At 59.5% G+C, this 57,671-nt stretch carries 56 protein-coding genes and 2 tRNA genes (1 of these 58 running past the window's edge); 18 read left to right on the top strand and 40 right to left on the bottom strand.

What is annotated here, in order from left to right; genetic code table 11:
- The 15 genes from trmFO to rpsP form a co-directional block, all read right to left on the bottom strand.
- A protein-coding gene (gene trmFO, locus ACTQWD_RS01990) for a methylenetetrahydrofolate--tRNA-(uracil(54)-C(5))-methyltransferase (FADH(2)-oxidizing) TrmFO (RefSeq protein WP_441559135.1) crosses the window boundary here: on the bottom strand, positions 1 to 940 show its 5' portion. The gene continues 398 nt to the left of window position 1, outside the view; 940 of the gene's 1,338 nt are visible here — the first part of the coding sequence; it begins with the start codon at positions 938 to 940; its stop codon lies beyond the left edge, outside the window.
- Positions 941 to 954: 14 nt separating this feature from the next.
- Positions 955 to 1,887: a DNA-processing protein DprA gene (locus tag ACTQWD_RS01985; protein ID WP_441559134.1), complete on the bottom strand. Its 933-nt coding sequence runs from the start codon at positions 1,885 to 1,887 to the stop codon at positions 955 to 957.
- The gene (locus tag ACTQWD_RS01980; protein WP_441559133.1) at positions 1,887 to 3,410 is read right to left on the bottom strand and encodes a YifB family Mg chelatase-like AAA ATPase; all 1,524 of its coding nucleotides are present in this window, start codon (positions 3,408 to 3,410) and stop codon (positions 1,887 to 1,889) included. The genes ACTQWD_RS01985 and ACTQWD_RS01980 overlap by 1 nt, the downstream gene beginning before the upstream one ends.
- The gene (locus tag ACTQWD_RS01975; RefSeq protein WP_441559132.1) at positions 3,410 to 3,895 is read right to left on the bottom strand and encodes a YraN family protein; all 486 of its coding nucleotides are present in this window, start codon (positions 3,893 to 3,895) and stop codon (positions 3,410 to 3,412) included. The genes ACTQWD_RS01980 and ACTQWD_RS01975 overlap by 1 nt, the downstream gene beginning before the upstream one ends.
- A gap of 188 nt (positions 3,896 to 4,083) precedes the next feature.
- The gene (locus tag ACTQWD_RS01970; protein WP_441063812.1) at positions 4,084 to 4,872 is read right to left on the bottom strand and encodes a ribonuclease HII; all 789 of its coding nucleotides are present in this window, start codon (positions 4,870 to 4,872) and stop codon (positions 4,084 to 4,086) included.
- A gap of 93 nt (positions 4,873 to 4,965) precedes the next feature.
- Positions 4,966 to 5,307: a 50S ribosomal protein L19 gene (gene rplS / locus ACTQWD_RS01965; protein WP_117583231.1), complete on the bottom strand. Its 342-nt coding sequence runs from the start codon at positions 5,305 to 5,307 to the stop codon at positions 4,966 to 4,968.
- Between the two features lie 209 nt (positions 5,308 to 5,516).
- Positions 5,517 to 8,267 (bottom strand): pyruvate, phosphate dikinase, encoded by a 2,751-nt coding sequence (gene ppdK / locus ACTQWD_RS01960; protein ID WP_441559131.1) that lies wholly within the window; start codon positions 8,265 to 8,267, stop codon positions 5,517 to 5,519.
- A gap of 340 nt (positions 8,268 to 8,607) precedes the next feature.
- A complete protein-coding gene (locus ACTQWD_RS01955) occupies positions 8,608 to 9,483 on the bottom strand; it encodes a pyruvate, water dikinase regulatory protein (protein WP_441559130.1) in 876 nt (291 codons plus the stop codon).
- Positions 9,484 to 9,517: 34 nt separating this feature from the next.
- A complete protein-coding gene (gene glyS, locus ACTQWD_RS01950) occupies positions 9,518 to 11,614 on the bottom strand; it encodes a glycine--tRNA ligase subunit beta (RefSeq protein WP_441559129.1) in 2,097 nt (698 codons plus the stop codon).
- A 3-nt stretch (positions 11,615 to 11,617) separates the two neighbouring features.
- Positions 11,618 to 12,529 carry a glycine--tRNA ligase subunit alpha gene (locus ACTQWD_RS01945; protein ID WP_006236091.1) on the bottom strand — a complete coding sequence of 304 codons (912 nt, stop codon included), beginning with the start codon at positions 12,527 to 12,529 and terminating at the stop codon, positions 11,618 to 11,620.
- A 59-nt stretch (positions 12,530 to 12,588) separates the two neighbouring features.
- The gene (gene lepB / locus ACTQWD_RS01940) at positions 12,589 to 13,152 is read right to left on the bottom strand and encodes a signal peptidase I (RefSeq protein WP_441559128.1); all 564 of its coding nucleotides are present in this window, start codon (positions 13,150 to 13,152) and stop codon (positions 12,589 to 12,591) included.
- A gap of 2 nt (positions 13,153 to 13,154) precedes the next feature.
- Positions 13,155 to 13,913: a tRNA (guanosine(37)-N1)-methyltransferase TrmD gene (gene trmD / locus ACTQWD_RS01935; protein WP_427795661.1), complete on the bottom strand. Its 759-nt coding sequence runs from the start codon at positions 13,911 to 13,913 to the stop codon at positions 13,155 to 13,157.
- A 10-nt stretch (positions 13,914 to 13,923) separates the two neighbouring features.
- The gene (rimM, locus tag ACTQWD_RS01930; RefSeq protein WP_441559127.1) at positions 13,924 to 14,415 is read right to left on the bottom strand and encodes a ribosome maturation factor RimM; all 492 of its coding nucleotides are present in this window, start codon (positions 14,413 to 14,415) and stop codon (positions 13,924 to 13,926) included.
- Positions 14,416 to 14,449: 34 nt separating this feature from the next.
- Positions 14,450 to 14,695 (bottom strand): KH domain-containing protein, encoded by a 246-nt coding sequence (locus tag ACTQWD_RS01925; protein ID WP_154516529.1) that lies wholly within the window; start codon positions 14,693 to 14,695, stop codon positions 14,450 to 14,452.
- Between the two features lie 42 nt (positions 14,696 to 14,737).
- Complete coding sequence (rpsP, locus tag ACTQWD_RS01920; protein ID WP_022094749.1) at positions 14,738 to 15,079, bottom strand: 30S ribosomal protein S16; 342 nt, start codon at positions 15,077 to 15,079, stop codon at positions 14,738 to 14,740.
- A gap of 201 nt (positions 15,080 to 15,280) precedes the next feature.
- Between rpsP and dinB the strand changes: the two genes are divergently transcribed.
- The 3 genes from dinB to ACTQWD_RS01905 all read left to right on the top strand — a co-directional run bounded on the left by dinB (position 15,281) and on the right by ACTQWD_RS01905 (position 18,012).
- Positions 15,281 to 16,537: a DNA polymerase IV gene (gene dinB / locus ACTQWD_RS01915; RefSeq protein ID WP_427794791.1), complete on the top strand. Its 1,257-nt coding sequence runs from the start codon at positions 15,281 to 15,283 to the stop codon at positions 16,535 to 16,537.
- Between the two features lie 111 nt (positions 16,538 to 16,648).
- Positions 16,649 to 17,140 (top strand): helix-turn-helix domain-containing protein, encoded by a 492-nt coding sequence (locus ACTQWD_RS01910; RefSeq protein WP_304211245.1) that lies wholly within the window; start codon positions 16,649 to 16,651, stop codon positions 17,138 to 17,140.
- Positions 17,068 to 18,012: an IS3 family transposase gene (locus ACTQWD_RS01905; protein WP_441559153.1), complete on the top strand. Its 945-nt coding sequence runs from the start codon at positions 17,068 to 17,070 to the stop codon at positions 18,010 to 18,012. Before ACTQWD_RS01910 ends, ACTQWD_RS01905 begins: the two co-directional genes overlap by 73 nt.
- 203 nt (positions 18,013 to 18,215) lie before the next feature.
- Here the strand turns inward: ACTQWD_RS01905 and ACTQWD_RS01900 are convergent, their stop codons facing one another.
- From ACTQWD_RS01900 to ACTQWD_RS01805, 20 genes are all read right to left on the bottom strand, one after another.
- Complete coding sequence (locus ACTQWD_RS01900) at positions 18,216 to 18,965, bottom strand: transposase (RefSeq protein ID WP_441559126.1); 750 nt, start codon at positions 18,963 to 18,965, stop codon at positions 18,216 to 18,218.
- 132 nt (positions 18,966 to 19,097) lie between these two features.
- On the bottom strand, positions 19,098 to 19,553 hold the full coding sequence (rsfS, locus tag ACTQWD_RS01895; protein ID WP_427726898.1) for a ribosome silencing factor: 456 nt from the start codon (positions 19,551 to 19,553) through the stop codon (positions 19,098 to 19,100).
- A 28-nt stretch (positions 19,554 to 19,581) separates the two neighbouring features.
- Positions 19,582 to 20,115 carry a bis(5'-nucleosyl)-tetraphosphatase (symmetrical) YqeK gene (gene yqeK / locus ACTQWD_RS01890; protein ID WP_427718844.1) on the bottom strand — a complete coding sequence of 178 codons (534 nt, stop codon included), beginning with the start codon at positions 20,113 to 20,115 and terminating at the stop codon, positions 19,582 to 19,584.
- A gap of 87 nt (positions 20,116 to 20,202) precedes the next feature.
- Entirely contained in the window at positions 20,203 to 20,880 is a 678-nt protein-coding gene (gene nadD, locus ACTQWD_RS01885) for a nicotinate-nucleotide adenylyltransferase (RefSeq protein WP_427718693.1), read from the bottom strand.
- 3 nt (positions 20,881 to 20,883) lie between these two features.
- A complete protein-coding gene (gene obgE, locus ACTQWD_RS01880; RefSeq protein WP_441559125.1) occupies positions 20,884 to 22,350 on the bottom strand; it encodes a GTPase ObgE in 1,467 nt (488 codons plus the stop codon).
- Positions 22,351 to 22,435: 85 nt separating this feature from the next.
- A complete protein-coding gene (gene rpmA / locus ACTQWD_RS01875) occupies positions 22,436 to 22,693 on the bottom strand; it encodes a 50S ribosomal protein L27 (protein ID WP_154516202.1) in 258 nt (85 codons plus the stop codon).
- A 33-nt stretch (positions 22,694 to 22,726) separates the two neighbouring features.
- Positions 22,727 to 23,101 carry a 50S ribosomal protein L21 gene (rplU, locus tag ACTQWD_RS01870; RefSeq protein ID WP_035138585.1) on the bottom strand — a complete coding sequence of 125 codons (375 nt, stop codon included), beginning with the start codon at positions 23,099 to 23,101 and terminating at the stop codon, positions 22,727 to 22,729.
- Positions 23,102 to 23,168: 67 nt separating this feature from the next.
- On the bottom strand, positions 23,169 to 23,981 hold the full coding sequence (locus ACTQWD_RS01865) for a TIGR03936 family radical SAM-associated protein (protein WP_441559124.1): 813 nt from the start codon (positions 23,979 to 23,981) through the stop codon (positions 23,169 to 23,171).
- Complete coding sequence (locus ACTQWD_RS01860; RefSeq protein ID WP_427748094.1) at positions 23,978 to 25,855, bottom strand: TIGR03960 family B12-binding radical SAM protein; 1,878 nt, start codon at positions 25,853 to 25,855, stop codon at positions 23,978 to 23,980. The genes ACTQWD_RS01865 and ACTQWD_RS01860 overlap by 4 nt, the downstream gene beginning before the upstream one ends.
- A 9-nt stretch (positions 25,856 to 25,864) precedes the next feature.
- On the bottom strand, positions 25,865 to 26,794 hold the full coding sequence (locus ACTQWD_RS01855) for a YcjF family protein (protein WP_441559123.1): 930 nt from the start codon (positions 26,792 to 26,794) through the stop codon (positions 25,865 to 25,867).
- Between the two features lie 18 nt (positions 26,795 to 26,812).
- A complete protein-coding gene (locus ACTQWD_RS01850; RefSeq protein WP_154516190.1) occupies positions 26,813 to 28,039 on the bottom strand; it encodes an FtsW/RodA/SpoVE family cell cycle protein in 1,227 nt (408 codons plus the stop codon).
- A 9-nt stretch (positions 28,040 to 28,048) separates the two neighbouring features.
- Positions 28,049 to 30,118 (bottom strand): penicillin-binding protein 2, encoded by a 2,070-nt coding sequence (gene mrdA, locus ACTQWD_RS01845; RefSeq protein ID WP_441559122.1) that lies wholly within the window; start codon positions 30,116 to 30,118, stop codon positions 28,049 to 28,051.
- A gap of 13 nt (positions 30,119 to 30,131) precedes the next feature.
- Positions 30,132 to 30,698 carry a hypothetical protein gene (locus ACTQWD_RS01840; RefSeq protein ID WP_441559121.1) on the bottom strand — a complete coding sequence of 189 codons (567 nt, stop codon included), beginning with the start codon at positions 30,696 to 30,698 and terminating at the stop codon, positions 30,132 to 30,134.
- A 12-nt stretch (positions 30,699 to 30,710) separates the two neighbouring features.
- Positions 30,711 to 31,652: a rod shape-determining protein MreC gene (gene mreC, locus ACTQWD_RS01835; protein WP_427794828.1), complete on the bottom strand. Its 942-nt coding sequence runs from the start codon at positions 31,650 to 31,652 to the stop codon at positions 30,711 to 30,713.
- Between the two features lie 78 nt (positions 31,653 to 31,730).
- Complete coding sequence (locus tag ACTQWD_RS01830; protein WP_006236061.1) at positions 31,731 to 32,762, bottom strand: rod shape-determining protein; 1,032 nt, start codon at positions 32,760 to 32,762, stop codon at positions 31,731 to 31,733.
- A 127-nt stretch (positions 32,763 to 32,889) separates the two neighbouring features.
- Positions 32,890 to 34,194, bottom strand: coding sequence for a tetratricopeptide repeat protein (locus tag ACTQWD_RS01825; protein ID WP_441559120.1), 1,305 nt, complete (start codon positions 34,192 to 34,194; stop codon positions 32,890 to 32,892).
- A gap of 12 nt (positions 34,195 to 34,206) precedes the next feature.
- Positions 34,207 to 34,749, bottom strand: a complete 543-nt coding sequence (locus tag ACTQWD_RS01820) for a peptidylprolyl isomerase (RefSeq protein WP_154516178.1) — start codon at positions 34,747 to 34,749, stop codon at positions 34,207 to 34,209.
- A gap of 105 nt (positions 34,750 to 34,854) precedes the next feature.
- Entirely contained in the window at positions 34,855 to 36,009 is a 1,155-nt protein-coding gene (locus tag ACTQWD_RS01815; protein ID WP_441559119.1) for a zinc ribbon domain-containing protein, read from the bottom strand.
- Between the two features lie 215 nt (positions 36,010 to 36,224).
- Positions 36,225 to 38,942 (bottom strand): HAD-IC family P-type ATPase, encoded by a 2,718-nt coding sequence (locus tag ACTQWD_RS01810; RefSeq protein ID WP_441559118.1) that lies wholly within the window; start codon positions 38,940 to 38,942, stop codon positions 36,225 to 36,227.
- 76 nt (positions 38,943 to 39,018) lie between these two features.
- Positions 39,019 to 39,095: transfer RNA gene (locus ACTQWD_RS01805), tRNA-Arg, on the bottom strand.
- A 203-nt stretch (positions 39,096 to 39,298) separates the two neighbouring features.
- Here ACTQWD_RS01805 and aroF point away from each other — a divergent pair.
- From aroF to glf, 12 genes are all read left to right on the top strand, one after another.
- Positions 39,299 to 40,321: a 3-deoxy-7-phosphoheptulonate synthase gene (aroF, locus tag ACTQWD_RS01800; RefSeq protein ID WP_154516169.1), complete on the top strand. Its 1,023-nt coding sequence runs from the start codon at positions 39,299 to 39,301 to the stop codon at positions 40,319 to 40,321.
- 3 nt (positions 40,322 to 40,324) lie between these two features.
- Positions 40,325 to 41,239 (top strand): prephenate dehydrogenase, encoded by a 915-nt coding sequence (locus ACTQWD_RS01795; RefSeq protein WP_441559117.1) that lies wholly within the window; start codon positions 40,325 to 40,327, stop codon positions 41,237 to 41,239.
- A gap of 36 nt (positions 41,240 to 41,275) precedes the next feature.
- A complete protein-coding gene (aroB, locus tag ACTQWD_RS01790) occupies positions 41,276 to 42,382 on the top strand; it encodes a 3-dehydroquinate synthase (RefSeq protein WP_441559116.1) in 1,107 nt (368 codons plus the stop codon).
- Positions 42,376 to 43,695: a 3-phosphoshikimate 1-carboxyvinyltransferase gene (aroA, locus tag ACTQWD_RS01785; protein ID WP_427794801.1), complete on the top strand. Its 1,320-nt coding sequence runs from the start codon at positions 42,376 to 42,378 to the stop codon at positions 43,693 to 43,695. The genes aroB and aroA overlap by 7 nt, the downstream gene beginning before the upstream one ends.
- Before the next feature lies 1 nt (position 43,696).
- On the top strand, positions 43,697 to 44,794 hold the full coding sequence (gene aroC, locus ACTQWD_RS01780; RefSeq protein WP_441559115.1) for a chorismate synthase: 1,098 nt from the start codon (positions 43,697 to 43,699) through the stop codon (positions 44,792 to 44,794).
- Between the two features lie 169 nt (positions 44,795 to 44,963).
- The gene (gene pheA / locus ACTQWD_RS01775; RefSeq protein ID WP_441559114.1) at positions 44,964 to 46,109 is read left to right on the top strand and encodes a prephenate dehydratase; all 1,146 of its coding nucleotides are present in this window, start codon (positions 44,964 to 44,966) and stop codon (positions 46,107 to 46,109) included.
- Positions 46,110 to 47,348, top strand: a complete 1,239-nt coding sequence (locus ACTQWD_RS01770; protein ID WP_441559113.1) for a shikimate kinase — start codon at positions 46,110 to 46,112, stop codon at positions 47,346 to 47,348.
- A gap of 100 nt (positions 47,349 to 47,448) precedes the next feature.
- Positions 47,449 to 47,886: a type II 3-dehydroquinate dehydratase gene (gene aroQ / locus ACTQWD_RS01765; RefSeq protein ID WP_022094776.1), complete on the top strand. Its 438-nt coding sequence runs from the start codon at positions 47,449 to 47,451 to the stop codon at positions 47,884 to 47,886.
- Positions 47,887 to 48,015: 129 nt separating this feature from the next.
- Complete coding sequence (locus ACTQWD_RS01760; RefSeq protein WP_427748113.1) at positions 48,016 to 48,465, top strand: DUF4869 domain-containing protein; 450 nt, start codon at positions 48,016 to 48,018, stop codon at positions 48,463 to 48,465.
- Entirely contained in the window at positions 48,465 to 49,466 is a 1,002-nt protein-coding gene (locus ACTQWD_RS01755) for a hypothetical protein (protein WP_441559112.1), read from the top strand. Before ACTQWD_RS01760 ends, ACTQWD_RS01755 begins: the two co-directional genes overlap by 1 nt.
- A gap of 226 nt (positions 49,467 to 49,692) precedes the next feature.
- On the top strand, positions 49,693 to 50,739 hold the full coding sequence (locus ACTQWD_RS01750) for an acyltransferase family protein (protein ID WP_441559111.1): 1,047 nt from the start codon (positions 49,693 to 49,695) through the stop codon (positions 50,737 to 50,739).
- Positions 50,740 to 50,854: 115 nt separating this feature from the next.
- Positions 50,855 to 51,979, top strand: a complete 1,125-nt coding sequence (glf, locus tag ACTQWD_RS01745) for a UDP-galactopyranose mutase (protein ID WP_441559110.1) — start codon at positions 50,855 to 50,857, stop codon at positions 51,977 to 51,979.
- 267 nt (positions 51,980 to 52,246) lie between these two features.
- Here the strand turns inward: glf and ACTQWD_RS01740 are convergent, their stop codons facing one another.
- The 4 genes from ACTQWD_RS01740 to ACTQWD_RS01725 form a co-directional block, all read right to left on the bottom strand.
- Positions 52,247 to 52,723: an adenylyltransferase/cytidyltransferase family protein gene (locus tag ACTQWD_RS01740; RefSeq protein ID WP_441559109.1), complete on the bottom strand. Its 477-nt coding sequence runs from the start codon at positions 52,721 to 52,723 to the stop codon at positions 52,247 to 52,249.
- Positions 52,724 to 52,776: 53 nt separating this feature from the next.
- Positions 52,777 to 52,850, bottom strand: a tRNA-Arg gene (locus ACTQWD_RS01735).
- Positions 52,851 to 52,903: 53 nt separating this feature from the next.
- Positions 52,904 to 53,671 carry an ABC transporter ATP-binding protein gene (locus ACTQWD_RS01730; RefSeq protein WP_117776189.1) on the bottom strand — a complete coding sequence of 256 codons (768 nt, stop codon included), beginning with the start codon at positions 53,669 to 53,671 and terminating at the stop codon, positions 52,904 to 52,906.
- Between the two features lie 12 nt (positions 53,672 to 53,683).
- Positions 53,684 to 54,529, bottom strand: coding sequence for an ABC transporter permease (locus ACTQWD_RS01725; RefSeq protein ID WP_441559108.1), 846 nt, complete (start codon positions 54,527 to 54,529; stop codon positions 53,684 to 53,686).
- 162 nt (positions 54,530 to 54,691) lie between these two features.
- Between ACTQWD_RS01725 and ACTQWD_RS01720 the strand changes: the two genes are divergently transcribed.
- The gene (locus tag ACTQWD_RS01720; protein ID WP_441559107.1) at positions 54,692 to 55,627 is read left to right on the top strand and encodes a glycosyltransferase family 2 protein; all 936 of its coding nucleotides are present in this window, start codon (positions 54,692 to 54,694) and stop codon (positions 55,625 to 55,627) included.
- Positions 55,628 to 55,800: 173 nt separating this feature from the next.
- On the top strand, positions 55,801 to 56,877 hold the full coding sequence (locus ACTQWD_RS01715) for a LicD family protein (protein WP_441559106.1): 1,077 nt from the start codon (positions 55,801 to 55,803) through the stop codon (positions 56,875 to 56,877).
- Positions 56,878 to 57,038: 161 nt separating this feature from the next.
- Here the strand turns inward: ACTQWD_RS01715 and ACTQWD_RS01710 are convergent, their stop codons facing one another.
- Positions 57,039 to 57,269 carry a hypothetical protein gene (locus ACTQWD_RS01710; RefSeq protein WP_441559105.1) on the bottom strand — a complete coding sequence of 77 codons (231 nt, stop codon included), beginning with the start codon at positions 57,267 to 57,269 and terminating at the stop codon, positions 57,039 to 57,041.
- Positions 57,270 to 57,374: 105 nt separating this feature from the next.
- Here ACTQWD_RS01710 and ACTQWD_RS01705 point away from each other — a divergent pair.
- The coding region (locus ACTQWD_RS01705; RefSeq protein ID WP_441559104.1) for a transposase at positions 57,375 to 57,671 on the top strand (297 nt) is incomplete at its 3' end.

Here is a 57,671-nt window from a genome sequence, read left to right as displayed (position 1 = left end):
TGCGATGCATGACGCCATAGCGGAAAAACTCGGCATTCTCCAGACCGGGAACCATATGAAAAACGCGCTTCTGCTCGCCGAAGGTCAGGTTGGTCTGGAAACCAACCAGGTTATAGGCGGTCTTCTCCTTGTTCTCGGCGCGCAGCTGAATCGCCGCCCAGGGACGGCGACCGGTGCGCGGGTCGGTGAGCCCGACGGGCTTCATAGCGCCAAAGCGGATGGCATCCTTGCCCGTGCGCGCAACCTCCTCGGCAGGCTGACAGGCCTGGAAGAGGTCCCCGCCCTCAAAGTCCTTGAGCACCACGCGATCGGCCGTGGTAAGCGCCTCGATAAAGGCCTCGTACTCCTCCTTGTTGAGCGGGGCATTGAGATAGTCGCCACTCCCCTGCTCCTCGTAGCGCGACTGCGAAAACAGCACATCCATATCGAGCGTCGAGGCATCGACAATCGGGGCCGCGGCGTCAAAGAACGCCAGGGAATCACCACCGACGAGCTTCATGACCTCCCCGCTCAACGCCGGCGAGCACAAGGGACCCGCGGCGATAACCACATGGCCCTCGGGAATCTGGGTGACCTCGCCGTGAACGACCTCGATATTGGGACGGGCGGCAACCTCGGCCTCGACGAGCTCGGAGAATTTAACACGGTCGACCGCCAAGGCGCCACCAGCGGGAACGGCAGCGCGATGAGCGCAGTCGAGCAGCACCGAACCCATACGCTCGAGTTCGGCCTTCAACAGGCCGGCGGCGGAATCGGGTCGGGTCGACTTAAACGAATTGGAGCAGACGAGCTCCGCCAAGTGATCGGTATGGTGGGCAGGAGAGGTCACCAGCGGCCGCATCTCGCACAGCTTTACGGCAAACCCGCGATCTGCCAGCTGAATCGCGCATTCCGATCCCGCCAGACCGCCACCGATAACCGTCACTTGATCAAACAGCATCTGCAAACACCTTTCTAATTGACACGCTTTCCATTGTGACCGAAGGGCGTCTGAGCGTGAAGCGCAAACTTTGAGGGCGCATACCTTCCATCCATCATGCGCTCGATGAGTCCCTCGAGCTCGAGTGAGCCCAGGAGTTTGAGCACGCCGACGGCATCGAGGGAGACGAGCGCGGCAATGTCATCGACCTTGAGCGGCGAGGCAATGAGCGCGTGCATCACGGCCTGCTGCGTGGGGTCCAGATCGGCGATACCGGGCGCATCGGGACGCGAATAGCGCAGGGTGCCGTAAATTCGCGAGATGGCCATCTCAATAGACTCCTCGTCAACAATGCAGCAGGCCCCGTTGGCGATGAGGTAGTTGGTCCCACGCGACTCTGGTGACAAAATGGAGCCCGGTACCGCGAGCAGTTCGCGCCCCAGGTCCATGGCGGCCTCCGCTGTCGAGAACGTGCCCGAGGGCATGCCGGCCTCCGACACGAAGAGCGCCTGCGAAAGCGCGGCAATCACCCGGTTACGCCGCGGAAAGGCAAATTTGCGTGGCCCCATACCCCAAGGCGAGATGGACACGACCGCGCCGCCCGTATCGATCGTGCGCGCGATGAGCCCTGCACTCGAGCGCGGGTAAACCACGTCGGCGCCCGTACCCAACACCACGACGTGCCTGCCACCAGCGTTGACCGCGGCCCAACCCGAGGCCTGGTCGCAGCCGACCGCACCGCCCGAGACCACCGTCACGCCCGCCTCGACCGCAACTTTCGCGGCCAGCTCTGCCACGGAAAGGCCGTACGGCGAGGCCTTGCGAGCGCCGATGATGGAGAGCGAGGGCGTCGACAGTGCGGCGGGGTCGCCACGCACATAAAGCGTCTGGGGTACATCGGATAGCTCCAAAACGTTAGCTGGATACAACGCATCACCGGGATGCAGCTCAAAAGTCTCCTCGGGCATTACTGGTCCCTCCTCCCCTGGTACATCGCCGCCTCGAGCACGTGGTCTTGGGTTACCCGCTCACTTTCGGCAACATCGGCAATCGTGCGCGCGATACGCACCAAGCGCACGATGCCGCGCCCTGTGAGATGTGTGCGCCTCGACAGGCCGAGCACGCACTTTTCCGCTGCCCCATCGAGCGCAAAGGTCGAAACGACGCCGTCGATGGAACGTGACTCATCGTCCTCGGCCTCGGCATCTGCATCGTCCAAACGGGACTCACGCCAGGCACGAAATGCCCAACCCCGCACAACATAGTCACGTAGTTCAGCTGACGACATACCCTCGGCACCCTCGATAATTACCTGCGGGTCGGGTCGGGTCACGTCAATCATAAGGTCAATACGATCGGCCAAGGGACCACGTAGCTTAGACCGATAGCGCTCAACCATCGAAGCCGAGCAGCGGCACGGTACCTCGCGATCGCCCAAAAAGCCGCAGGGACAGGGATTGCTCGCGGCAAGCAGCTGGAACCGCGAGGGAAACGTGAAAGCCCCATCGACGCGTACGATCTTGACGTAGCCGCGCTCGATGGGCTGGCGAAGCGTCTGCAGCACGCTGTTGGGAAACTCGGCAAGCTCGTCTAAAAAGAGCACGCCGCCGTGCGCTAGGCTAATCTCGCCCGGGTGCACCGGCCGTCCGCCGCCAATAAGGCCCGCAGTCGAAATACTGTGGTGGGGGCTACGGAACGGTCGGTGTCCCGCCAGCAAACCATCGATGTTCTCGCCCAAGACCGAATGGATGCACAGCGCCTCTTGCTGATCCTCGAGAGAAAGCTCGGGCAAGATACCCGTCATGCGGCGTGCGAGCATGGTCTTGCCCGAACCCGGCGAGCCAATCATCAGCAGGCCGAGCTCCCCCGCCGCCGCGAGCGCAATGCCGCGCTTGGCAACCTCCTGCCCCAGCACATCGGCATAATCAAGTTCTGGCTCAAACGACGCCTCGACACCCTCGGAATCCAGATAATGCCGAGCCGCCTCGCCCATACCGCGGGCGAGCTGAGACAGATGGTCGATAAAGCCACAGTCCACACCGGCAAGCGGTACATGTTGATCCGACCTTCCCGCAATAAAGGACAGGCCCATATCACGCGCCAACAACTGAAACGCAACCTCGCCTTTTACGGGCAGCACGCTACCATCCAGCCCGAGCTCACCGGCAATAAGGCAATGGTCTAGATGGTCGCGGGGAATCTGCCCATCGGCCGCCAGTACCGCGATGGCAATCGGCAGGTCAAAACCACTGCCCGTTTTACGGATGTCGCCCGGAGCCAAGTTGACGGTAATGCCCGCTCGTGGAATCTCAAATCCCGCCGAGCGCATTGCGCAGCGTATGCGGCCACGCGACTCCATCACCTCCATACTTGGAATGCCAAGCATTTGGATACCCGGAATACCGCCGGCAAGCGAGACCTCGACCGTGACGGGAATCGCCTCGACGCCACGAATACATGCAGCGTGGACGGCAAAGGTGTCAAACGCCATCACGATACCTGCCAATCGAATGCGTTGTATTGATGCTCAATCTCCGCAATATGACCGCCGCAGATAGTAACGCCCACCGCGTCGAAGCGAATCGCCTTAAGGGGATAGTGATCCATAAGGTAACAACTCGCGATACGGCGGTAGCGACGCTGCTTCTGGGCGTCCACCGCCTCCTCGGGAAAGACCCGCGTGTTGCAATCTAGGGCGACGCGCCTTGTCTTGATCTCAGCCATCACCACGACATCATCAAGTTCATCAAGCAGTACCAGATCGGCCTCGCCCTCGGGACACCGGTAGCCCTGTTCCAAGAGGGCATAACCGCGCTCGCGAAAGTAATCGATTGCAATAAGCTCGCCCAGCATGCCCAGTTCTCGAGGACTGAGGCCCTTAATGAACCCAGGCGTAATCGACGCGCAATCAATCTCCCCGCTCTCCCAAAGCTCTTTGAGCTGTTGCGTCTTGCTCTTTGCACTTGCGGCGCACATGGGGTCTCCTTTCCCGCGCACGATATTGACCCGATCATGGGGCCGCCTTTCTTGCGGGTAAGTACCAAAAGAAAACCAAAGTCCAACCAAAAACAAACAAAAAAGGGACCGCATGCAACAATTGCGTTGCATGCGGTCCCCACCAGCTGGTTTATAAAATCCCAGAAGTCCCTGTCTCCATATTTGCCTTAAAAAAGACGCTCCGTCTGCAAAAAATTTCCGCAGAAGCTCACACGATGCAACGGAGAAAGGCCATGTTTACGAATAGCCTCAATGTGCTCGGGACTCGCGTAGCCCTTCGACTCGGCAAAATGATATTCGGGATACTCGGCGTCGTACTCGACCATCATCTCGTCACGCGTGACCTTGGCCATAATGGAAGCAGCGGCGATGCAGGCGATTTTGGCATCTCCCTTGACCACATCGCGCTCGTTAGGGACGGCGCCCAGAGGGTTGCCGTCCATAAGCACGCAATCGGGCTCGAGCCCCGTATCGGCCACCGCACCCGCGACGGCAGTGCGGATGGCACGGGCCATGCCCATCTCATCGATGTCCGCAGGCGCGATATGGCAAAAACCAATGGCCGTAGCCACCTCGGCAATCTGCACCGAGAGCAGCTCACGACGGGCAGGCGTGAGCTTTTTGGAATCGTTAATGCCCCAAACGCGCGGCTCCATGGGAAGGCAGACAGCGCAGACCGTCAACGGGCCGGCGACAGAGCCGCGCCCCACCTCGTCAACACCAACGACCACGCCATCGCCGCCGAGCTCATGCATCAGCTCGTACATGCCGTTGACGCGCTCGCGCTCGGAAAGTTCCTTGGCATGGCGCTTAAGTGCGCGTTCGCAAGCCTTGATCACCTGCTGGCGCGGATCCTCGCGATAGTGCTCCACGAGGGCGGGAATCTCCTCGAACGTGGCACTCGCCAGCTCGCCGGCAACCTGCGATGCCGAAATCGAGCTCGTCATATTGGCCATACCAGGCCCTCCTTGCATGGAAATCAGATAAAAAGAAGGGCCACCCGAAGGTGACCCTTGTGTCCAAACGAGTGGACAGACGCTGCGATCTTCTTAGCGCTTCTCGGGGATGCGAGCAGCCTTGCCCACCTTGTCGCGGAGGTAGTACAGCTTGGCGCGACGGACGCGACCATGACGGACGACCTCGAGCTTGGCGATCTTGGGGCTGTGAAGCGGGAAGGTACGCTCAACACCGACACCGAAGGAAATCTTGCGGACGGTGAAGGTCTCACGGGCACCGGCGCCGGCCATGCGGATAACGTCACCCTGGAAAACCTGGATGCGCTCGCGGTCGCCTTCCTTAATGCGGTAGTGAACCTTGACGTTGTCGGCAACGCGGACCTGCGGGATGTCCTCGCGGATCTGCTGACGCTCGATTGCGCGGATGTAATCCATGTGCAATTCCTTACTCTTCTAGAGGTGCCGTACCACCTTGGCCGGCACGTAGTTGAACAAACGTATTCGAGTATACACGCGCGGGTTTCTGCTGCAAGAACAATTTTTTTCGCAGACAAAAAGACAAAACCCGCACATGATAACCGCCCGCCTCACAAATGAGACGGGCGGCATGAAGGGGGCTACGCTAGGGGTCTATACACTAAACGCTAGGCGGAACGCTTGGCATCGAGCTTGGCCTGGGCGGCAGCCAGTCGTGCGAGGGGCACGCGATAGGGCGAGCAGGACACGTAGTCCACATCGGCCACGTTGAACAGGCCCTTGATGGACTTGGGGTCGCCGCCGTGCTCGCCGCACACGCCAAAGTGCATGTCGGGGTTGGCGGCGCGACCCTTCTCGACTGCCATACGCACCAGCTCGAGCACCGCCGCGTCGATGGTCTCGAAGGGATTATCCTTCAGGATCTTCTTGTGCATGTACAGCGGGATGAACTTGGCCTCGGCGTCGTCGCGCGAGAAGCCGAAGGTTGTCTGGGTGAGGTCGTTGGTGCCAAAGCAGAAGAAGTCGGCATGGTGGGCGATCTCGTCGGCGACCATGCAGGCGCGCGGCAGCTCGAGCATCGTGCCCACGGGAATATTGAGCTCGACGCCCTCCTCGGCGGATACCTCGGCGATCACGCGCTCGATGACCTCGCGGGTCTGGACATGCTCGGCTGTGATGGAAACGAGCGGGACCATGATCTCGGGGCGCGGGTCAACGCCCTCCTTGATAAGGCGGGCAGCAGCCGTGGCGACGGCGCGAACCTGCATGAGCGGCAGATCGCCAAAGACAACGGACAGGCGCACACCGCGCAAGCCGAGCATCGGGTTGGACTCAACCATGCCGTCGATTCGACGCAGGCGGGCACGCAGGGTGGCAAGCTCTTCCTCGCCGGCGCCGGCGGCTTCCTTCTTGGTGATGGCGACCTCGAGCTCGCGAGGATTATCCAGGAACTCATGCAGCGGCGGATCGAGCAGGCGAACGACCACATCGCGACCGGACATGGTCTTAAACATCGCCAGAAAGTCCTCGGTCTGAACCTTGAGCAGGTCGGCCAGGGCCTGCTGCTTCACGGCCTCGTCGTCGGACAGGATAAAGCTCTGGATAATGTTCTTGCGATCGCCCAGGAACATGTGCTCGGTGCGGCACAGGCCGATGGCCTCGGCGCCAAACTCGAGTGCGAGCGCGGCATCCTCGGGGTTGTCGGCGTTGACGCGCACGTGGTTGGCGTGACCGTCGGTCTCGTCCAGGCGAATCTCGTCTGCCCAGGACAGAATGGTGTCCAGATCGCCGGTGAGCTCGGCGGAGACCAGATCGACGGCGCCATCGACGACAATGCCCTGAGTGCCGTCGATGGAGATGATGTCGCCCTCGTGAAGCACGCGGTCGCTGCCCTCGATGCGCACGACCTTCTCGGCGGCGTCAATATGGAAGCGCTCAACGCCGCAGACGCAGGGCGTACCCATACCGCGGGCGATAACGGCGGCATGGCTCGTCTTGCCGCCGTGGCTGGTAAGGATGCCCTCGGCAGCGACCATGCCCTTCAAGTCATCGGGGTTGGTCTCCCAGCGAACCAGAATGACCTTGTGGCCCTCGTTGGCGCGCGCGACGGCATCGTCGCTCGAGAACACGACCTCGCCTACGGCGGCGCCGGGGCTGGCGTTAAGGCCACAGGCCAGGGCCTCGTACTTCTTGGAGGAGTCGAACTGCGGATGCAGAAGCTGGTCGAGCTGCGCCGGATCGATGCGACTCACGGCCTCCTCGCGGGTGATGAGGCCCTCCTCGACCATCTCGATAGCGATACGCAGCGCGGCGGTAGCGGTGCGCTTGCCCACGCGGGTCTGAAGCATCCAAAGTTTACCCTGCTCGATGGTGAATTCGATATCGCACATATCGCGGTAATGATCCTCGAGCGTCAGGAAAACGCGCTCGAGCTCCTCACCAGCGGACTCGAGGCCCGGGGTGGTCTTGAGGTCGGCGATGGGCTCAGTGTTGCGGATGCCGGCGACGACGTCCTCACCCTGGGCGTTAACCAAAAAGTCACCGTAGAACTCCTTGGTGCCATCGGCCGGATTGCGCGTAAAGGCGACGCCGGTCGCAGAGGTCTCGCCTTTGTTGCCAAAAGCCATGGCCTGGACGTTGACGGCGGTACCGAGCTCGTCGGAAATGCCATGCTGTTTGCGGTAGATGCAGGCGCGCTCGTTCATCCAGCTGCCAAAGACGGCCTGGATGGCAAGGCGCAGCTGGAGCTCCGGATCGTGCGGGAAGACGGGCTTGCCGTCGACAACCTCGAGCTCGGGATACAGGGCAGCCTCGACGTTCTCGGAGAAGATGCCCTTGAAGGTCTCGACGAGCTCCTGCAGGTCCTCGGCCGAAAGCTCGGAATCGACGCGAACGCCGGCGACCAAGCGAGCCTGGGTCAGGGCGTTCTCAAACAAGTCGGCATCGACACCCATAACGACGTTGGAGAACATCTGGATAAAGCGGCGGTAGCTATCCCAGGCAAAACGCGGGTTTTGCGTCTGGGCAATGAGGCCCAGAACGGAGTCGTCGTTAAGGCCCAAGTTGAGGACCGTGTCCATCATGCCGGGCATGGAGAACGGAGCACCCGAGCGAACCGACACGAGCAGCGGGTCGGATGCGTCACCAAGCTTCTTGCCGCAGCGGGCCTCGAGATCGGCCTCGGCGGCAACGATCTCATCGAGTGCGCCTTCGGGCCACACGTTGCCGGCACCGGAGTACTCGACACAGGTTTGGCAGGTAATGGTAAAGCCACCGGGAACCGGCAGGCCGATGCGGCTCATCTCGGCAAGATTTGCACCCTTGCCGCCAAGCACGAAGTTCATGGACTTGTCGCCCTCAGTGACACAGGTGCCCTGGGCGTCGGTTCCAAAACGGTAAACCCTCTTGCAATCGCTCACGATACTCCCCTTCCATGCGCTGTCGCGCACGACCGTGGTAACGAATCGACCCGCCGGATGCGAGCCGTGAGGGTACTATACGGCGGGTATTGGAAGTGCTTGCGTAGAGGGTGCGAGGTTTGGTAAACGTGGTAAAACTGACGGTAAACGGTAGATAAAGGTGGTTACCTTATGAAGATACCAGTGTAGGAGACTTGCAGGTTAACTGAAAGAACTTTGCTAAATCGCTTTACCATAAGTAGCTAATTTGGGACGGGGCTTTTTAGCTACCCCGTCGGCAATCGGCCAAAAAGCTCGCGGCCTCAGCCGGGGTAGCTAAAAAAGCCCCGTCCCAAATTAGCTACTTTTGTTGGGCTCGGCGAGCGGCACGACGGGCTCGAGCTTCTTGGATTTCCTCCAAATGACCGATGATCTCGGATGCACTCTCCTCAATCGCCTTACCGTCGGTACGCACCACAAAGCAGCCTAGGCGCTTCATGAGGGCACGGGCTTCCTCAAGCTCGCTGCGCACACTCTCGGGCTCGGCATAGGAGCCGGCGACGGCGCGGGCGTAGTCATCGCCCAAGCGGCTGTCGCGAATCTCAGAAATAACGTCAACGGTCGAAATCAGGCCGAACAGGCGCATCGGGTCGACCTCGTAAATCGACTTCGGCGGCTCCATGCCGTGCGCCAGCGGAACGTTTGCGACCTTGTAACCCTGATAGGCCAAATACATCGACAGCGGCGTTTTGGACGTACGCGACACGCCCAGCAACACGATATCGGCCCCCGAAAGGTCATCGCAACCGCGCCCGTCATCGTGCTCAACGAAATACTCCATAGCCTCAATGCGGTGGAAATAGCGGTCATCCGTTTTGTGAATAACGCCCGCAACGCCCTTGGGCGGCACACCGATGAGCGACGAGAGCACGGCAAGGGTCGGACCGATCAGGTCGACAGAGCGAATATGCAGCATACCCAGGTAATCGAGCACGCGGGCGCGAAGCGCCGGATCGACGATAGTGTGGAACACGGCGATATCACGATGGTCCGCATCGACGCGCGGGCCCACAAAGGACTTGACCTGCTCCACCGAGTTCACTTTGGGCAAGCGCAAGAGACGAAAAGCCCCTTCATCAAATTGCCCGGACGCCGCAAGCACCACCTCACAAGCGGTATCACCGAGCGAGTCGGAGATAACGATAACGGTGGGACGAGCAGTGACCAGGCAATCCATGCGGGGCTCCTTTTGCGCTTATGCGCAGGCTGGCTTACTTTTTGCGGGCAAGCTCACCGATGTTGGCGATGCCAGAGAAAACGGCCTCGAAGCGGTTGAGCAGCTTAAGGCGATTATCGCGGAGCTGCTCGTCCTTGTCCATGACCATAACCTCGTCGAAGAAGCGGTCGATGGGGGCACGCAGGGCGGCAAGGGCGGCAAATGCGGCCGGGTAATCCTCGGCAGCAAGGGCGCCATCGACAGCGATCTGAGCAGCCTCGGAGGCATCGGCGAGCGCGAGCTCGGCCTCACCCATCAGACTGCGATCGTACTCCATACCCAGCTCGGGCTTGGAGATGTGCGCGGCGCGGGCATAGGCAGTAGCCAGGTTGTCGAAGGTCTCGGCATCGTTCTTACGAGCCTCGTCGAGCGCGGCGCAGCGGGCGAAGAAGACGGACGGAGCGATGATGTGCACCGCGGAGACGGCGGCGACGGTATCCGCCGGAATCTTCTCGTCGCGGGCCATGCTCACCAGACGGCCGTGGAAGAAGTCACGGACCTGCTGGGCGACCTCGGCGGCGTCGAACTCGATGCCCTGCTCGCTATAGAGCTCAAGGGCAAAGTCGATGAGCGTCGTGGGGTCGATCGGCAGACGATCGCGCAGGATGTTGATAATGCCGATAGCGGCGCGACGCAGCGCGTACGGGTCGGAAGAGCCGGTCGGGGGCTCACCGATGGCAAAGATACCGGCAATGGTATCGAGCTTGTCGGCACAGGCCACGATGCAGCCAGCGGTGCCCTCGGGCAGCTCATCGCCGGCAAAGCGGGGACGATAGTGATCGCGAATGGCGTGGGCGACCTCGTCGTTCTCCCCCATCGCAGTTGCGTAATAGCCACCCATCACGCCCTGCTGGCTCGTAAACTCGACGACGGCGTTGGAAACCAGGTCGGCCTTGCACAGGTGCGCGGCGCGAGCGGCATCGGCAGCGAGGTGGGCGCCCAGATGGGCCTCGCGGGCAATAGCGAGCGCGAGCTGCTCAATGCGCTCGGACTTGGCGAGCACGCTGCCGAGCTTCTCCTGGAAGGCAACCTTGGCCAGACGCTCACGGAACTCGTCGAGGGAGATCTTCAGGTCCTCCTCGTAGAAGAACTTGGCATCGTCCAGACGGGCGCGCACGACGCGCTCGTTGCCGTCGATCACACGATCGGCATTCTCGGGCTTGCTGTTGGAGACGACCACGAACTCACGCGTGAGCTTGCCCTCGCCGTCATAGATCGGGAAGTAGCGCTGGTTGGTGAGCATGGACTCGCAGATGATCTCGTGCGGGACCTTGAGGAACTCCTCGTCGAAGGTACCGACGAGCACCGTCGGCCACTCGCAGAGGTTAATGACCTCCTCGAAGACCTTCTTGGGCGTATCGACATGGCAGCCAGGGCGAGCGGCCTCGACCTCGGCAATACCGGCAAGGATGGCCTCACGACGACGCTCGGCAGAGAGCACGCCGGCGTCCTCGAGCACCTGCTCGTAGACGGCGGGGCTGGCGACCACATGGTCACCGGCGCCCAGCACGCGATGTCCGCGCGTGGTATTGCCGCTCGTCACATCGGCAAACGTCACGGGCACAACGTCCTCGCCCAGAAGGCAGCAGATCCAACGGACCGGACGCACAAACGTAGCGTGCTCGTGGCCCCAGCGCTGGCTGCGGTAGTTGGGCCACTGCAGGCCTGCGATCGTCTTCTCGCACAGGGCCGTCAGAATAGGGGTAGCCGGTGCGGAGGGAATGTTCTTCTCGGCGAACACGTACTCGCGGCCGTCGGTATCCTCACGACGGATCAGGTCCTCGGCAGCCACACCGCACTTGCGGGCGAAGCCCTGAGCGGCCTTGGTGGCGTTGCCGTCGGCATCGAAGGCAATGTTTGCCGCAGGGCCGCGCTTGACCTCGTGGACCTCATCGGTCGCGGTGGCGACGTTGGTCACGAGCGCAGCCAGACGACGCGGGCTCGAAATCACGCGGACCTCGCCATGGGCCAGGCCGGCCTCGTCGAGGCCCTTGGCGATCATATCGCCAAGCTGCTTGACGGCATTGTTCAGCGGTGCGGAGGGCATTTCCTCCGTACCGATCTCAAACAGGAAATCCTTAGCGTCTGCCATGGCTTACGCCACCTCGCCTTCCTGGTCGGCATTCTCGTTAACTCCGGCGACCTCGGCCATATAGGCCTCGCAGCACGCCTTGGCGACGGCGCGGACGCGCAGGATGTAGTTGGCGCGCTCGACTGCGGACAGGGCGCCGCGGGCATCGAGCAGGTTGAAGGCATGGCTGCACTTCATGACGCAGTCGTATGCGGGCAGCGGCAGCTTGCGCTCCAGACAGGAGTGGCACTCGGCCTCGTAGTCGTCAAACTTCTGACGCATCATCTCGACGTTAGCGACCTCAAAATTGTAGGCGCTAAACTCGCGCTCGTTCTCCAGGAACACGTCACCGTAGGTCATGGGCGTGCCGTCGGGCAAATAGCTCCAAACCAGGTCATAGACGGAGTTGACGCCCTGGGCGTACATGGCGATGCGCTCCAGGCCATAGGTGATCTCGACGGGCACGGGGTCGACCTCGATGCCGCCCACCTGCTGGAAGTACGTAAACTGCGTGACCTCCATGCCATTGAGCCAGACCTCCCAGCCAAGGCCCCAGGCGCCGAGCGTCGGGCTCTCCCAGTCGTCCTCGACAAAACGAACGTCATGGTCGTTGGGGTCCAGGCCAATGGCGGCAAGAGACCCCAGGTAAAGCTCCTGGGCGTTGACCGGCGAGGGCTTGATGAGCACCTGGAACTGATAGTAGTGCTGCATGCGGTTGGGGTTCTCGCCGTAGCGGCCGTCGGCGGGACGGCGGCAGGGCTGCGCATAGCAGGTGCGCCACTCGGCAGGACCGAGCGAGCGCAGCGTGGTCGCGGTATGGAAGGTACCGGCACCGACCTCGGAGTCATAGGGCTGCATAATGACGCAGCCCTGCTCGCCCCAGTACTGCTGGAGGCGCAGGATGATGTCTTGGAAGGAAAGCGATGAAGCGTTCATGCCTCTAATATCCCCTCGTCGAAACGATTACACGGTTAGGTACTGTACTATAGCGGTTTTTAGTCGATAGCGCCCAGACGGTTGAGCGGCCAGTAACGCACGAGCGCCACGGCGATCAGGTCCGAACGGTCGGCCGGGCCAAAGTAGCGTGAGTCGGCTGAGTTCTCGCGGTTGTCGCCCATCACCCACACGCACCCGTCGGGGACGGTGTAGGGATAGCTCACCTGAGCACCAGGCGCCTGGACCGACAGTGGCCAGCTCATGCCCGTCGTATAGTCCTCGTCGAGCGCTTGGCCGTCAACGACCACCTTGCCGTCCTGCAGGTCGACCGTCTGGCCGGCCGTAGCGATGACCCGCTTGACGAGCACATCGTGCTCAGAGGTGCCATCGGGGTTGTGGAACACCACAATATCGCCCTGTTTGACAGGCTGGCCGAGCTCAAGCGTCACCTTTTGCGCCAGGATCTGGTCGCCAATCTCAATCGTGGACTCCATGGAACCGGTGGGAACCACAAAGGGCTCGACCACAAAGGTGCGAATCAAGAAGGTAGCCACGAGCGCGATTGCGACGATCACGACCCACTCAAACGCGCCCTTTAGCATGGAATGCTGCGACGGAACCATTCTCACTCCTCGCTCTGCGAATACGAAGCGTCCAAAATCTCTTGCGCATACGCACGTTCCTTAGGCGTAAGCCGCGCCGTCTCAATTAAGTCGGGACGCCAGCGACAGGTGCGCTCGATGGCGTTCTTGCGGCGCCAAGCGTCAACCTTGGCGTGGTCACCACTTACAAGCACGGGAGGCACGCCCTCGCCGTTAAACTCGGCGGGGCGGGTGTACTGCGCGTACTCGAGCAGGCCTCCGTCCTCGGCGGTCGAGAATGATTCGTCAACGTTGCTCATCTCGTCACCAAGCGCGCCGGGAATCAGACGCACGACGGCGTCAGCAACAACCATAGCAGGCAGCTCGCCGCCCGTGAGCACATAGTCACCGATCGACAGGCGCTCGTCGGCATAGGCATACGCGCGCTCGTCGACACCCTCGTAGCGGCTGCACACAAACAGCAGGCGCTCGCTTTGGAGCAGGCGCTCGGCTACATACTGCGTAAAAGGCTCACCGCAGGGCGTAAAGAACACCACGGTGGGCTTGGGGCCCTCAGAGCTGATGGCCTCGATTGCCTCGGCAATAGGCTCGACCTTCATGAGCATACCCTGACCGCCGCCGTACGGCTCGTCATCGACGGTACGGTGGCGATCGTGCGTCCAGTCGCGCAGGTTATACGCCTTAAAATCAAAAAGGCCGGCCTTACGGGCACGGCCCAAGATCGATGTGGACATAACGGGCTCAAACATCTCGGGAAAGACCGAAAGGGTCTCGATCAGCATGTTGTCCTCCCTACTTGTCCATATCGATCAAGCCATCCATAACGTGGACGGATATTGCTCCCCGATCGGGAAGATCGAGCACAACTTGCTCGATCACGGGAATCAGCACCTCGCCGTACCGATCACCCTCGACAACCCAAACGTCGTTGGCGGGCGTCGACATAATCTCAACGATCGTTCCGAGCGACCCAAAGCGCTCGTCAACCACCTCGCGACCCATAAGGTCGGTATAGGCAGCGTCAAGCGAATCGAGCTCAAAGTCATCACGGTTCGCCAGAACGAAACAACCCGTGATGCCCTCGGCGGCCGTCAAGTCGTCAATGCCCTCAAACGAAACCAGATCGCCATCGCCCGTATCGGTAACGGATATAACCGTGCAAAAGCGGTCACGCTTGAGCGCCGGTGGCGTCAGGGCGACACGCATACCCGGCTCCAATACAGAAGGAAGCCCCCGCAGCGGCTGCGCGAGGACCTCCCCCTTCCTTCCATGCGGCTTAACCACACGGGCGATGTTTTTGTACTGGGACCTCAAGGTCCTAGCCCAGAACCTCTACCTCGACGGAAGTGTCGAGGCGAGCGGCCAGTGCACGGGCGAGCGTGCGAATGGCCTTGATGGTACGGCCACGACGGCCGATGACCTTAGCGACGTCATCCTCGGCGACCGAAACCTCAATAGTTGAGGCATCGTCGCCATCGATAACTTCCAGGCTCACGGAATCCGGGTCGTCGACGATCTGAACAACGAGATATTCGACGAGATCGGCGATGCGATCTGAGAGCATTGCCTCACCCTCGAGCTGTGCAGCGTCAACCTCAGGCACGATTTACTCCTCGGCGCCCTCAGCGGCCTCAGCGGCAGCCTTAGCGGCCTCGGCCTCTTTGGCGAGCTGCTTCTTGGACTTCTTGACGACGGTCTCGGTCTTCTCGCCCTCGTTGGCGGCCTTGACCAGGGCAGCAACAGCGTCGGTGAGCTGAGCGCCCTTGGACTGCCAGTCAGCAATCTTCTCGAGATCGAGGTTGATGGTCTTGGGGGCGGTCATCGGATTGTAGCGGCCAACCTCCTCGATGATACGACCGTCACGCGGGGCGCGGGAATCGGCGACGACGACACGGTAGTACGGACGCTTCTTAGCGCCGTGACGAGCAAGGCGAATCTTGACTGCCAAAGGAAACTCCTCCAACCAAGCAGCTTTAGGCTGCAACTACAAACAAACAGTTGAACATAATACGCCATCGACGCGGGCAGGTGAAGTCCGTGAGACCAACTTCTTCGGTGTAGTCGAAGGCAAATCCATATCTTAGACAAGAATTCGCGATTTGCAAGCACATCCACGCACCCCACATGAGCTGCGCGGTATACTCATGCCATGAAAAGATGCGAACATACATACGGTTATGAGGATACTGCGGGCGTCACGCCGCCGCCCTGGACGGGTCCGGCGGTGGGTCTGATGGATCTCGATGCGTTTTTTGCGAGTGTGGAGATGCTCGATCATCCCGAGTGGCGCGGCAAGCCGCTTATCGTGGGCGGAGACGCCGAATCTCGCGGCGTCGTCTCCACCTGCTCATACGAGGCACGTCGCTTTGGCGTGCACTCCGCCATGCCCTCGGCCGAGGCGCGCCGCCTCTGTCCGCAGGCCATTTGGACACACGGGCATTTCGATCGCTACCACGAGGTCAGCGCACAGGTCATGAATATTCTTGCCGACGAGACACCACGCGTTGAGCGCGTGTCCATCGACGAGGCCTTTATCGACATCACGCCGGGCCGCTTTGCGCCCGAGGACCCACTGCTCGTCGTACGACGCATCAGCGATCGCGTGGCGGCACTGGGGGTGACCTGCTCCATCGGCGTCGGTTGCAACAAAACGGTGGCCAAGATTGCAAGCGAGCGAGACAAGCCGTTTGGGCTTACGGTCGTACGCCCGGGAACTGAGCAGCGTTTTCTGGCACCGTTACCTGTTTCTGCCATGAGCGGTATCGGGCGCTCGGCCGAGGAGCGGCTGCGCCGCATGCGGATTTACACGCTGGGCGAGCTGTCGCGCGCACCGGAATCCACACTGTCTGCGATTTTTGGCGTTAACGGCGAGCGCATGCGCCAGCGTGCGTTGGGGCTCGAGGTTTCCGAAGTCACGAGCCTCGATGAAGAGCGTGAGGTCAAGTCGGTGAGCAATGAGCGCACCTTTGCGAAAGATTTGACCGAGCGCGGGGACATCGAAGCGGCGATTGCACTATTGGGCGAATCCGTCGGACGTCGCCTGCGCCGCCAGGGGCTTACCGGCACCACGGTGACGCTCAAACTTAAGTACTCGTACGGCAGCGGTCGCTCGGCACAGCGACGACTCCCCCATCCCACCGACGACGAGAACATCTTTGTGGCGGTAGCGATCGAGTTGCTCGACAACATCTGGCAGGAAGGAATGCATGTACGCCTTGCCGGCATAGGCATGAGTGACTTCAATCATCAAGGCGGCATACAGACCGACCTGTTTTGCGAAGTCGACGACCGCGGAGCCCAATCCAGCGACCGCCGTGACCTCTCCGTCGCCATCGACGCAGTCCGAGACAAGTTCGGCGACACCGCCCTATCCTTCGGCCGCCAATCACGCTTCTCCTCCCACTAAGTAGTCAATTTGGGACGGGGCTTTTTTAGCTACTTTAGATTGTCAGGGTAGTACGGGGTAGCTAATTGAACTGCCTCCCATTTCTTGGACACGAGAAATGGGAGGCTTTTTATGCGAGTCGACTTGAGGGTGAAGCACGACATCGAGGCCAGGAAGGCGGCGATCGGGCTCTTCGAGCGAGGCCACGGTTCCGAGTCGGCGGCGAAGGCGCTGTCGGTCCCGCGCGACACCGTGAGACAATGGCTCTACGTATACCGGTCGTTCGGAAGCGAGGTGCTGCTATCCATGGACGGCAAGCAGACCAGGTACACATACGAGCAGAAGGTCGCCGCCGCCTCCGCCGTCGTCGACGGCGGCATGAGCAAGCGGGACGCCATGGAGGCGTTCGGGGTCATGTCCTTGGCGCCGCTCAAGAGATGGTGCGCGCTCTACCGCGAGGGCGGCGCCGAGGCGCTCAGGCCCAGGCCCAAGGGCCGGCCAAGCGGTTCCAAGGCGAGGCCGCGCACGCGCGAGCAGGAGCTCGAAGAGCGCTGCCGAAGGCTCGAGACCGAGGTGGCCTACCTAAAAAAATTGCGTGCCCTGGTCGAGAGGGACGGACTCTGACCAGGGCGAAGGTCGAGGCCGTGAGCGCCCTGCGCGAAGAGGGGTACGGGCTGGGGTGCCTGCTGGAGTGCGCCGGCCTGGCGAGGTCGAGCTACTACTACGCGCTGTCGCACCCGAAGGCTCCCACCAGGCCCGAGCTCTGGGAGGCCGCCGCCGAGATATTCTCGCGCACGGCCAACGGGTGCGGCCACAGGCAGATCGCCATGTGCCTGCGCGCCGAGCAGGGCGTGCGCATAGCCAACAAGACCGTGCTCAAGATGATGCGGGAGATGGGGGTCCGCTGCGGGATCCGCCGCGAGACCGACTACCACAGGTACAACTCGTACAGGGGCAAGGTCGGAAAGACCTTCGAGAACGTCATCGGGCGCGACTTCGCCGCCGACGGGCCGTGGGAAAAGATGGGCACCGACGTCACCGAGTTCAAACAGCCCTGGGGCAAGGCCTACTTCGCGCCGGTCTACGACTTCGGCAGCAAGGAGATCGTCGCCTGGTCCACGTCGCTGCACCCCAACATGGCTCAGCAGCACGAGCTGCTCGACCAGCTCGTGTCCAAGAAGCCCAAGGGCTCCAGGCCGATCCTGCACTCGGACATGGGCTGGCAGTACCAGCAGGCCGGTTGGTGCAGACGGTTGGAGGAGGCCGGCGTGGTGCAGAGCATGTCCCGGAAGGGCAACTGCATCGACAACGGCGCGACGGAGCAGGTGTTCGGCCACATCAAGGACGAGTTCTTCCGCGGAAGGACGTGGCCGGACTTCGAGTCCTTCAAGGCGGACCTCGACGACTTCGTGGTCCATTGGAACACGAGGAGGCGCCAGGTTAAACTGAAGGGACTGACCCCGGAGGAGTTCCGGAGACAGTCCCTTGCGGCGTAGTTCTTATTTAAGCCGTCCAGGTTTTGGGGTGCAGTTCAAATTTGGGACGGGGCTTTTTTAGCTACCCTTCAGCTGGCAGCGAATCACCCGGGGCCGGAATAAAACTCAACCGATTTGTAGGGTTAGCTAAAATAGCCCCGTCCCAAATTAGCTACCCAACCCATACCTGACGCGGTCGCAACACAGACCTCGTCCAAAATGAGCTATTTTTTGATTTTGACCTTTTGTATGGTGCAGTGTCCAATGCCCGTAAGGCGGACGATCTGTTTAATCGAAAAGCCCTCGCTCTTCAAAGTACGAATGCAGGCATCGCGCGCCCCCTTTGGCAAAGCCTTAAGGTGATGAGGCTCGTACGGCTTAAGAAGCGCCTGCGCAAACTCCAGCGCATCTGTGTCGCTCACATGAGCGCCGTCACGGAAGCAATAGCGATTGGGCTCACCCGAGGTGCTGAAGGCAAAAAATCTCTGAGAGTCACCGAGCAGCCCGAGAACGCAATCCGTTTTGCAGATACCCGGATATCCCATATACTCGCGAAAGCTGCTCCATCGATACAGCGAAGCGGTCCCAATCCTCGCCTTCGCGGGATTGTCGTGAATGTATCTCACGCAGTTGAGCAGCTGATCATCATCGAGGATCGGCACACTCTTAAATCGATCCTGGAAAACAGGCCCCTTCCTGCCTGTCTTTGAGTTGAAATACATGGCATACGCCGTCGTAATCGAATGCATGCAATCGCTCAGATGAACATGCTCGTCGTCAAGCAGAAGATGAATATGGTTATCCATAAGGCACCACGCGATGACATCCACTTTAAACTTCTGGCATTTCGAAGCAATCAGCCGAATCAGATAGAGCCGATCTTCGTCATCCTCAAATATGAGTTGGTAGGCACATCCCTTTTGGACGACATGGTAAAAACCATATACAGAGATTTCTCGCGCAGTCCGAGTCATACGCATCCCCTCCTCTACAGATGACAATTACGTTACCCGAGCCAGAGTAGAAAAAACGTACTGGGAGCTATAAATCGCGATGTTCGGCGAACGGTAGGTAGTAGCTAAAAAAGCCCCGTCCCAAATGAGCTACTAGAGGAGGTCCAGGGAGAGCTGGGGAGCGTCGCCCCAGAGCTTTTCGAGGCGGTAGAACTCACGTGCCTCGGGAGTGAAGACGTGGACGACAACCGAACCGTAGTCCATGAGCATCCAGGTCTTCTGCTCGCGGCCCTCAATGGAAAACGGGTGCTCGCCGCAAGCCTCGGCGACTTTCTCCTCAATCTCGTCGACGATGGAATCAACCTGGCGGTTGTTGGTGCCGGTAGCAAGGACAAAGTAGTCGCACACATCGGAAAGCTCAGTCAGGTCGAGCACCTGAACGTCCTCGCCTTTCTTGTCGTAGGCGGCCTGCGCGGCAGCGCGGGCGACATCCTCGGCGGCGACACCGCTGGCGGAGAGCGTCGCGGCGGTGCGGTCGGACGTGGCCACGAAACTCTTGTGCTCCGCACCTTCAAGAATCTGCTCGTCGGTCATGGTCTCATCGGCCATGGAATACCTCTTTCTAGACGCACCCGAGCTAGCGCAGCTGGGCGTAATGGTTGTAAATCGTAATAGCCGTGGGATAAAGATAGCGCCCGGACTGGATCACATAGACCAGACCCTGCGCAAAACAGGAGAAGAACAACTCGTCGAGCGAGGACTTCCCCACCATCTTGCGCAGCGCATGGGCATAATCGCCGTGGCGGTTGGGTTCGATGGCATCGGCCACAAAGACCACCATATCGAGCGGCGTCATGTCGCAAGCGCCCACGGTGTGACGGTCGACAGCCTGAAAGACCGCCGGCGACAGCTCGGGAAAAAGCTGCGGAAGCTCATAGGCGGCAACCGGGCCATGCAAAAGCGGCGTCGCGGCAGACGGAGAGCCGGCAATCTTAATGCCGTAATGCAGAGCGCGCGTGACCAGCTCGTCGTCGGAGAGCACTTTGTCCCAGTCATGGATCAGGCCGGCGGCAGCGGCATCAAAGCGGTCGACACCGTATACCTCGGCTAGGTGCAGCGCCGTCTCGGCAACCCCGAGCGAATGCACGTAGCGCTTACGCTTATCCTTCATGCGCACATCGAGCAACTCGTGGATACGCGTCAAGAGCGCGCGCTCGTCGCCCTCAAACTGATCTTCTACCGACAACGTTTCCCCCCGTCAATCAAAATCGTCTTGCCCAAGATCGGCATACAGGCCGCGTTTACGGATATAGCCGAGCACGGACTCGCTCGTAAGATAGCGCACGCTCATGCCGCGGGCAACCCGCTTGCGAATGTTGGTCGAGCTAATCGCCAGCGCCGGAATCTGAATATAGCGCACATCGAATGGCAGCCCCGATTCCTTAATCCTCGACCGGGCCGTATCGATGTCAAAGCCGGGACGCGTCGCAGCGATAAAGGTTGCCAGTTCGGCAATCTCGTGAGCATTGTGCCAGGTCACAATATCGATAATCGCATCGGCACCCGTAATAAAGTAAAGCTTCACCTGTGGCGGGTAAAACTCGCGAAGGGCACGCAGCGTATCGGCTGTATAGGTGACACCGGCACGATCGATCTCGAAGCGGCTTGCCAAAAAGGCCGGGTTCGCGGCAGTCGCGAGGACCGTCATGGCATAACGGTCCTCAGCAGGCGTCACCGGTTTGTCGAGCTTAAAGGCAGGAGAGCCGGCCGGCATAAAAAGCACAGCGTCCAAGTCGAGCGACTCGCGAGCCTGCTCGGCGGTAACCAAGTGCCCGTAATGAATCGGGTCAAAGGTGCCGCCCATAATGCCAAGCCGAAACTCGTGCCCATCCTTGATGGGCAGCTCAGGCAATCCGATTCCACCGCGCAGCGACATGGCTTACTCGCCCTCCGGGGTCTCAACAACGTCGACTTCGGTAGCGCCTTCGGAGCCCTCGGCGACATGAGCCGCGTCCGCATCCTCGGCCGCTACGTCAATAACCTCAACGCCAGCATCCTCGAACTCGTCCTCGAACTCCGAGAAGTCCTCGGCGCCCTCAAAGTCAAAGGCGCGCTGGCAAATGCGAACCTCATCGCCCGCACGGCAGCCGGCCTTCTCGAGCGCGTCGTCAACGCCCATGCGGGCAAACTTATGCTGCAGGTAGATGACAGCTTCCTCGTTTTCCCAGTCGGTTTGGATAACCATGCGCTCGATCGCGCGACCAACCACGCGAAAAGCACCGGGCTCTTCCTCAACAATGCGGAAGCGCTTCTCGCGCTGCAGACGGCGACGCTCCCACTCCTCGTCGCGCAGATCGACCGGCTCATCGGAAACCGCAAGCTCCGCGCGGAGCTTAGCCACCTGCTCGCCCACGGCAAGCATCAGGGTGTTGAGGCCGGCACCCGTCACGGCGGAAACGGCAAAGAACATATGGCCGTCGTCGAGCGCCGCGCGCTTAAGGTCGGCAATCTTGTCAGCCGTGCCCGGAGCATCGCACTTGTTGGCGACGACGATCTGCGGGCGCTCCGAGAGCTCGGCACCATACTGCTCGAGCTCACGGTTAATGATGCGATAGTCCTCGACCGGATCGCGATCCTCAAAACCGCCCGTCATATCGACAACATGCATGATCAAAGCAGTGCGCTCAATATGGCGCAGGAACTGGTGACCCAGGCCCTTGCCTTCACTCGCACCCTCGATGAGACCGGGGACGTCGGCAACGACGTAAGAATATTCGCCGGCACGCACCATGCCCAGATTGGGCACGAGCGTGGTAAACGGGTAGTCGGCAATCTTGGGACGGGCGGCACTCATACGCGCGATGAGCGAGGACTTGCCCACCGAGGGAAAGCCCACGAGCGCGGCATCGGCCATAAGCTTCATCTCGAGCTCGATCCAGTGCTCCTCGGCAGGCTCACCCAGCTGGGCAAACGCGGGCGCGCGGCGCACCGACGTCACAAAGTGGGTGTTACCCAGACCGCCGGCCCCACCGGGCGCCACGACAACGCGCTCGCCATCGTGCACCAGGTCGGCAATCTCGAACATCGGGGTCTGCGTCTCGGGATCGAGCTCGCGGACTACGGTGCCCATGGGAACTTTCAAAATCAGGTCCTCGCCACTCTTGCCATTGCGACGGGCACCCTGGCCGTGCGTGCCGCGCTCGGCACGGAAGTGATGCTTAAAGCGGTAATCGATCAGCGAAGACAGCTGAGCATCGGCCTGGATGACGACATTGCCGCCACGACCGCCGTCGCCGCCATCAGGGCCGCCCTTGGGAACAAATGCCTCGCGCCTAAACGACATGCATCCGGCTCCGCCGTCGCCGCCGCAAACGTTAATGCGGCTGATATCGGTGAACTGTGACAACAGAATCGCCTCCTACAAAAAAGAGGGAGACCCTTGAATCCTAAAACTCAAGTGCCTCCCACATATGTGCTCTATGAAGGGTGAATTACGCGTTCGCGAGCGGGCGTACGCTGACCCTGTGCTTGATACCCTTGTGGAACTCAACGGTACCGTCGACCAGCGCGAACAGCGTGTCGTCCTTGCCACGGCCAACGTTCGCACCCGGGTGGATGTGCGTGCCATGCTGACGGACGAGAATCGTGCCCGTGGTTACCGTCTGGCCGGCGAAGCGCTTCGTGCCAAGGCGCTGACCGCGGGAGTCACGGCCATTACGGGAGGAACCGAGTCCTTTTTTGTGTGCCATTGTGTATACCTACTCTTTCGTTACGAGTGTAATCTACTCGGCGACGGGAGCCTCGGCAACAGCCTCAGCCTCTGCCTTGACAGCCTTCTTGGCGCGGGAGGTAGCCTGAACCTTCACGATCTTCAGCTTGGTGAGCTGCTGACGGTGACCCTTCAGACGACGATAGCGCTTACGCTTGTGGAACTTGAAGACCAGCTGCTTCTCGCCCTTGAACTGCTCAACGATCTGAGCGGTAACCTTGGCCTTGGCCAGCTTGTCGGGATCGGTGACGATCTTCTTACCATCGTTGAGGAAGATGACCGGCAGGGTGACCTTGTCGCCCTCATTGCCCTCGATCTTCTCGACGGTGATGACATCGTCGGTGGCGACCTTGTACTGCTTGCCGCCCGTGTTAACGATTGCGTACATGTTTACTTGCCCTTCATGCATCAGTTAGTGCAACAGCCGAATATAGTAGCAGGCGATAATACCCCCGTCAACGAGTATGTGGAGCAAATCCACAAGTTCGCACAGGTATGGGGCTGACGAGTCGGCCCTCGTCGTCTTCGCATGCTTGATTCTGACGCTCGACATCGTAGGAGCAGATGGTCACGAGGTCTTGCATACCGGTGGAAACAATAGGTGCATCGACGCCCGGGGTCAAGCCCTGCAACAAAACATCAGCAGCAGAAAGCAAAATTTCCGGACGCATGGAGCCCTCGTTGTCGGCATGGGTGTCGAGTATGAGCACCAGATGGTCCGAGCGCTCCCCCGCCTTAAGCTCGTAGCCCACGAGCGTATGGTCCAAGTCCAGGCGCTTGCTCTTTTTGCCGCGCGCATAATCGATGCCGTGGGCCGCACGCAACGTGTCGATTGCGCGACGCACCTCGTCGATAGCGACCGGCGCCTCAGGGTCCAGGTGCAGGTCGATGCGGTACGACAGGCGCGTGAGCTGGGCCGTGAGCGCCGGCGTGCGCACGTCGATGTATGCGGCCTCGATGGGGGCCAGATCGGCCGGAGATGCCGCGGCCAGGCGCCCAAAGGCCTCGTCGAGCGCGACGAACTCAGTCATAAACAGGTCATACCACTCGCAGGTCGACGACGTGCCCACGGGCAGCGCCGAAGAAAAACCCACGCGCATGTGCGGAGAGAAGCCCTGCGTGACAGCATAAGGCAGGCCCGCGCGACGCACGATGCGTTCAATGGTATGAATCAGTTCCAGGTGGCCCAGGTACTTGAGACGATCGCGCTTGCCGTAGCGAACGCGAAGCCTAAAGAGCGTGGGGTTGTCGGTCAAGCGCTCACTCATGCGCGATCACCCACCAATACGTTCTTGGCGTGGAGCGTAGGGCAGATTCCGCAGCCGGTGCACGACGTGCGGGTGCAGTCGGGCGTCGTGACACCCTCCAGCGAGCGACGGTACTCGCGCTCGAGGAAGCCACGCGAGCAGCCGGGGCTCACGTGCTCCCAGGGCAGGTGCCAGTCCAGCTCGTAGGGCAGGTGCACGAGCTCGTTGAGGTCGATGCCGTTTTTGGCCGCGGCCTCCTTCCAGTTATCGAGCGAGAAATGCTCCACCCAGGCGTCAAAACGCGAACCGGCACGCCAGGCATCGATGATGACCGGCGTCATGTCGCGGCCTGCACGAGACAGCGCCGCCTCGATAAGCGAGGTCTCGGCATCGTGGTAGTGCACGCGGACCGCACGGTTGCGAACGCTCGTAATGAGGAGCTTCTGACGGCGTTTGACGTCGTCGTAATCGAGCTGCGGGCACCATTGGAAAGGCGTGGCGGCCTTGGGAATAAACACCGACACCGAGATGGACACCGAGATGGAGCCGCGGCGCGCCTTGGGTACCACGGAGCGGCCGAGCTCCAGCACGTGGTCGGCCAGGTTGGCGATGGCCACGATATCCTCATCGCGCTCACCGGGAAGACCCATCATAAAGTAGAGCTTCATGCGGTTCCAGCCGGCCTCGAAGGCCGCCTTGGCCGCGCGGTCCACGTCCTCCTCGGTCACGTTCTTGTTGATGATGTCGCGCATGCGCTGGCTACCGGCCTCGGGGGCAAACGTCAGGCCGCCCTTCTTTTCTCCGGCGACCGACTCGGCCATATCCACGCCAAACGAATCCAGGCGCTGCGAGGGAATGGACACGCGAATGCCCGTATCTTCCAGGCGGCGGTTAAGGCGACCGAGCACATCGCGGATGCAGGAGTGGTCGGTGGTCGAAAGCGAGGTAAGCGACACCTCGTCATAGCCGGTCTTTTCCAGGCCCTGGATCACCGAGGACACAATCTGGTCTGCCGAACGCTCGCGCACCGGGCGATACGTCATGCCGGCCTGGCAAAAACGGCAACCGCGAGCGCAGCCGCGCAGAATCTCGATAGACAGGCGATCGTGAACGAGCTGCGCATAGGGCACGCACGACTGCGACAATGGATTGGTAGCGCCAAAGTCCTCGACGACGCGCTTGTAGACCACCGGCGGGACGTCTTTGCCCTCACGCGGCACGGTATAGCCGTGCGGTGAGCAGGGTTCGTCATAGCGCACCTCGTACAGCGAGGGCACATAGGTACCAGAGACGGTCGCGAGCCGCTCGACAATCTGGGCGCGCGGGACGCCCTCGTCACGCAGGCGGCGATGCAACTGGCAGATCTCGAGCAGCGACTCCTCACCCTCGCCAATCAGGATGGCATCGAAGAAGGCCGCATACGGCTCGGGGTTATAAACCGAAGGTCCGCCGGCGACGACGATGGGATCGTCCTCGGTGCGGTCAGCAGCCAGCAGCGGAATGCCGGCGAGGTCGAGCGCCTCGAGAAAGTTTGTCACGGCCATCTCGTGCGGCACATGCATACCGACGATATCAAACGAGGCCACGGGCGCTGCGCCCTCGAGCGACAGCAGCGGGATACCGGCCTCGCGCATGGCATCGCCCATATCGGGCCACGGCACATAACCGCGCTCACAGGAGATGCCCTCGGCCTGGTTAAGGATGTTGTACAGGATGGCGATACCCTGGTTGGGCAGGCCGACCTCGTACACGTCCGGGTAAATCATGCAGCAACGATAGTCGGCATCGGCCTTGGAGAGCGTACCCCACTCGTGGTCGATATAGCGACTCGGCTTTTCGACCTTCGCGAGCAGCGGCTCGATCAAATGAAAACAGTCTTGGTATGGAACGCGCAAAAGAAACCCCTAAGCAGCGAGATCGGATGCATCCTCAAAAGGATTCATGGGACGGGTAGCGCCGGCAACCGTGGTCACCAGGTCGCGGACGCGCGAGAACGTGGCGGCAACCACCTCGTTGGCACGGCTGTAGTCGATATCGCGCTCGTAGAGAGACACGAGCGCACGACCCATGACATAGGTGCCCGCGGCGGCGGAGAGTGCCTTGACGGCAAACCCAATATGCGGCGTCTGCTTTACCAGGGCGCGAGTGACGGCGCGCATTACCAAGCCGCCGGCAAGCACGCCCGCGACCTCATAGCCGCGCTCGGGCTTAATGCCGCGCCCAAAGATAGCCGCAAGCTCAAAGAGCATGCCAACCTGCGCCAGCGCCATAACGGGATAATCGGCCCCCGGCAAAAACACCAGCGCGCCCGTCGCCATATTGGTAAGCGCGCACGAGGTGATGATGCGGTTGGCGGCGGCGATGCGCATAAAGGCAAAGTTCGCCGCAAAGGCCGTCTCCTTTTCCGTACGGTCCAGGATCCAGCGGGCGAGTGTCTCGAGCAGATACGTCTTATCGGTGGCCGCTACCACGCCGAGCATGGGCGTGGACTCCTGGATAAAAGGCACCTCGACAGCGGACTCGGCCAGCACGCACACGGGCGCGCCGGCAATGACGAGCTCCTGTACAGCACTCTCAAGGCGATCAGATCCGCACGAAAGCACCAGCACCACGTCGGTATCGGTCTTGGGGACGATACGCTCCTCCCCCAGACGCTCAACGCGGACAATACCCGAGGTCGTCTGCGGCACAAAGGCATCGCGCACCGTCTCGACCAAAAAACGCGAGGCAGTCGAATCCAAGTAGACCGAAACGCGCACCGGCGTATCGGAATCCCTCTTGGTGGTCGCGCCCATTTTAAAAGCGCGAGTCAGCTTTTCCACGGGAATCTTCATGGCAAACCCCTCCAGCGGTTACGCGGCGCCCGAACGATGCCGCCATATGGATTGTACGATACCCACCGTCAACAACTGAATCATCATCGACGACGAACCAAAGCTAATGAACGGCAGCGGAATACCGGTAATCGGCATCATGCCAATGCACATGCCGATGTTCTCGAACGTCTGAAATGCCCACATGCCGACAATACCCACGCATGACAAGCGTAGAAACAGAGACTCGCACTTAAAGGCGACGCGGATCGTCGAGAAGATGAGCAGTACGTACAGGCACAGCAACAAAAAGGAACCGCAGAAGCCAAACGTCTCTGACAAAAAGGCGAAGACGAAGTCGGTATGGAACTCGGGCAGAAAGCCGCCGGCCGACTGCGTCGCATGCCCCAGGCCCTTACCAAAGAAACCGCCCGAGCCGACCGCGATCAACGACTGCTGCAGGTTGTACGCATCGTCCGAATCGGCGTTGTCGGGGTCGATAAAGACCGTCAGACGATTCATCTGGTACTGCTTAATGAGCACATCGTGGCCGAGCAGCGAATCGAAGACCGAATCGAGCGCCAGGACGAGCGCCACCAAACCCACGAGCAGAGCCAAAGTCGACAGCACCCATTCGCGGCGCGCACCGCTCATGCAGATGACGATGGCGCCCGACACCAGCACGACCAGACCCGAGCCCAAATCGCCCATGGCGACGACGGCCAAAAACGGAACGGACAGCATGCCGCAGAGCTTAATGTAGTCGCGAGCGGTATCGATGCGCCCGTTGTACTGCGAGCCAAGCGTGGCCATAAAGAAGATGGTGATGAGCTTGGCAAGCTCAACGGGCTGGAATGTTAAACCGATACCGGGAATCTTGATCCAACCCGTCATTCCCAAGCCGCCCGTGTAGGACAGGCCCGGAATCTTAGGCGAGAAGATCACGATGAGATCGATGACGAGCAGGGCCGTCGAAAAGTTGGAAATGCCGCGCAGGTCGGTGCGCCAGACGAGCACCGCCAGCACCGCGCCAATACCGATACCCAGCAGGTGACGCGAGAACGAGGCGTCGGCTTTAAACTGCGAGGCGGACCAGATAATAATGGCGCCATAGGTGACGAGCGCCACAGTCGCCAACAGCACGCCGACGTGCACCTTTTGGCGAAACGTTCCGCGCGATGCGGAAATCTGCTTGTTGACGCGGTCCAGGCTGCTGCGAGAGCCGGTTTTGGTTGAGCGGAACAGGTCCGCCGGCGAAAAGTCCATCGCAACCTCCTATCGAACCGAGGAATCGCCCGTGGCCGTCGACGTGTCGGGCTCGTCATAAATCGCACCGAGGACATCGCGCACAACGTGCAGCGCGGTATCGGAGCCGCCACCGCCCTGTTCCAAGACAGTGGCGATCACGTACTTGGGGTCATCGGCCGGCGCGTAGGCGCAAAACCACGCGTAATCGTCCTCGCCGCTCTTCTCGCCCGTGCCGGACTTGCCGTAGACCGTAGGGGTCAGGGAGTTAAAGTGCGCGGCGGTCGAAGACGACGCCGAGTAAATCACATCGTGCATGCCGTTGCGGACCAGCGCAAGATCGGCATCGTTGTTAATTTGGGCCTCAAGGCGCTTCTTTTTGCCCTTGCCGTTGTACTTGTAGGCATCGCCGTCGCCATCACGCGAGACAGCAGACAAGAACACATGCGGCACATACTGTTTGCCGCCGTTGGCAATACCCATGTAGGCGCAGGCCATCTGCAGCGGTGTCACCAGAATGTCGCCCTGGCCGATGGCGATGTTGGTCATATCGCCGGCATTCCACTTACGGTCCTCGGCCGAGGCGTCGGTAAAGTATGACTCTTTCCACTCGGCATCGGGAATGCGGCCCGCGCCCTCACTCGGCAGGTCGATGCCGCAGGTCTTGCCCAGGCCCCAACGACGAAAGACCTCTTGCAGGCCTTCGGGATGCTGGTCGTTGTAGAAAAAGGCCTTGCCCATATCGTAGAACACGGGGTCGCAGGAGTTGGCGATACCGGACTGCAGCGTCATCGTGCCGTGGCCGGAGTGCAGCCAGCAGTACTTTCCCCAAGATTTGCCCAAGCCGGTCCAATATCCCGTGCAGTTGGTCGTTTGACTCGAAGTGTACGTGCCAAATTCGAGGCCAGCCAACGCCGAGAGGGGTTTGATGGTCGAGGCGGACATGTACTGGCCGCTAATGGCGCGGTTGAGCAGCGGATGCGAGCCCTCGTCATCGTTAAGCTCGGTCCACACGTCATTGGAAACGCCGCCGATAAAGACAGAAGGATCAAACTTGGGTTCGCTTGCCATGCCCAAGATCTCGCCGTTGTTGGGGTCAAGGCACACCACGGCACCGTTGCCGGCATTGCTATGGCCCGTAGTCTTGGCAAGCTCAATGGCATTCGCCAGAGCCGTCTCGCAGGCCTGTTGAATCTTAAGATCGAGCGTAAGCTTAATGTCAGAACCGGCCTTGGCGGGAACGGCGCCGGCTTGACCGGTAACGTTACCCGAGGCGTCAACTTTCACGGTCTGCTCACCGCGAATGCCCTGCAGCAGATTTTCGTAGTAAATCTCTACGCCCGCCTGACCCACAATATCGCCCGATTGATACGAGATCTGGCCAGCCGCGCTTTCGTTGCCGTCCGACGACTTCTTGTTCTGCGCCTCGAGCTGCTCGGAGGTAATGGTGCCGGTATAGCCCAAAATATGGCAGGCGGTCTCGCCATACGGGTACTGACGCTCGGTGCGCTCGGCGATCTTCACGCCGGGAAACTCACCGGCGTGCTCCTGAATGTAGGCGACGGTAGAGCGGCGCACGTCAGTCGCGATCGTATGCAGGCTCTGCGCGCCCTCGGAATTGTCCTGGATGTTACGCAGCACCGCGACATACGGCATGCCGAGCACGTTGGCAAGATGACGCACCAGCACCTTGTCGTCGGCAAGATCGCGATAGGCGACGACGGCGAGCGAGGGGCGGTTTTGCACCAGTGCGACGCCGTTGCGGTCCAAGATGCGGCCACGGACGGCCGGCGTGGTAACGGTACGGGTCTGATTGCTCTTGGCCTGCTTGTCATAGTAGTCCGACGAGACCATCTGCATGCCCCACAGCTTAACGGCAAGCGCGGCAAACATGGCACCCACGCCCGTGGTGAGGATGGAAAAACGGCCCTTGAAGGCCGTGGCGGCCGTATTGCCCTCGCCCTCGGTGGCGCGCGGGGCCGTTCCGTGCTGTGTGTCGTAGGTAAAGCGGGAGTCGCCGCGGCGCATGATGACCAGCGCGACCACAATGGCCACGACCAGCGCGATACCGGCGACAACAACCGTCAACTGGGAAGACATCTTGAGGCCTCCCCTATTTGAGCTTACGGGTCTTGGGCTTAAAGCGCATGCCCGTCTGACGCCCACCGCGCGCGGAGAACCCATAGCCAGACTGCGGAGCGGCGCCGGACATCAAAAACGGAATGGCAATCAAGCCCGTCAGGATCGAGGACGGCAGAGCGTGCCCAAAGATGGCCACCACAAAGCTCGTCTCCAGACCCATAAACAGCAAGATGATGCTGTAGACCACGTTAATGGCAAGCGCAAAGGCGCCCACGGTAATGCCGCGCGCGCCCGGCGAGCCGCCCGTCTGACCAGCCGCGCTGTGCACCAAAGCAAAACTGCCCACGGTCAGCAGCAGCGACATAACGCCCACCGGCACGGCGGCGGAAAGGTCGTAAAACAGACCGCTGCAAAAGCCGCACACGACGGCACGCGTAGGGTCGCCCGAAAACACGGCCAGGCACACCAAAATAATCATAAAGTTGACGCGGCCGCCCGCGATGGAGATTTGCGGTGCCAGTCCCGCCTGCAGCAGCACGCAGACGATAGCGGCGATTGCAAAGGCGCGGGAGCCAGTCCCCTGCTCGTGTAGATCCATGGACATGCCTCCCTATTCGCTCGATCCAGAATCGGACGCTTCGGCCGTGTCGGAATCATCATCCGATTTCTCGTCCTTAGACTGAGTCGCGGCATCGCGCGACGTGCCCTGCGGGGCACTATTGGCCGAGCTCACGTCATCGTCCGAAGCCGACTGCTCGTCGGTGAGCGAGGTGATGACGAGCACTTCCTCGTTATTTTCGGCCGTGGTCTGCGCACGTACCACAATGGTGTAGTACACGTCGTTTGCGGATTTTTCCACCGAAGACACGGTGCCGAGCGGCAGTCCCTTGGGGAACACGCCACCGATGCCCGAGGTCACGATGATATCGCCAACCTTAACATCGGAGTCGACGCTCACGTACTCAAGACGCAGCGTGCCATCGGGCTGGCCCTGTAGCATGCCTTGTGCGCGCGTGTCCTGCACCATAGCGGACACACCAGAGTTCTCGTCGCCAATCAGGCGCACGGTCGATGTCTTGGCCGAAACCTCGATAATCTGGCCGATGACGCCGGCCGAGCTCGTCACGGGCATGTTGATGGTAAGCCCGTCGGCAGAACCCTTATCGATGGTGACGGTCGACGTCCAGGCGTCACCCGAGGCTCCGACAATACGAGCCGCAGTGGACTTGAGGTTATAGGTCGACTGCAGGCCCACAAGACCCTCAAGGCGCTCAGCGGTCTTTTGGGCCTCGGAAAGCTCCGCGACCTTGGAAGTGAGAACCTCGTTTTGCTTTTTAAGGTCGTCGAGCGACTCCTGCGAAGCGGTGAGGTTGGAGAAAACGTTGCCGATGGCATTGAATGGCGCCGCCACCGCCGAGCCAACAAAACGCACCGGAGAGGTGATTGTCGTGACGCCCGAACGCACGGCATGTATCGGCCCGGCCTCGCCCTCTCGAATGTAAAACGTGAGCAGCAACACAGAAATCAGGCTGAAAACAATCAACGGGCGCATACCCGTTGATTGTCGTTTGGTATTCAGATTTGAAGAGAAACCCGAAGATCGTGCCAAATGGAATCCACCTTTTGGAAATTAAGCATTGGTCTGGACGAAACCGCCGTCAAACGCGTTGGCCTCGAGCACGCGGGCACAACCGTTTACGACGTTGTCGAGCGCCGTGGGGCTCACGTTGACCGAAACGCCTGTCTCATCGCGCAAGCGGACGTCGAGGCCGCGCAGCAGCGCACCGCCGCCGGTCAGCAGAATGCCGTAGTACATAAGGTCCGAGGCAAGATCGGGCGGCGTGGCGTCGAGTGCGTCCTTGACGGCCTTGGCCATCTCGTCGAGCGGCTTATTGAGCGCACGACGAATCTCCTCGCTCTCGATGCGCACGGTCTTGGGCAGGCCCGTGATCACGTCGCGGCCATTGACCTCGACGTCGAGCTCGTCCTTGAGCGGCACGGCAGAGCCGACCTTAATCTTAATGTCCTCGGCCGTACGCTCGCCGATGGCCAAATTGTAGGCATCGCGAACATGTGTGAGGATAGCCTGATCGAACTCGTCGCCGGCAATGCGGATGGACTGCGACACGACGATACCGCCCATGGCGATAACGGCAACCTCGGTGGTGCCGCCACCGATATCGATGACCATGGAGCCGGTCGGCTCCTCGACAGGCAAGTCAGCACCGATAGCCGCGGCCATAGGCTCCTCGATCAGATAGGCCTGGCGAGCGCCAGCCTGAATCGTAGCCTCGAACACGGCGCGCTTCTCGACCGACGTGACACCGGAGGGAACGCATACGACGACGCGCGGACGAGGGGTCCACGGATAGCGCTTCTCGGAAGCCTTATCGATAAAGTAGCGAAGCATGGCCTCGGTGACATCGAAGTCGGCGATGACGCCATCCTTAAGAGGACGCACGGCCACAATGTTGCCGGGCGTACGGCCAAGCATACGCTTAGCCTCGATACCGACTGCAAGAATGCGCTCGTCGTTTTTGTCGATGGCGACGACGGAAGGCTCGCGAATGACGATGCCCTTGCCGCGCACAGAGACAAGCGTATTGGCGGTGCCGAGGTCGATGGCTAGATCGCCCGCATAGCTACCGAAGAACATGTCCATCAAAGAAAACAACGCAACTCCTGATGTGTTGGATGATTGCTGGAAAACTACTAGCCCATCATACTAGCGCAAGCCCGGCACCTCACTTGCGGTGAAGCACCGGGCAGCGCCAAATCTCATAAGGTCACTACTGGTTGTCAGCGGCCGAGAAATCGATGTCGAGCGAAGATACCGCCCAGCCGATATGGTTATCGGAGCGCACGAATTTGACGGTATATTCCTGCTCGCCGCCCTTGGACAGCGAAGCTTTCACCTTCGCGGTGGTCTCGGTCATGGACTGATCCATGCCCTCGATGGAGACGGTGGCACCCTGCGGGATCGAGGAGATAATCATCGCCTTGGCGTCCTCGGACAGGCTGGAGGCCAGGCAGGACTCGGCCTTAGCGGTATTACCGTCGCCGGCAGCCTGGAACAGATCGGTGATGACGGACTCCTGCGAGGGGATACCCATGCCGCGCGTGTAGGCAAAGCCCAAACCGACCGCGGCAAGAACAATCAGCAGAAGCAAAACCAGGAAGACCTTGAGGCCCGTATGGCGATGGCGACGACGGACCTTGGCCTGCTTGCGGTCCTGACGATCCTGCTGGACCATCTCGGACTCGGACAGCGTAAAGAAGCCCGTGTCGGAGGGATCGGGCATAAACTGGCCAGTGGCACCCGTGGGATCGAGCGAATCGACAGCAGTCGTATCCATGGCGGGCGCCGGGGCCGTGACCATGGCGGTCTGGGCCGAAAGCGCGGCAAGTGAATCGTGCACGCGGGCAAGCTCATCGGCCTGCTCGGGTGTGAGCTGATAGATGCCGTCGGCAGTGGCGGCATTAAAGGCATCGAGCGCCTCGGAAGGACGACCCGCGGCAGAAAGCGCCTCGCCCATACCCGCGTTAAGCGCACGCGTGTCATCGCGCGGACCGGCAAAGTCGATAGCGGTGCGATAGGTCTCCACGGCGTCCGCCGGTCGGCCAAGCTTGATGAAGCAGCGGCCGAGTTCGCCAAGGGCGGCCGCGGGGGCTGGATTGGCGCCATCGATGGCGGCCTGGCGGAAGGCAGTGCCTGCATTGGCGAAATCGCCCGACTGGAACAGCGCGTTGCCAAGACCCAGATAGGCCTTAAACGGCGTGGCGTAGGAAGCATCCTGCGTTGCGGCGGAGAACGCCTGGGCTGCGGTCACATAGTCACCCACGGCAGCGAGCGCCTTGCCGCGGTTGGTGAGCAGCGCTCCGCGCTTTCCATAGGTGCCGTCGTTGAGGGCAGCCGCGTACGCCTCGGCAGCCTCGGCATACATACCCAGGTGCATCAGAGCGTTGCCACGCAGATGGTCGGCCTCGCCCATGATCTCGCTGGGGGTCTTTGCCGCACCGAGCATCTGAGCGGCTGCAGAAAAGTCGCCCGCACGATAAGCGGCTCGACCCTGTTGAATCAGCTGGCTATTCAAGGAAGTCCCCTTTTACTCGTGAACGATCTCGACATGGACGATCTCGTCGCCGGCACGCAGCTGCGAAATCACGTCGAGGCCCTCGACCGTGGTGCCAAAGACGGTGTAACCGGAATCCAGATTGTGCTGGGCTCCCAGGCAGAAGTAGAACTGGGAGCCCGCGGAATCGGGATCCATGGAACGTGCCATGGCAAGCGCACCGTCCACATGGCTGTTGCGCGGGTTGGTGGCAAACTCTCCCTTGATGCAGTAGCCGGGGCCACCGGTGCCGGGCATACCGTCGGGGCCCTCAAGGCCGGCGGCGACGTCAGCGCCGGACATATCGCGGGTATTGGGGTCGCCGCCCTGGATCACAAAGCCGGGCACATAGCGGTGAAACTTAAGGCCGTCATAAAAGCCCATGGTGGAAAGCTCGCAGAAGTTCGCCACATGGATGGGAGCGCCCTCGCCGTCAAATTTGACCTTGATCGTACCCTTCGACGTCTCGATGATCGCACACTCATCACCAGCGAGCTGGTACTCGGGCGTATAAAGCTCTTTCTTAAAACCAAACATGTGGTTCCTTCCTCGTGCGTTTAAAGCATATTTGTACAAATTGTAGCAATAAGCACGGGCTTCCATCAATTGCGCACGCAGGTTATGCCGTCGGAGGGCAACAAATTACGAACGCGGCTGCGGCTTCCAGGCGCTCACATTGGCATCGTACTGGTTAAGGGCGCTGTTGCCGCCCTGTGCGATGGGCGCCAAGATTTCACTCTGGCGGGCGCTCAGCGACTCGCCATCGGGAATGGACAGCGAGATATCCCAGCTCTGGCAGATCATGTCGACACGCTCGTACATCCACTCGGCAAGCTGCTTGAGGTGCTCGATATCCTCCGCGTAGACGGTATCATCTTGCACCTTAAGGTTGTTGAGCTCGTCTTGGGTCTTTTTGATCTGGTCGCGCAGGGCATAAGCGCTCTGCGACAGCTCCTGACGCGTGGAGAGTGGCGTGCGCAGGTACCCGCTGTTAAACGAGTCGACAACCTCGCCGATCTGATCATCGTCGGCAAACGACACGATGGTCCGATACAGACCGTCGAGCTTGGTATAGAGCTGGTCGTCGGAAAGGACGGTCTCCTCCTGGACCACCTCGGCGGTATCGTCGGACTTGGTTTCTTCCTCGATAGCCTCGCCCTTCTGGCGCGAGGGGAACGTCGTCTTGGCGGCCTGGCCAAACTGGTCGTAAAAGCCCGGCATAACGCCCATGGGGTCCGACGTCACAAACCAATAGGCACTGCCGCATACGGCAGCGAGCAACGCGATGACGATGAGCGGCTTGGGAATACGGCGCTTGTGCTTGTGGTAGGCATCCTCGTCCGGATGCACCTTGCGCTTGGGTTTTTGATTTTTGGACTGAGCGTCGTCACGAAGGGACACCGGCAGCGGGATATCGACCTTGGGAATGCCAAAATCCCTGTCGAAAGCCGGCAGCACGCAGGTCTCATTGGGATCGGCGGCATCGGAAAGTACCGCGGCGGCAGAGGCCGGCGCATGGGGCACCTCGGTATCGATCTGCTCCTGCGTCAGGCGGGGAAAACCAGCCGTGCGCCCAGCAGCCAGGTCGGATGCTGCCGCATCCTCGGATAGAATGCCCGGGGCAGGGCGCCCGCACTTGGAACAGGTACGGTCATGAGGCGACAGACGGGCACCGCAGCCTTCGCAGAACACAAACTCGGTGTGCTCGGGGCCATCGCCCGGGCCAACATAGGCATTGCAATAGGGGCAGAACGAGGAGCCGTCCTCTATGGTCTTGAGACAATGCGGGCAAATCACGGCATCCTCTTTTCGGAATCATTCGAACCATCGAGGTTAGAGCATAACATCGCTACGCCCCTAAAGGCACAGGGCACCAATTCAACATCGCAGGGTAGCTAATTTGGGACGGGGCTTTTTTAGCTGCCCTGGCCGCCAATCGGCCAAATAGATCGCGTCATCAGCCGGGTAGCTAAAAAAGCCCCGTCCCAAATTAGCTACCCTGCGAGGAGCGGTTACTTCTTCTTTTTGCTCGGCATCGAGACCTTAATGCCCTGGGCGGACTTGGTCACACGCGAGCGCTTGGCGCCCGCGCCCTTCTTTTTCTTGGGCTGGGTCTTTTCCACGCCCTCGAGCGCGCGGGCTTCGGCCTCACGTGTCGTACGCTCCTCGCGGCGCTGCGCCATGTCGGCGGCGACGCGCTTGGCAAAACGCTCGGCCGTCGAGCCCGTCGAGCTCACCTTGCCGCCACCGCGGCCCAAGCGAACGCGCACGCCGCGGCCAAAGCCAGTGGCGGCATGACGGCGACGCGGCTTAAGCGAATCCATCATCGTGGCGAGTTTAAAGAACACGCCGCAAGTAAAGACCACAATCACCAGAAGGATAATTGCCTCGCCCATCGACAAGTTGGCGATAGACAGCAGCTCGGGGAATCCGATAACGCCCACCAAGATGCCGACGACGACAAATACAAAGAGCATCACGCGCAAGGGTGTGAGCGGCTGCGAGATACGCCAGATCAGGCTCACGCTTGCCGCGCACGACGTGAGAAGGCACATCGTCGACAGCGTGAGTTGGCTAAAGCCAAACACGCGCGCCACAAAGATGTCGAGCGCCGCGGCCAAAATGACTGCAACCGACGCCGGCAGCGCGCGCTTGAGCACGTTGGTCAAGAATGACCCCTTCACGCGGGCATTGTTGGGCTCAAGGCCCAGCACAAAGCCCGGCGCGCCGATGCAGAAGAAGTTGATGAGCGTCATCTGGATTGGCTCAAAGGGATACGGCGGCAGCGCGATGCACAGCGCCGCCAGGCCCATCGAGAACAGCGTCTTGGTCAGGAACAGCGAGGCCGAACGCTGCAGGTTGTTGATGGAGCGACGGCCCTCGGCCACCACGGCGGGCATCGAGGCAAAGTCGTTATCGACCAGCACGATCTCGGCCACGTTGCGTGCGGCGTCGGAACCGGCGGCCATGGCCACGGAGCAGTCCGCCTCCTTGAGTGCCAGCACATCGTTGACGCCGTCGCCCGTCATGGCAACGGTATGGCCACGACGCTTGAGCGCCTGCACGAGCTCGCGCTTCTGCTGCGGGGTCACGCGGCCAAAGACGTGATAGCGGTCCACCGCCGCATCAATCTTGGACGGCGTATCGAGCGTCGTGGCGTCCACATAAGCGTCCGCCCCCGGCACGCCCACCACGCGCGCGATCGACGACACCGTGCGCGGGTCGTCGCCACTGATCACGTTAAGGGTCACGCCCTGCTCGTTAAAGTAGCCGATGGTCTCGGCGGCCGAAGTGCGAATCTCATCGCGAATGGTCACAAAGCCCACGGGCTCGGCCTCGCCCACCATATCGCCATCGGGCGTAAAGCCGTCCACACGGGCCACCACGAGCACGCGGCAGGTGTCGGCAAGCTCGGCCACACGATTTTCGACCTGCGCAAAGATACGCTCCGAAAGCACAAATTGCGCCGCGCCCATCACATAGGAGCCCTGCGCAAACGAGGCGCCGCTCCACTTTTTGGAGGACGAAAACGGAATGACCGACAGCGGCTCGGACACCTCGACCGGGCGGTCGGCGTAGTAGTTGAGCAGCGCCTGGCAGGTCTCATTGGCATCAGCCGAGGTCGCGCGCGCGACATTGGCAAGCGCAAAATCGAGCACGGTAGTATCGACGGTGACAGGTGCCTCGTCCGAGGCCAAGCCCACGCCCTCAACGGGCAACGGATAGGTGCCCTCGACCTCCATGCGACCCGACGTGATAGTGCCCGTCTTGTCCAGGCACAGCACGTCGACGCGCGCGAGCGTCTCGATGCAATAGAGCTGCTGCGCGAGTACCTTGCGGCGCGCCAGGCGCACCGTGGCGATGGCAAGCACTGACGAGGTCAGCAGCACCAGGCCCTGCGGAATCATGCCCAAAAGAGCGCCCACCGTGGACAGCAGCGCCGACGAAGGCACGCGACCGGCCAGCAGCTCGGAAAAGCACCACGAAAGCGCGCTATCGCCCGGCGTACCGGCGGCATCCCATAGCCCGCTCACACTCGCGGCAAACAAGGCCAGACCGAGCGGAATCATGATGACGCTTGCAAAACGCACGATGGCGTTGAGCGCGTTCATGATCTCGGAATTGACCTTTTTGACGTACTTGGCCTCGTTGTTGATCTTGGCCACATAGTTATCCGCACCAACATGGACCACGCGGGCACGCAACAGGCCCGAGTCTATAAAGCTGCCGCTCATGAGCTCGGAACCAGGCTGCTTCTTAATAAGGTCGCTCTCGCCCGTCAGCAGACTTTCGTTAACGAGCGCCTCGCCCGATACCACCACGGCGTCGGCAGGTATCTGGTCCCCGCGCCCCAGACGAATGATGTCGTCGAGCACGATCTGGTCCAACTCGAGCTCCACCTCGGCACCATCACGCACCGCGATGGCCTTCTTAGAGGTCAGCAGTGTGAGCTTATCGACCATCTTTTTGGAGCGCATGGACTGGATAACACCGATGGCGGTATTGAGGAACACCACGAACAGGAACGTCAGGTTCTTAAACGATCCGGTCATAATGACCAAAATCGCTAAGACCACGTTGATCAGATTGAACAGCGTGCAGAGATTTTCGATGATAAGCTCACGAACCGATTTGGTCTTGAGCTCCATGTTGCGGTTGATCTTGCCGGCGGCAATGCGCTTCTCGACCTCGGCGGTCGAAAGTCCGCGCTCGATATCCGTCGTTGCCATACCACGTCCTATCACGTCGCGTCGGTATAAGAAAAACCGCCCGGACCATGCGAGGTTCGGACGGCCTTACGTTCGATGGTGCCCCATGTTGGATTCGAACCAACGGCCTTCTGCTCCGGAGGCAGACGCTCTAATCCCCTGAGCTAATAGGGCCAACGGTTGGCATTATACCCAAGTGCGCCACGAGCTAACAACATAATAGAAAAAGCTCTGCAATTACGTGGGAGACGAAGCGCAACGGCTCACTTTAGGACGCAAAAGTGAAATAATTAGTATAAACTCTCATGCACCATATGATACGGCTCGCACTGCGGGCCGTTTTTGCACGGGTTATCCATCGAGGTGAGAGGCACACCATGATTGCAATTTTAAAGCAGAGCGCCAGCGATGAAGCCATCGGCCACATCGTCAGCTGGATTGAGAAGAAGGGTCTCAAAACCGACGTGTCGCGCGGCGAGAACGAGACCATCATCGGCCTGGTGGGCGATACGACCAAGATCGACCCGTTCCTGCTCGAGTCCATGGACGTCGTCGAGCGCGTGCAGCGCGTCTCCGAGCCGTTCAAGCGTGCCAACCGCAAGTTTCACCCCGAAGACTCCGTCATCGACTGCGGCCACGGCATCAAGATCGGCGGCGACCAGTTCCAGGTCATCGCCGGACCCTGCTCCGTCGAGGGCGAAAACCTCATTCGCATCGCACGCCGCGTAAAGGCCGCCGGCGCCACCATGCTGCGTGGCGGTGCCTACAAGCCCCGCACCTCCCCTTACGCCTACCAGGGCATGGGCCCCGCCGGCCTGGACCTGCTATGCGAGGCATCGGCCGAGCTCGACATGCCGATCGTCACCGAGATCATGGACCCACGCGACGTGCAGGTCTTCTTGGATAAGAAGATTGACGTCATGCAGATTGGCGCCCGCAACGCGCAGAACTTCCCCCTGCTCAAGGAGGTCGGCAAGACCAAGACCCCGGTCCTGCTCAAGCGCGGCATGTCCGGCACCGTCGACGAGCTGCTCATGGCTGCCGAGTACATCATGAGCGAGGGCAACGACAACGTCATCCTGTGCGAGCGCGGCATTCGCACCTTCGAGACCCGCACCCGTAACACCTTCGACCTCAACGCCGTGCCGGTGCTGCACCACCTGTCGCACCTGCCCGTCGTGGCCGACCCCAGCCATGCGACCGGCTACACCCGCTACGTTGAACCCATGGCGCTCGCCGCGACCGCCTGCGGCGCCAACGGTCTGGAGATCGAGGTCCACGACGAGCCCAGCCGCGCGTGGTCCGACGGCGCCCAGGCCCTCACCCCCGACCAGTTCGACGACACCATGCGCCGTATCCGCGCCATCCGCGAGGTTGTCTGCCAAGAGACCATGGAGTAGCACATGGGTACGGTAAGAAACGCACGCGTTAACCAGGGCGGCCCTAAATGCGCCGGCATTGTGGGCCTGGGTCTGATCGGCGGCAGCTTTGCCCGCGGCTATGCGCAGGCGGGCGTCCGCGTGCTGGCCTGGGACCCCGACGATGACGTCATGACGGCCGCCAGCATGGGCACCGTCGCCGGCGAGCTCAACGACGAGACGCTCGGCGAGTGCGACATCATCGTGCTTGCCTGTTACCCCGAGGCCTGCATCGAATGGCTCGAGGCGCACGCCCAAGCGCTCGCCGACGCCACCGATACCGAGGCCATCATGGGGCCCGTGGTGATTGACACCGTGGGCGTGAAGGGCATCGTGTGCGAGCGCGCCTTCGAACTCGCCCGCGAGTACGGGTTTTACTTTGTGGGCGCGCACCCCATGGCGGGCACCCAGTACTCGGGCTACGCTCACTCCCGTGCCGACCTGTTCCAGGGCGCGCCACTCGTGCTCGTGCCGCCCGCGGTGGACGATGCGCTCAAGCTGGAGCTTTTAGGCCAGGTGCGCGAGATGGTGCGCCCCTTAGGGTTTGGCAAGTTCAGCGTGACCACCGCCGCCGAGCACGACCGCGTGATCGCCTTTACGAGCCAGCTCGCGCATGTCGTCTCAAACGCCTACGTCAAAAGCCCGACTGCCCAGGTTCACCACGGTTTTTCGGCCGGTAGCTACCGCGATCTTACCCGCGTGGCGCACCTCAACCCGCAAATGTGGTCCGAGCTCATGATCGACGACGCCGACGCACTTGCCTTCGAAATCGACCATCTGATCGACTCGCTTGGCGCCTACAGCCGTGCGCTCAAGGACCGCGACCAGCGTTATCTTGAGAATCTCCTTGCCGAGGGCGACCGCATCAAGCGCGCGCTCGACGACGAGGCCACCCACTAGACCACCTATCACGCCAGGTCGAAAGGACCAAAGCTTATGGCGATTACCATCGATATCGACACCGCACGCCCCTACCAGGTGCACGTCGGCACGTTTTTGCTGGAGCAGGCGGGCCCGCTCGTCCGCGCCACCGCCGGCGGTACCAAAGCCGTCATCGTGACGGACACCAACGTGGGCCCGCTCTACCAAATGCCTGTTAAGCAGAGCCTGGAGGCTGCGGGCTATACGGTGAGTGTCTGCACCTTCGAGGCCGGCGAGGCCCACAAGCGCGCCGAGACCTACATCAACATCTTGGAGTTTGTGGCCGAGCACGAGCTCTCGCGCTCCGACGTGATCGTGGCACTCGGCGGCGGCGTTGTAGGCGACGTGGCTGGCTTTGTGGCCGCCACCTACATGCGCGGCTGTAAATTTGTGCAGATCCCCACGAGCCTGCTCGCTATGGTTGATTCGTCGGTGGGCGGCAAGACGGCCATCGACCTAGCAGCCGGCAAAAACCTGGCCGGCGCCTTTTGGCAGCCGAGTGTAGTTATTGCCGACGTGGGGTGTCTCGCCACCCTCACGCCCGAGCAGTTTGCCGACGGCTGCGGAGAGGTCGTCAAACACGCCGTGATCGCCGACCCCGAGCTTTTCACCGAGTTGGAGAAGACCCCGCTCACGCTGGAGCTCCTCAACCGCGACGTGGCCCGCGTGGCGCTCATCATCGCCCGCAATATCGACATTAAACGCGCCGTGGTTGTCGCCGATGAGCGCGAGACCAACCAGCGCAAGCTGCTCAACTTTGGACACAGCGCCGGACACGCTGTCGAGGCCTGCGAGCACTTTGAGCTGGGACATGGCAACTGCGTGTCGATCGGCATGGGCATCATCACGCGCGCCGCAGCGCTTCATGGCATTTGCGACGCCGAGCTGCCCGGCCGCATCGAGGAGCTCTGCGCACGCCACGGCCTTAAGACCCGCTGCGAGCTTTCGGCCGACGCCGTCTTTGCCGAGGCACTCCACGATAAAAAGCGCGCCGGTGACACCATCGACCTGGTAATTCCGCACGGCATTGGCCGCTGCAGCATCGACCGCACGCCGCTTTCCGCCTTTCACGATTTAATTGCCGAGGGCCTCGGCCAGAAGGGAGACGCCTCCGCATGCTAGCCCGCATCACTCCGTCCCCACTCAAGGGCACCGTCCCCGCCATCGCATCCAAGTCGATGGCGCACCGCCTGATCATCTGCGCCGCCCTTGCCAACGGTGAGACGCATGTGACCTGCAACACCACCTGCGCCGATATCGAGGCCACGGTGCGCTGCCTCACGGCACTCGGCGCCCGCATCGAGACCGTCGAGGATGGCTTCCAAGTCCATCCCACTATGAAAAGTATTGAGTTTGGCCTGCTCAAAGCACTTGCCGGTGGCACGCTCGACTGCGGCGAGAGCGGCTCCACGCTCCGCTTTATGCTGCCCGTCGCCTGCGCGCTGGGAGCAGAGGCCACGTTTGTGGGCCAGGGCCGTCTGGGCGCCCGCCCGCTCTCCCCGCTCTCGGACGAGATCATCGCCGCCGGCTGCGACCTGCAGGGCCTGGGCGGCTTTCCGCTCAAGACAAGTGGCCGCATGCGCCCGGGTACTTTTATCCTGCCGGGCAATGTGAGCTCACAGTACATCTCCGGTCTACTGTTGGCAGCCCCGCTGCTGGCCCAGCCCTCCTGCGTGCAGGTGACCGGCCTTATCGAGAGCCGTCCCTACATCAACCTGACGATCCAGGCCATGAAGGCCTTCGGCGTCGAGGTCAACGTCGAGCGCATCCCCGCCAAGAATGGCAAGCCCGAGGTCACGAACTTCCGCGTGAGCAGCGGCTCGTACCGCACGCCTGGCAACGTGGCTGTCGAGGGCGACTGGTCCAACGCCGCCTTTTGGCTGTGTGCCGGCGCCATCGGCTCCGACCCCATCACTGTCGAGGGTGTGTCACTCAGCTCGGCCCAGGGTGATCGCAACGTGCTTGCCGCGCTTTCGCGCTTTGGTGCCCGCATCGTGCGCTCCACCAACGCCGCCACCGTGCAGTCCGACAAGCTCGCAGGCTTTGAGATGAGCGCGCACGACATCCCCGACCTGGTGCCCGTTATCTCGGCCGTAGCATCGCTGGCGCAGGGCCGCACGTTCATCCGCGATTGTGCCCGCCTACGCATCAAAGAATCCGACCGTCTTGCCACCACCACCCGTGAGCTCACCGCGCTGGGCGCGCAGGTGCGCATTGCCGGCGACGACCTCATCATCAAGGGCGTCGATGCCTTTACCGGCGGCGAGGTCGATTCGCACAACGACCATCGTATCGCCATGATGGCCGCCATCGCCGCGAGCCGTGCTACCGGCGAAGTTGTGATCCACGGCGCCGAGGCCGTCAATAAGTCCTATCCCGATTTCTTTGACCACTACCGCCTGCTGGGCGGCAAGGTCACGCTCGAGGAGGAATAGCATGTCCTCGACCTTTGGCAACGTTTTGCACTTAAGCATCTTCGGCCAGTCGCACTCCCCCGCCATCGGCTGCTCGCTCGACGGCATTCCGGCAGGTATCGCCGTTGACCAGGAGCAGCTGCAGGCCTTCCTCGATCGTCGCGCCCCCGGTCGCGACGAGACCGCGACCAAGCGCCGCGAGGCCGACGCCGCGCACATCATTGCCGGTGTGGTCGATGGGCACACCACCGGCGCGCCTATAGCCGCGATTATCGAGAACACCAACATGCGCTCCAAGGACTATTCCGAGCTGCGCCGCAAGCCCCGCCCGGGGCATGCGGACTACCCCGCGCGCGTGAAATACCACAACATGCACGATGTCGCCGGCGGCGGGCATTTTTCCGGCCGCTTAACGGCTCCCCTATGCATCGCCGGCGGTATTGCGCTGCAGGCACTCGAGGCGCGCGGCATCAAGGTGATGGCACACGTCGCGCAGATCGGCGGCATCTCCGACCTGCCCATGGACGACATGGTCTATCGCGAGGCCGACCGCAAGGCGATCCTTTCGAACGACCTACCGTGCATCGACGCGGCAGCTGCCGGCCGTATGCGCGAGGAGATTCTCGCCGCACGCGACGAGCTTGATAGCATCGGCGGCATCGTGGAGTGCGGCATCTATGGGCTCCCCGCGGGTATCGGTGACCCCATGTTCGATGGCATCGAGAACCGCATCGCACAGATCGCCTTTGGCATTCCCGCCGTAAAGGGCGTGGAGTTTGGCATGGGCTTTGCCGTGGCCGCCATGCGCGGCAGCGAGAACAACGATCCGTACCGCATAGATGCCGAGACCGGCGAGATTGCGGTCGAGTCCAACAACGCCGGCGGCATCCTGGGCGGCATCTCCACCGGCGCACCCGTCATGTGGCGGATGGCCGTAAAGCCGACGCCCTCCATCGGTCGCGAGCAGCAGACCGTGGACATGGACGCCATGGAAAATGCGGAGCTCTCGGTCCACGGCCGCCACGACCCCTGCATCGTCCCGCGCGCCGTCCCCGTAGCCGAGGCAGCCGCGGCGCTCGCCATCTGGGACGCCCTCCTAGAAGACGCAGCCCAGCTTTAGCCCACCCACCCCGAGGGTAGCTAATTTGGGACGGGGCTTTTTTAGCTACCCCCATATGCCAGTGAGTATTTGCCCCGGCACCCATCGATTCGCCACCAGTCAAAGGGTAGCTAAAAAAGCCCCGTCCCAAATTAGCTACCCCAGGCAACGATTCACGAAAGGGGTCTCCATGGACCTTGCCGACATCCGCCAGGCCATCGATGGCATCGACACCACGCTCCTCAACAGCTTTGTCGAGCGCATGGACATTGCCACCGAGGTCGCCAAATCAAAGATCGAGATGGGCAAGGCCGTCTTCGACCCCGCCCGCGAGCGCTCCAAACTCAACAACCTCGCCAGCCGAGCACCCGAGCGCTACGAGGCCCAGACCATTACCCTGTTCCGCCTCCTCATGAGCATGAGCAAGGCCGAGCAGCAGCGCTACATTAACGAGCTCAAGGGCATCACCGTGTCGCAAAAGGCCCATGCCACGGCGGCAGCATTTGACACACCTTTCCCTCAGACGGCCACCGTTGCCTGCCAGGGCGTGGAAGGCGCCTACAGCCAAATTGCCGCGTGCAAGCTCTTCGACGTGCCCGACATTGCGTTCTTTGAAACCTTTGAAGGCGTTATGCGCGCCGTACGCGACGGCTTCTGCGAGTTTGGCGTGCTGCCCATCGAAAACTCAACCGCTGGCTCGGTCAACGCCGTCTACGATCTTCTCGCACAGTTCGATTTCCACATCGTGCGTTCGCTGCGCCTCAAGATCGATCACAACCTGCTCGTCAAACCCGGCACCAAGCTCGCAGACGTGCGCGAGGTCTACAGCCATGGCCAGGCCATCGCCCAGTGCGCCGGCTTTATCGAGGGCCACGGCCTGCACGCCACCAAGTACCCCAACACTGCTATGTCGGCCGAGATGGTCGCCAACTCCGCTCGCACCGACGTCGCCGCCATCGCCTCGCGCAGCTGCGCCGCGCTGTATGGCCTCGAGGTGCTGGAGCCCAATATCCAGGACTCGGACAATAACTACACACGCTTTGTCGTCATCAGCCGCGAGCCGCGCGTCTATCCCGGTGCCAACCGTACCTCGCTCATGATCACCACGGCCAATGAGCCGGGTGCCCTCTACCGAGTGCTCGAGCGCTTCTACGCGCTCAACATCAACCTCATCAAGCTCGAGAGCCGCCCCATCCCCGGGCACGACTTTGAGTTTATGTTCTACTTTGACCTGGACTGCCCCTTTGGCAGCAAGGCCCTCGACGACCTGCTCGATTCCATCGACGACGTGTGCGAGAGTTTCACCTACTTTGGCAGCTACACGGAGGTGCTCTAGATGACCGATACCACCGCAACCCGCCCCTACGGCGTGCTGGGCCGCGTGCTGGGCCACAGCTACACCCCGACCATCTACAAGGAGCTCGCAGGGCTGGAGTATGTGCGCTTTGAGCGCGAGCCCGAGAACCTCGAGGCTTTTATGACGGGCGACGAGTGGGAAGGCACCAACGTGACCATCCCCTACAAGCGAGCCGTCATGGACTACCTGGACGAGCTGAGTCCCCTGGCCAAGCGCATGGGTAACGTCAACACCATCACGCGCCTACCCGACGGCCGCCTGCGCGGCGACAACACCGACTACTTTGGTTTTCAGTGCCTGGTCGAGGAGCTGGGCGTTGAGGTTGCCGGAAAGAAGGTCCTCGTGCTCGGCGCCACCGGCGGTGCCGGCACCACAGCAAGCATGGTGCTCGGCGACCTAGGCGCCATCGTGGTGCCCGTGGGTCGCACGAGCGAGGTCAACTACGATAACATCGCACAGCAGTCCGATGCCGCGTTGCTCGTCAACTGCACGCCCGTCGGCATGTTCCCCCACTGCCCCGACGCGCCTTGCACGCTCGAAGGACTTGACGCGCTCGAAGGCGTCATCGACATTGTCTACAATCCCGCCCGCACGGGACTCATGCTCGAGGCCGAGCGCCGCGGCATCCCCTGCATCGGCGGCCTGCTGATGCTCGTGGCCCAAGCGGCACAGGCTGTTGAGCGCTACACCGGTCAGATTACACCGCGCGAGCGCATCCTGGATGTGACGGAGCGCCTGTCCCGCCACGAGCAGAACATCGCGCTCATCGGCATGCCGGGCTCGGGCAAGACCCGCGTGGGCGAGCAGATTGCCCAGCTCACGGGCCGCGAGCACATCGACTTAGACCGCGCGCTCGAGGAGCGCCTCGGCATGCCCTGTGCCGACTATATCGTCGAACGTGGCGAGGCGGCATTCCGCGAGCAGGAGACGGCGGCGCTGGCCGATATCTCCAAGCGCAGCGGCCTGGTGCTCTCCACCGGCGGCGGCGTGGTCACACGCGACGAGAACTACCCGCTGCTGCACCAAAACAGCCAGATCGTGATGCTCAACCGCAAGCTCGACGAACTCGCTCACAAGGGCCGCCCCATCACCGCCCGCGACGGCATCGATAAGCTCGCCGAGCAGCGCATGCCGCGCTACCGCGCCTGGGCCGACTACATCATCGACTCACGCGACTGCGCCGCCAACACCGCCCGCGCCGTCCTCGACACCCTCTAAAACCTGCCAAAAAGGGACAGGTTTATTTTGGCAGGTTTTATCTGGGCAAACGTCGCAGACAGCAAGCCCCGCCACCAACCAGACCACAAAGGAAGCAACCATGAAAGCACTCGTCATCAACGGCCCCAACCTCAACATGCTCGGCATTCGCGAGCCGGGTATCTACGGCAGCGACAACTACGACCGCCTGGTCCAGATCTGCCAGGAGGCAGGTGCCGCACAGGGCTTTGACGAGGTCGAGGTCTTCCAGTCCAACCACGAGGGCAGTATCGTCGACAAGATCCAGGAGGCTTACGGCAAGGTCGACGGCATCGTCATCAACCCGGCGGCCTACACGCACACCAGCGTAGCCATCCTGGACGCCCTCAAGGCCGTCGCCATCCCCGCCGTTGAGGTCCACATTAGCGCCGTCGAGACGCGCGAGGACTTCCGTCAGGTGAGCTACGCCCGCCTGGCTTGCTTTGCCACCATCACCGGCGAAGGCCTCCAGGGCTACGCTCACGCGCTGGAGCTGCTGAAGGAGCATCTCGAAAAGTAGCGTCGCGAGCAAATCCATCAACACGACTACGCGCTAATAAAGCCAGCGCCGGCAGTAGCGACCTCGCTGCTGCCGGCATTTTATTACTGGCATATAATCGTTGCAGTCACACTACGTCTGGAGACCAACATGCTGAGCATTCACCTGGGGGATTACCCCGGTTCCATCTACGATACCGAAACCTATTTTAGGAACTCATACTTGGACTCATGGTTCGAAGACCCCATGGCCGCACAGATTATTAAACGCGTGGACGGATCAGAGCTCATCGGTCCCCACAACATCGTAAGCAAGCAGCTGGGCTCAATCACTCCACTCGAACTGTCCGGCGGCGTTAAGACGCTGCTGCTGGTGCGCAATCTCCCAAATATGGTGTTTAACGCATCCACCTGCGGAGACAACTGTGCCCGCTGGCTACTCAAGATCGGCAAAGAACAGGATGTGCTGGTGACCCTTTACCACATCATGAAATTCCCCTGGAAGAACTTTGAAATCCGCATTGAAAACGATGGCCGCATCGTCAGGAACATGCAGGAGTTTGTCGGTGCCACGAATGACTTTTTGGATGTTGATGAGTAATGAGGGGAACGCACACCGTTGTCGTAGAGCGTGCAAAGGTCAAATACACGCTCACGTTTAAACGAAATATTTCCTTCATACGCGGCAACAGCGGCACGGGCAAAACGACGCTCATCTCGATGATTCGCGACTACAACGACCGAGGACAGGAAAGCGGCGTTACACTCAGCTGCGACGTGCCCTGCGAAACGCTTTCTGGCAGACGCTGGGAGCGCGAGCTGTCGATTATCGAAGATTCAATCGTCTTTCTAGATGAGGGTAACGAGTTTATCTACTCAAAGGACTTCGCCAAAGCCGTCAACGGCTCGTCCAACTATTTTGTTCTGATATCTCGTCGCGACGCCAACGAGCTCCCCTACAGCGTCGACGAGATCCTAAAACTGGTCAACACCACAAGCAAGACGATCAATGGCCGCAAGAGCGACAGGCGCTTCTACTCGGTGACCAAGCCGCTATATGACCACACGGCAAGTATGCTGTATCAGGACCTTAACGTAGGTTTCGACAATCCCGATGCCGTAATTGTCGAGGATAGCAAGTCTGGTTATCAATTCTACAGCGCCCTTTGCAACCGACTGGGAATCCCCTGCTACACCGCTACCGGCGTAGCAAACCTAAAACGAACGATTCACGAATGCCCCGAGCAAAACGTTCTTGCCATTGGAGACGGCGCAGCGTTTGGCCCCTACATCGAAAAGGTGCTGGGACAGCGCGTTTACAAGAACGTTCGCTTGTTCCTCCCGGAATCATTTGAGTGGACGCTTCTGCAATCCGGCCTCATCCCCAACAACGACATTCCAAAAATCCTCAAGGATCCTTCGAGCTATATCGAAAGCCGCGACTACCTGAGCTGGGAGCGGTTCTTCACCGACGTATTGATCAAGTACTCGGCAGACACTCGCTACGCCTACAGAAAAGCAAAGCTCAATGAGCAATACCTGAAGCCGCAAGCAATAGATGCAGTCGGGAGCGTCTTGCCCGAGTGCCTACGGGCAGAATAGCGAGTCCTTAAGTTCATTTGGAAACCTGGCAACGCTCACGCACTGGAGCTGCTGAGGGAGCATCTCGGTTAATTGCAAACATGAAATAGCAGACAATAGCAAGATATTAAAATCTTGCAGCCCCTCATTAGAGCAGTCTGCCACTGATCGAGCGAAGAGGCATCTTGGGCTGCAATGATATGATAAGTTCCATTGAATATTTTTGCGTAACGAAAGGCATCTATGCATGATTGAGAAGTCGACAAGCAACAACATTAAAGTGCTCGGAGTAGTAATGACGGCCGTAATTGTTGCATATCATTCCTGGCCGACAACTCCTCCCGGCTTAGGACCAGTTGATCTACGGCTCAACGAACTGATTGCTTCTTCAATAAATCAGCTTGCCGTCTTAGCAATGTCATATTTCTTTACGGTGTCAGGGTTCCTATTGTTTTCGGGGCTCACCCCAAAAAAAATACCTCTAAAAATCAAGAAACGAGTCAGGACGCTTCTTATTCCATACCTAATTTGGCAATTGTTATCAACTGCATATCTCGTTACCGTCGGAGCACCTTACTCCATTGAAAAATGGATTGGTACGGTATTTCTGTTTCAAACTTGGCCCCCCAATGGAGCCCTTTGGTATGTATATGCAATATTCCTGCTGGCGTGTTGCTCTTACCCAATCCTTCGTCTACTAGAGAATCCCAAAATAGGTGCCATTGTTGTTGTGGCCTGCTTTTTTACCTGTTTCAAGCTGGGAAATTCAGCCAACCCTGCCATTCAAAGATTCTTTACCTACGGCTATAACGGAAACACCGTTGGATATCTACCGGCATATATTTTAGGAGCATACGCAGGGCTTCACTCCGACAACAATAACCGCACAATCACACTATGTATCCTGCAGCTATTCTTAGGCTTTATTTTTATATCAAAAAATGGTGATTCCTTCGCATATATCACGGTGAGATGCATTCCCACCTTAATGCTATTATTGCTAAATCTTCCAGTTATTTACGAAAGCTCGACAGTATACAAAACTACTTTTCTAGTTTACGCATTGCAACATCAACCATATTTATATTGGCTGGATGAGTTCTTAAGGGGCATCACGGTATGCCTCCCCTCAATTGCTTTAGCGAATATCTCATTTAAACTTCTATATTGCGTGATTCTATTTGCTCTTGCCGCCGCGCTATATCATGCCCTAAAGTACGTCAATGCAACTTTAGTTCTTTCGCTCTTAACCGGCGGGCGCGCAGAGAGATCGCTCAAGGTGGCGGTAAAATAGCCGTAATACTTATCGGCCAAAGTGGCCAGCAGGACGCAATTATCTAAAAGTTGAAACGTTGTGCACATCCCACATCTTAAATATCTGTCCAATTGACATACAAAGGAGCATATCCATGTCCCAGTACGATTACCTTGTCGTCGGTGCCGGCCTTTCGGGTGCCGTCTTTGCCAATGCCGCCAAGCGCGCCGGCAAGTCGGTCCTGGTCATCGATCGCCGCGATCACATCGCCGGCAACATCTACACCGAGGACGTCGAGGGCATCCAGGTCCACCGCTACGGCGCGCACATCTTCCACACCTCTATGAAGGACGTCTGGGACTACGTCAACCGCTTCGCCGAGTTCAACAATTACGTCAACTCGCCGGTCGCCAACTTCCACGGCAACATGTACAACATGCCCTTTAACATGAACACCTTCGCCAAGATGTGGCCGGGCGTCGTCACGCCGGCAGACGCCAAGGCCAAGATCGCCGAGCAGGTGGCCGCCGAGAACATCGGCGAGCCGCAGAATCTTGAGGAGCAGGCGCTGTCGCTCGTCGGCCGCGACATCTTCGAGACGCTCGTGAAGGGCTACACCGAGAAGCAGTGGGGCCGTGATTGCCGCGACCTGCCCGCGAGCATCATCAAGCGCCTCCCCTGCCGCTTTACCTACGACAACAACTACTTCAACGACCGCTACCAGGGCATCCCCATGGGCGGCTACACCAAGATGGTCGCCAACATGCTCGAGGGCGTCGAGGTGCGCTGCGGCGTGGAGTACAAAGAGCTGATCGCCGCCGAGCCCGATATCGCCGCCAAGACGATCTACTGCGGCCCCATCGACGCGTTCTACGACTTTAAGCTGGGTACGCTCGAGTACCGCAGCCTGCGCTTTGAGACCGAGACGCTCGACGAGCAGGACCACCAGGGCGTGGCCGTGGTCAACTACACCGAGCGCGAGATCCCCTACACGCGCATCATCGAGCACAAGCACTTTGAGTTCGACACGCAGGACAAGACCGTCATCACGCGCGAGTACCCTGCCGACTGGAAGCCCGGCGACGAGCCCTACTACCCCATCAACGACGCCAAGAACGAGGCCCTCTACAAGCAGTACGAGGAGCTGGCGGCGCAGGAGGGCGACGTGATCTTCGCCGGTCGCCTGGGCGGCTACAAGTACTACGACATGGACAAGGCCATCGCCGCCGCCTTCGAGCTCGTCCGCAACGAGCTGGGCGTGGAGCCCACGGAGGCGTAGGGGCGCAGCAGGCCAAAGCAGACAGCCAAAATTACAAAAGCAGTAAGTCCGGTGCAGCGATCGCCGTGCCGGACTATTTTTGTGGAGCAATCGAAGTGCACTACTTCTATTCAAGAAAACAGGGCCGCAAGTCATCCCCATGTCTTGCGGCCCTGTTTAGACAATACCAAGATTCAATATATGCCAAGCCTGAATTCAGAGTCTTTAATACAAAAATTGCGGCGCTGCTTTCCCTTGCAGACGGACTGATGATGCACAGGATAGGTCCTACTGAGCAAGCCTGCTTTTTACTTCTGTTGTAGAGATTCCGGGGGTTCGGTTCAAGTAGACAACATCGCAGATATCTTTTAGCGATTCGAAACGAGGGTCGCCAGCCCAATCCCCTCCCATACAAACAATATCGGCATGGTATATTTCGACGTCGCGCGTCTTCTGATTCCAATCATTTTCGGGAATGACCAAGTCAACATAGCGTAGAGCCTCAAGCATCTCGCGCCGAACTTCATAGGAGTAAAAGCTGGTCTTTCCTTTGAGTGCATTAAATTCATCAGTTGACAACCCTACGATTAAATAATCGCCAAGCTTGGAAGCCTGCTGAAGGAGACGAATGTGTCCATAATGCAGTAGGTCGAATGTTCCATAGGTAAGCACTCGTTTTAAGGAATGATGACTCTCCGCACCGACTAAACCAGTTTCAAACAAATCGGGGTTTGCTTCAATCCGAACAGAGGAAAGTGCGCCCATCAGCCGCTCCAAAAAAGAAGAGCCGCCACATTGACGGCTCGGTAAATACGAGGTGCTCCATGGCGGATTCGAACCGTCGACCTTGGGATTAGAAGTCCCCTGCTCTATCCAACTGAGCTAATGGAGCATAAAGCCGCGCGTCCAAGCGGGTACAAGCGCACGCGACTGATAAATTATAACCTACTTGAACTGGTCGTGGTACGCCTTGCAGACCTCGTCCACGGGGCCATCCATACGCAGGTCGCCCTTTTCGATCCAAACAGCACGCTGGCAAATACGCTCAACCTGCTCCATGGAGTGAGAAACGAACAAGACCGTGACGTCACCGCTCTCAATAAAGTGCTGAATGCGGCGCTCGCACTTCTGCTGGAAAAAGACATCGCCAACAGAAAGCGTCTCATCGACGATGAGGATATCGGGCTCGGTAATCGTAGCGATAGCAAAGGCAATGCGTGCAACCATACCCGAAGAGAAGTTCTTCAGCGGCATGTCAACGAAGTCTTTAAGCTCAGCGAACTCGATGATCTCGTCAAAACTAGCGTCGATAAACTCCTTGGTATAGCCAAGCAGCGCACCGTTCAGATAGATATTCTCACGCGCGGTAAGTTCCGGGTCAAAGCCGGCACCAAGCTCAATCAGCGGTGCAATATTGCCGTGAACCTTAACCTCGCCTTCGCTGGGCTCCAAAACGCCAGCGATAATCTTGAGCATCGTAGACTTGCCGGAACCGTTAGTGCCAACAAGGCCAACGACCTCGCCGCGATGCACATCAAACGAAATGTGCTTAAGCGCACGGAATTCCTCAAAGAACAGCTCGTGCTTTGCGAGCTTAATAAAGTACTCCTTGAGGTTTGTAAGCGATTCGGACGCCATATTAAAAATCATGGTGACGTCTTTAACCTCAACAGCAAGGGGCTGCTTGCTGTAATCAATAGCAGATTCAGTCATGAACAGCACTCCTTAGATGTAGAGAATAAACTTGTGTTCGGTCTTGTGGAACACGGTATAGCCAGCAGCAAGGGCGATAGCAGCCCAAGCAACACAAAGGCCAAGCGTAAGCGCAGAGGGCACGGTGTTGAACAGGAAAATATCACGCATAAACTGCAGGTAGTTGTACATGGGATTCACCACAACAAGCACCTGAATCCAACGAGCCATTTGACCAATGAAGTCGGTCGTCCAGAAAATCGGCGTCAGATACATCCAGGCAGTAATGACAACGCTCCACAGATGCATAACATCGCGGAAGAAAACCGCCAGCGCCGAAAGCATCAAACCCAACCCCATGCAGAAGCACATGAGCAAAAGGAGGCAAACCGGCAACAGGATTAAATGCCAAGTAGGAACTACATGGAACCAGAACATGACCAAGGCGACGGCAACCAGAGAGAAAGCGAAGTTAACAAGCGAAAACAATACCTTTTGCACCGGGAATACCCAGCGATGCACCTTGACCTTCTTTAGCAGTGAGGAAGCCCAAATGATGGACATAAGTGCTTGGTTCGTAGACTCGGACATGACGGAAAACGTCACGTTACCGACGATCAAATAAAGTGGATACATCTCAGGCGTGATGGAGCCATTACGACCTTGGGCAAAGATAGTCGAAAACACGATCGACATGACAATCATCATCAACAAAGGATTAAGTACGGACCAAGCTACGCCCAAAACGCTGCGGCGATACTTAATCTTAAAATCCTTGGTAACCAGCTGCCTGAGGATAAATTTGTCCTTCTCATAATCATTTTTAGCGTGAGAGGCCGGTTTAGCCACCGCTTTCTGACTCTCAAGATTGTCAGCCACGGACCATCTCCTTGTCTCGTAAAACATAACATTGGAAAGTATAGCCCTCCCGCGTAAACGATAACTCACCGCAACAAATCTGGAGAACTAACCCATATCTAATCAAAGGGATGTGTGATGGTTATACTTTCGACCAGTTAAGTCATATAAAGGAGGTCCTATATGGACTATTCGAATATCGCCGTCATTATCCCTTGCTACAACGAAGCATTAACGATCGGCAAAGTTGTCGATGACTTTCACCGCGAATTGCCAGACGCGACAGTATACGTTTACGACAACAATTCCGCCGACAATACGGCACAGATAGCCAAGCAGCACGGGGCCACAGTGCGACATGAACCAAGGCAGGGAAAAGGCAACGTCTGCCGCCAAATGTTTCGCGATATCGACGCCGAGTGCTACTTGATGGTTGATGGAGACGACACGTACCCCGCCGAAGCCGCCAAATCGCTCTGCGAGCCCATCCTTAATGGCGAGGCAGACATGACCGTCGGCGACCGTCTCTCTAATGGCACCTATGCAGAAGAGAACAAAAGAGCGTTTCACGGGTTCGGAAACAATCTTGTTCGTGCCATGATCAAGTGGATTTACGGCTACAGCTTTGACGACGTGATGACCGGCTACCGAGCCATGAGCAAACCCTTCGTCAAGACCTTCCCCGTTTTGAGTGAGGGCTTCCAGATTGAAACCGAGCTCTCCATCCACGCTGTCGATCACCGCTGGCGTATTCAAGACGTGCCGGTAGAGTATCGAGATAGGCCCGCAGGCTCCGAGTCCAAGCTCAACACAATAGGTGACGGTATTAAAGTTATCGCAATGATTGGAACGCTTTTTAAGGATTACCGTCCACTCAAGTTCTTTAGTCTTATTGCATTCATCTTTGCCATCATAGGTCTCACTCTCGGAATCCCAATTGTTGTGGAGTACTTCCAAACCGGCTTAGTCCCCCGCTTCCCCACAGCCATGCTCGCGGCCTCATTCATGTTTCTGTGCGGGCTGAGCCTGGCAACCGGCCTCATCCTCGACTCCGTAGCAAAAGTTGAGAAAAAACAATGGGAACTGCAGGTGTATAGCAAAACAGAATGCAATCACTAGCGATGCCACAAATTAAAGGGCGGTATACATATTTTATTTAGCATTTAATCATGCTATCCACCGCTTAGTGGGAGCCGGGCTCCACTCATCCAGATTTAATCAGTCGTCGCAAAACCATCGAACTACGTAGGCTATATTAAACAGAACTCAATTCTCAACACGAAGGATATAGAATGGGCATCCTGTCACGCATCGCCGACCATCTTCCCGCATCAAAGCGAGCAATTAGAGATCTTCGCTCAGATGTCTATGAACTCTATGAACTCAACCGATCCATCAATGCGAGGATCGAGCAGGCCGACAACGGTATTAACGACAACCTGAATTTTAGGGCCGAATGGCTTAAAAGTGATAACGACGGCGTTTCGATGAGAATCGAAACGATGCTTTGGCAGCTTTACCGAAACGACAACGAAGATCTACAAGACGCAAAGAAGCGTTTTTTCGCGTCGCTTCCGAAAGCCAACGGCGGACTCAGGGCAATGCAGCTCGGATGTGCAAAGCTGCTTGGAGAGTTTGACTCATTATGTAAAGACAACGGTCTTCAATACTGGATAGCATTCGGAACGCTTCTTGGAGCAATCCGACACCAGGGCTTTATTCCTTGGGATGATGATAGCGATCTCGGCATGATGCGATCGGAGATTGACAGACTTATCGATATTGTCAGCGATGACGAACGGTATAGAATCTCAATCGTTTACGATGTCTGGAACTTCTGTAAGCAAGTTCGATTTATGTACGCAGACATTAATAATCCCTGCTTTTTAGACTTGTTCATATTTGAAGAGAGCGGCAACGCCGATAAAAAGACGTTTGAAAAACAGCTAGAACTAAGAATGAAAATGATAGCTGAGATGAAAGACGCGCCCTACTACAGCGAATGGAAAGAAAAGGAATTCATTCCAGCATCCGATCCGCTTACAACCCAAATAGAAGAAACGTTTGCAAAATACCGCTCGATCGAAATCGATCAAGGAATAATAGATGCGCAGGCAACCAATGGAATGCTTTGGGGCATCGAGAATATCTACATTTTGTCTGAGTATCAATGGGCATGTTCAAAACAGGATGTATTCCCAACACAAACTATTTCTTTTGAACAGATTCCTTGCCAGGCACCGAATAATCTCAGAAAGTTCACCGAAGACGTATATGGAGATATCTACCGAGTGCCGAAGGATATTTCGACACACCGCGAACACATCAATAAAGAAAACCTTCGCGCACTAGAAGATCAAGAGTCATAGGATCCAATTATCAATGGGGTCGATATTTAATTAATAATACCGACCCCATAATTAAATTCAGCAAGAAGTTAACAGCCGCGGTAGTGTCGAGAAAGTTGGTGTAGTGCCCGATCCGAAGCGAGTCGGCCCGGCGTCCCAGAATCTGGAATACGGTTGATATCCTATGCCGCCTCGACCCTGTCCGCAAGCTCGAGGCCGGACTCGAGCATCTTCCTTGCCTCCGCCTCGAGCCGCGCCCAATCGACGGGACCGTCGGTCCCCCGGGTGCGACCGTCGTCGTAGAGCTCGTTCATCCTCGCCTCCGAGAAGTACCTGGACTCCTGCCATATCTCGTCCTGCTCGCACATGACCGCGCCCGCGAGCCGCACCAGCGAGCCCGTGGGGTGACGCATAATTTCTTTCGCAAATTGACAACCGCATAGCGGAACACGGCCCGCGCCCCGTCATATGATTTCTAGCGACTAAACAACAAATCACCAACGAAGGGGGCACGGGCCGTGTCTGCGAACATCGTATCAGTCGACGAGGAGTCGCTGCGCAACGACATAAAGAATCTGGTGAGGAAGACCGTAGAGGAGACGCTCAACGCGCTGCTCGACGAGGAGGCGTCGGAGCTCGTCGGGGCCGGACGCTACGAGAGGACGGCGGGCCGGGAGGCCTACCGCAGCGGCCATTACACGAGAAGGCTCGTCACGGGCGCCGGGGAAGTCGAGCTCAGCGTGCCGAAGCTCCGCGGGGCGACCTTCCAGACGGCCGTCATCGAGCGCTACCGCAGGCGCGAGACCTCGGTCGAG

The sequence above is a fragment of the Collinsella sp. LCP19S3_B6 genome (genome assembly GCF_052121815.1).
Classification (GTDB): domain Bacteria; phylum Actinomycetota; class Coriobacteriia; order Coriobacteriales; family Coriobacteriaceae; genus Collinsella.
The sequence above is the reverse complement of the archived record's forward strand: the minus strand, read 5'-3'. Positions and strand labels throughout refer to the sequence as shown.

Coding starts and splice junctions, on each gene's coding strand:
- ACTQWD_RS01985 (WP_441559134.1), bottom strand. CDS start 1,887: ATGCCCGAGGAGACTTTTGAGCTGCATCCCGGTGATGCGTTGTATCCA.
- ACTQWD_RS01980 (WP_441559133.1), bottom strand. CDS start 3,410: ATGGCGTTTGACACCTTTGCCGTCCACGCTGCATGTATTCGTGGCGTC.
- ACTQWD_RS01975 (WP_441559132.1), bottom strand. CDS start 3,895: ATGTGCGCCGCAAGTGCAAAGAGCAAGACGCAACAGCTCAAAGAGCTT.
- ACTQWD_RS01970 (WP_441063812.1), bottom strand. CDS start 4,872: ATGGCCAATATGACGAGCTCGATTTCGGCATCGCAGGTTGCCGGCGAG.
- rplS (WP_117583231.1), bottom strand. CDS start 5,307: ATGGATTACATCCGCGCAATCGAGCGTCAGCAGATCCGCGAGGACATC.
- ACTQWD_RS01955 (WP_441559130.1), bottom strand. CDS start 9,483: ATGGATTGCCTGGTCACTGCTCGTCCCACCGTTATCGTTATCTCCGAC.
- glyS (WP_441559129.1), bottom strand. CDS start 11,614: ATGGCAGACGCTAAGGATTTCCTGTTTGAGATCGGTACGGAGGAAATG.
- ACTQWD_RS01945 (WP_006236091.1), bottom strand. CDS start 12,529: ATGAACGCTTCATCGCTTTCCTTCCAAGACATCATCCTGCGCCTCCAG.
- lepB (WP_441559128.1), bottom strand. CDS start 13,152: ATGGTTCCGTCGCAGCATTCCATGCTAAAGGGCGCGTTTGAGTGGGTC.
- trmD (WP_427795661.1), bottom strand. CDS start 13,913: ATGCTGATCGAGACCCTTTCGGTCTTTCCCGAGATGTTTGAGCCCGTT.
- ACTQWD_RS01925 (WP_154516529.1), bottom strand. CDS start 14,695: ATGCTCTCAGATCGCATCGCCGATCTCGTCGAATATCTCGTTGTTCAG.
- dinB (WP_427794791.1), top strand. CDS start 15,281: ATGAAAAGATGCGAACATACATACGGTTATGAGGATACTGCGGGCGTC.
- ACTQWD_RS01910 (WP_304211245.1), top strand. CDS start 16,649: ATGCGAGTCGACTTGAGGGTGAAGCACGACATCGAGGCCAGGAAGGCG.
- ACTQWD_RS01900 (WP_441559126.1), bottom strand. CDS start 18,965: ATGACTCGGACTGCGCGAGAAATCTCTGTATATGGTTTTTACCATGTC.
- rsfS (WP_427726898.1), bottom strand. CDS start 19,553: ATGGCCGATGAGACCATGACCGACGAGCAGATTCTTGAAGGTGCGGAG.
- yqeK (WP_427718844.1), bottom strand. CDS start 20,115: ATGAAGGATAAGCGTAAGCGCTACGTGCATTCGCTCGGGGTTGCCGAG.
- nadD (WP_427718693.1), bottom strand. CDS start 20,880: ATGTCGCTGCGCGGTGGAATCGGATTGCCTGAGCTGCCCATCAAGGAT.
- rpmA (WP_154516202.1), bottom strand. CDS start 22,693: ATGGCACACAAAAAAGGACTCGGTTCCTCCCGTAATGGCCGTGACTCC.
- rplU (WP_035138585.1), bottom strand. CDS start 23,101: ATGTACGCAATCGTTAACACGGGCGGCAAGCAGTACAAGGTCGCCACC.
- ACTQWD_RS01865 (WP_441559124.1), bottom strand. CDS start 23,981: ATGAGTGAGCGCTTGACCGACAACCCCACGCTCTTTAGGCTTCGCGTT.
- ACTQWD_RS01855 (WP_441559123.1), bottom strand. CDS start 26,794: ATGAAGATTCCCGTGGAAAAGCTGACTCGCGCTTTTAAAATGGGCGCG.
- ACTQWD_RS01850 (WP_154516190.1), bottom strand. CDS start 28,039: ATGGACTTTTCGCCGGCGGACCTGTTCCGCTCAACCAAAACCGGCTCT.
- mrdA (WP_441559122.1), bottom strand. CDS start 30,118: ATGTCTTCCCAGTTGACGGTTGTTGTCGCCGGTATCGCGCTGGTCGTG.
- ACTQWD_RS01840 (WP_441559121.1), bottom strand. CDS start 30,698: ATGGATCTACACGAGCAGGGGACTGGCTCCCGCGCCTTTGCAATCGCC.
- mreC (WP_427794828.1), bottom strand. CDS start 31,652: ATGCGCCCGTTGATTGTTTTCAGCCTGATTTCTGTGTTGCTGCTCACG.
- ACTQWD_RS01830 (WP_006236061.1), bottom strand. CDS start 32,762: ATGGACATGTTCTTCGGTAGCTATGCGGGCGATCTAGCCATCGACCTC.
- ACTQWD_RS01820 (WP_154516178.1), bottom strand. CDS start 34,749: ATGTTTGGTTTTAAGAAAGAGCTTTATACGCCCGAGTACCAGCTCGCT.
- ACTQWD_RS01810 (WP_441559118.1), bottom strand. CDS start 38,942: ATGGCAACGACGGATATCGAGCGCGGACTTTCGACCGCCGAGGTCGAG.
- aroF (WP_154516169.1), top strand. CDS start 39,299: ATGATTGCAATTTTAAAGCAGAGCGCCAGCGATGAAGCCATCGGCCAC.
- ACTQWD_RS01795 (WP_441559117.1), top strand. CDS start 40,325: ATGGGTACGGTAAGAAACGCACGCGTTAACCAGGGCGGCCCTAAATGC.
- aroB (WP_441559116.1), top strand. CDS start 41,276: ATGGCGATTACCATCGATATCGACACCGCACGCCCCTACCAGGTGCAC.
- aroA (WP_427794801.1), top strand. CDS start 42,376: ATGCTAGCCCGCATCACTCCGTCCCCACTCAAGGGCACCGTCCCCGCC.
- aroC (WP_441559115.1), top strand. CDS start 43,697: ATGTCCTCGACCTTTGGCAACGTTTTGCACTTAAGCATCTTCGGCCAG.
- pheA (WP_441559114.1), top strand. CDS start 44,964: ATGGACCTTGCCGACATCCGCCAGGCCATCGATGGCATCGACACCACG.
- ACTQWD_RS01770 (WP_441559113.1), top strand. CDS start 46,110: ATGACCGATACCACCGCAACCCGCCCCTACGGCGTGCTGGGCCGCGTG.
- aroQ (WP_022094776.1), top strand. CDS start 47,449: ATGAAAGCACTCGTCATCAACGGCCCCAACCTCAACATGCTCGGCATT.
- ACTQWD_RS01760 (WP_427748113.1), top strand. CDS start 48,016: ATGCTGAGCATTCACCTGGGGGATTACCCCGGTTCCATCTACGATACC.
- ACTQWD_RS01755 (WP_441559112.1), top strand. CDS start 48,465: ATGAGGGGAACGCACACCGTTGTCGTAGAGCGTGCAAAGGTCAAATAC.
- ACTQWD_RS01750 (WP_441559111.1), top strand. CDS start 49,693: ATGATTGAGAAGTCGACAAGCAACAACATTAAAGTGCTCGGAGTAGTA.
- glf (WP_441559110.1), top strand. CDS start 50,855: ATGTCCCAGTACGATTACCTTGTCGTCGGTGCCGGCCTTTCGGGTGCC.
- ACTQWD_RS01740 (WP_441559109.1), bottom strand. CDS start 52,723: ATGGGCGCACTTTCCTCTGTTCGGATTGAAGCAAACCCCGATTTGTTT.
- ACTQWD_RS01730 (WP_117776189.1), bottom strand. CDS start 53,671: ATGACTGAATCTGCTATTGATTACAGCAAGCAGCCCCTTGCTGTTGAG.
- ACTQWD_RS01720 (WP_441559107.1), top strand. CDS start 54,692: ATGGACTATTCGAATATCGCCGTCATTATCCCTTGCTACAACGAAGCA.
- ACTQWD_RS01715 (WP_441559106.1), top strand. CDS start 55,801: ATGGGCATCCTGTCACGCATCGCCGACCATCTTCCCGCATCAAAGCGA.
- ACTQWD_RS01710 (WP_441559105.1), bottom strand. CDS start 57,269: ATGCGTCACCCCACGGGCTCGCTGGTGCGGCTCGCGGGCGCGGTCATG.